At 65.2% G+C, this 55429-nt stretch carries 56 protein-coding genes and 2 tRNA genes (1 of these 58 cut by a window edge); 20 read left to right on the forward strand and 38 right to left on the reverse strand.

Annotated features, from left to right (window positions below; genetic code table 11):
* The 9 genes from C5689_RS08700 to C5689_RS08740 form a co-directional block, all read right to left on the reverse strand.
* Positions 1–1021, reverse strand: a 1021-nt coding sequence (locus C5689_RS08700; RefSeq protein WP_108916888.1) for a restriction endonuclease subunit S, incomplete at its 3' end; no start/stop codon positions are given.
* Entirely contained in the window at positions 1018–2556 is a 1539-nt protein-coding gene (locus C5689_RS08705; RefSeq protein WP_108916966.1) for a type I restriction-modification system subunit M, read from the reverse strand. The genes C5689_RS08705 and C5689_RS08700, both read right to left, overlap by 4 nt.
* A gap of 145 nt (positions 2557–2701) precedes the next feature.
* On the reverse strand, positions 2702–3532 hold the full coding sequence (locus tag C5689_RS08710) for a class I SAM-dependent methyltransferase (RefSeq protein ID WP_108916889.1): 831 nt from the start codon (positions 3530–3532) through the stop codon (positions 2702–2704).
* 29 nt (positions 3533–3561) lie between these two features.
* Positions 3562–4602 carry an ACR3 family arsenite efflux transporter gene (gene arsB / locus C5689_RS08715; protein ID WP_108916967.1) on the reverse strand — a complete coding sequence of 347 codons (1041 nt, stop codon included), beginning with the start codon at positions 4600–4602 and terminating at the stop codon, positions 3562–3564.
* An 88-nt stretch (positions 4603–4690) separates the two neighbouring features.
* Positions 4691–6460, reverse strand: a complete 1770-nt coding sequence (arsA, locus tag C5689_RS08720; RefSeq protein WP_108916890.1) for an arsenical pump-driving ATPase — start codon at positions 6458–6460, stop codon at positions 4691–4693.
* Positions 6461–6469: 9 nt separating this feature from the next.
* On the reverse strand, positions 6470–6826 hold the full coding sequence (arsD, locus tag C5689_RS08725) for an arsenite efflux transporter metallochaperone ArsD (protein WP_108916891.1): 357 nt from the start codon (positions 6824–6826) through the stop codon (positions 6470–6472).
* An 18-nt stretch (positions 6827–6844) separates the two neighbouring features.
* A complete protein-coding gene (gene arsC / locus C5689_RS08730; protein ID WP_108916968.1) occupies positions 6845–7282 on the reverse strand; it encodes an arsenate reductase (glutaredoxin) in 438 nt (145 codons plus the stop codon).
* The gene (locus C5689_RS08735) at positions 7279–7791 is read right to left on the reverse strand and encodes an ArsI/CadI family heavy metal resistance metalloenzyme (protein ID WP_108916892.1); all 513 of its coding nucleotides are present in this window, start codon (positions 7789–7791) and stop codon (positions 7279–7281) included. The genes arsC and C5689_RS08735 overlap by 4 nt, the downstream gene beginning before the upstream one ends.
* Positions 7788–8132: an ArsR/SmtB family transcription factor gene (locus C5689_RS08740; RefSeq protein ID WP_108916893.1), complete on the reverse strand. Its 345-nt coding sequence runs from the start codon at positions 8130–8132 to the stop codon at positions 7788–7790. Before C5689_RS08740 ends, C5689_RS08735 begins: the two co-directional genes overlap by 4 nt.
* Before the next feature lie 151 nt (positions 8133–8283).
* Between C5689_RS08740 and C5689_RS08745 the strand changes: the two genes are divergently transcribed.
* A complete protein-coding gene (locus C5689_RS08745; protein ID WP_108916894.1) occupies positions 8284–9063 on the forward strand; it encodes a sulfite exporter TauE/SafE family protein in 780 nt (259 codons plus the stop codon).
* Between the two features lie 11 nt (positions 9064–9074).
* Here C5689_RS08745 and C5689_RS08750 read toward each other — a convergent pair whose 3' ends face one another.
* Complete coding sequence (locus tag C5689_RS08750) at positions 9075–9485, reverse strand: MerR family transcriptional regulator (protein WP_108916895.1); 411 nt, start codon at positions 9483–9485, stop codon at positions 9075–9077.
* Between the two features lie 68 nt (positions 9486–9553).
* Here C5689_RS08750 and C5689_RS08755 point away from each other — a divergent pair, with 68 nt between their 5' ends.
* Positions 9554–9985: a mercury transporter MerT gene (locus C5689_RS08755; protein ID WP_108916896.1), complete on the forward strand. Its 432-nt coding sequence runs from the start codon at positions 9554–9556 to the stop codon at positions 9983–9985.
* A complete protein-coding gene (locus C5689_RS18840; protein ID WP_108916897.1) occupies positions 9986–10213 on the forward strand; it encodes a GDCCVxC domain-containing (seleno)protein in 228 nt (75 codons plus the stop codon).
* A 124-nt stretch (positions 10214–10337) separates the two neighbouring features.
* Here the strand turns inward: C5689_RS18840 and C5689_RS08765 are convergent, their stop codons facing one another.
* From C5689_RS08765 to C5689_RS08790, 6 genes are all read right to left on the reverse strand, one after another.
* A complete protein-coding gene (locus tag C5689_RS08765) occupies positions 10338–11219 on the reverse strand; it encodes an arsenate reductase/protein-tyrosine-phosphatase family protein (RefSeq protein WP_108916898.1) in 882 nt (293 codons plus the stop codon).
* Between the two features lie 23 nt (positions 11220–11242).
* On the reverse strand, positions 11243–11581 hold the full coding sequence (locus C5689_RS19115) for a FecR/PupR family sigma factor regulator (RefSeq protein ID WP_108916899.1): 339 nt from the start codon (positions 11579–11581) through the stop codon (positions 11243–11245).
* A 61-nt stretch (positions 11582–11642) separates the two neighbouring features.
* Positions 11643–12155 (reverse strand): arsenate reductase ArsC, encoded by a 513-nt coding sequence (locus tag C5689_RS08775; protein ID WP_108916969.1) that lies wholly within the window; start codon positions 12153–12155, stop codon positions 11643–11645.
* Positions 12156–12206: 51 nt separating this feature from the next.
* A complete protein-coding gene (locus C5689_RS18845) occupies positions 12207–12800 on the reverse strand; it encodes a hypothetical protein (protein WP_244594647.1) in 594 nt (197 codons plus the stop codon).
* Positions 12801–12957: 157 nt separating this feature from the next.
* A tRNA-Glu gene (locus C5689_RS08785) sits at positions 12958–13033 on the reverse strand.
* A 119-nt stretch (positions 13034–13152) separates the two neighbouring features.
* A complete protein-coding gene (locus C5689_RS08790) occupies positions 13153–14712 on the reverse strand; it encodes a leucyl aminopeptidase (RefSeq protein ID WP_108916900.1) in 1560 nt (519 codons plus the stop codon).
* 228 nt (positions 14713–14940) lie between these two features.
* On the opposite strand from C5689_RS08790, the gene C5689_RS08795 reads away from it, so the two are divergent.
* Positions 14941–16149: an MFS transporter gene (locus C5689_RS08795; RefSeq protein WP_108916970.1), complete on the forward strand. Its 1209-nt coding sequence runs from the start codon at positions 14941–14943 to the stop codon at positions 16147–16149.
* Between the two features lie 76 nt (positions 16150–16225).
* On the opposite strand, the gene C5689_RS08800 is transcribed toward C5689_RS08795, so the two are convergent.
* From C5689_RS08800 to C5689_RS08805, 3 genes are read right to left on the reverse strand one after another with little or no spacing between them, the layout of a single operon-like run.
* Positions 16226–16789 carry a LabA-like NYN domain-containing protein gene (locus tag C5689_RS08800; RefSeq protein ID WP_108916971.1) on the reverse strand — a complete coding sequence of 188 codons (564 nt, stop codon included), beginning with the start codon at positions 16787–16789 and terminating at the stop codon, positions 16226–16228.
* 57 nt (positions 16790–16846) lie between these two features.
* Positions 16847–16990 (reverse strand): hypothetical protein, encoded by a 144-nt coding sequence (locus tag C5689_RS18400; RefSeq protein WP_158271793.1) that lies wholly within the window; start codon positions 16988–16990, stop codon positions 16847–16849.
* A gap of 24 nt (positions 16991–17014) precedes the next feature.
* Entirely contained in the window at positions 17015–18517 is a 1503-nt protein-coding gene (locus C5689_RS08805) for a glycosyltransferase family 4 protein (RefSeq protein ID WP_244594641.1), read from the reverse strand.
* Between the two features lie 310 nt (positions 18518–18827).
* Here C5689_RS08805 and C5689_RS08810 point away from each other — a divergent pair, with 310 nt between their 5' ends.
* Together C5689_RS08810 and C5689_RS08815 are read left to right on the forward strand one after the other, a co-directional pair.
* Complete coding sequence (locus tag C5689_RS08810; RefSeq protein ID WP_108916901.1) at positions 18828–19709, forward strand: DUF6502 family protein; 882 nt, start codon at positions 18828–18830, stop codon at positions 19707–19709.
* Positions 19706–20872: a DUF5666 domain-containing protein gene (locus tag C5689_RS08815; RefSeq protein ID WP_108916902.1), complete on the forward strand. Its 1167-nt coding sequence runs from the start codon at positions 19706–19708 to the stop codon at positions 20870–20872. The genes C5689_RS08810 and C5689_RS08815 overlap by 4 nt, the downstream gene beginning before the upstream one ends.
* Positions 20873–21107: 235 nt before the next feature.
* On the opposite strand, the gene C5689_RS18955 is transcribed toward C5689_RS08815, so the two are convergent.
* Together C5689_RS18955 and C5689_RS08820 are read right to left on the reverse strand one after the other, a co-directional pair.
* Positions 21108–21230: a hypothetical protein gene (locus C5689_RS18955; RefSeq protein WP_280176405.1), complete on the reverse strand. Its 123-nt coding sequence runs from the start codon at positions 21228–21230 to the stop codon at positions 21108–21110.
* A gap of 20 nt (positions 21231–21250) precedes the next feature.
* Positions 21251–21327, reverse strand: a tRNA-His gene (locus C5689_RS08820).
* Between the two features lie 160 nt (positions 21328–21487).
* Between C5689_RS08820 and C5689_RS08825 the strand changes: the two genes are divergently transcribed.
* Positions 21488–22312 carry a carbon-nitrogen hydrolase family protein gene (locus tag C5689_RS08825; RefSeq protein WP_108916903.1) on the forward strand — a complete coding sequence of 275 codons (825 nt, stop codon included), beginning with the start codon at positions 21488–21490 and terminating at the stop codon, positions 22310–22312.
* Between the two features lie 228 nt (positions 22313–22540).
* On the forward strand, positions 22541–22879 hold the full coding sequence (locus C5689_RS08830) for an integration host factor subunit alpha (RefSeq protein ID WP_108916904.1): 339 nt from the start codon (positions 22541–22543) through the stop codon (positions 22877–22879).
* A gap of 58 nt (positions 22880–22937) precedes the next feature.
* Here C5689_RS08830 and C5689_RS08835 read toward each other — a convergent pair whose 3' ends face one another.
* Together C5689_RS08835 and C5689_RS18405 are read right to left on the reverse strand one after the other, a co-directional pair.
* Positions 22938–23684: a YebC/PmpR family DNA-binding transcriptional regulator gene (locus C5689_RS08835; RefSeq protein ID WP_108916905.1), complete on the reverse strand. Its 747-nt coding sequence runs from the start codon at positions 23682–23684 to the stop codon at positions 22938–22940.
* A 151-nt stretch (positions 23685–23835) separates the two neighbouring features.
* Complete coding sequence (locus C5689_RS18405) at positions 23836–24330, reverse strand: DUF4265 domain-containing protein (RefSeq protein ID WP_158271794.1); 495 nt, start codon at positions 24328–24330, stop codon at positions 23836–23838.
* A 337-nt stretch (positions 24331–24667) separates the two neighbouring features.
* Between C5689_RS18405 and C5689_RS08845 the strand changes: the two genes are divergently transcribed.
* Complete coding sequence (locus C5689_RS08845; protein ID WP_108916907.1) at positions 24668–25009, forward strand: YidB family protein; 342 nt, start codon at positions 24668–24670, stop codon at positions 25007–25009.
* Positions 25010–25058: 49 nt separating this feature from the next.
* On the opposite strand, the gene C5689_RS08850 is transcribed toward C5689_RS08845, so the two are convergent.
* The 3 genes from C5689_RS08850 to C5689_RS08860 all read right to left on the reverse strand — a co-directional run bounded on the left by C5689_RS08850 (position 25059) and on the right by C5689_RS08860 (position 28921).
* On the reverse strand, positions 25059–26123 hold the full coding sequence (locus tag C5689_RS08850; protein ID WP_244594642.1) for a coiled-coil domain-containing protein: 1065 nt from the start codon (positions 26121–26123) through the stop codon (positions 25059–25061).
* 155 nt (positions 26124–26278) lie between these two features.
* Positions 26279–28126: a DNA mismatch repair endonuclease MutL gene (mutL, locus tag C5689_RS08855; protein WP_108916908.1), complete on the reverse strand. Its 1848-nt coding sequence runs from the start codon at positions 28124–28126 to the stop codon at positions 26279–26281.
* Positions 28127–28210: 84 nt separating this feature from the next.
* Positions 28211–28921 (reverse strand): outer membrane protein, encoded by a 711-nt coding sequence (locus tag C5689_RS08860; RefSeq protein WP_108916909.1) that lies wholly within the window; start codon positions 28919–28921, stop codon positions 28211–28213.
* 358 nt (positions 28922–29279) lie between these two features.
* Between C5689_RS08860 and C5689_RS08865 the strand changes: the two genes are divergently transcribed.
* Both C5689_RS08865 and C5689_RS08870 read left to right on the forward strand, forming a co-directional pair.
* Positions 29280–29858: a DUF2975 domain-containing protein gene (locus C5689_RS08865; protein WP_108916910.1), complete on the forward strand. Its 579-nt coding sequence runs from the start codon at positions 29280–29282 to the stop codon at positions 29856–29858.
* A 6-nt stretch (positions 29859–29864) separates the two neighbouring features.
* Entirely contained in the window at positions 29865–30101 is a 237-nt protein-coding gene (locus C5689_RS08870) for a helix-turn-helix domain-containing protein (protein ID WP_108916911.1), read from the forward strand.
* 186 nt (positions 30102–30287) lie between these two features.
* Here C5689_RS08870 and C5689_RS08875 read toward each other — a convergent pair whose 3' ends face one another.
* The 7 genes from C5689_RS08875 to C5689_RS08905 all read right to left on the reverse strand — a co-directional run bounded on the left by C5689_RS08875 (position 30288) and on the right by C5689_RS08905 (position 39764).
* Positions 30288–30953, reverse strand: a complete 666-nt coding sequence (locus C5689_RS08875; RefSeq protein WP_108916912.1) for an MAE_28990/MAE_18760 family HEPN-like nuclease — start codon at positions 30951–30953, stop codon at positions 30288–30290.
* Entirely contained in the window at positions 30950–32059 is a 1110-nt protein-coding gene (locus tag C5689_RS08880; protein WP_108916913.1) for a DUF262 domain-containing protein, read from the reverse strand. The genes C5689_RS08875 and C5689_RS08880 overlap by 4 nt, the downstream gene beginning before the upstream one ends.
* Before the next feature lie 937 nt (positions 32060–32996).
* A complete protein-coding gene (locus C5689_RS08885) occupies positions 32997–33593 on the reverse strand; it encodes a Yip1 family protein (protein ID WP_108916914.1) in 597 nt (198 codons plus the stop codon).
* Between the two features lie 93 nt (positions 33594–33686).
* Positions 33687–34286 carry a hypothetical protein gene (locus tag C5689_RS08890; protein WP_142863349.1) on the reverse strand — a complete coding sequence of 200 codons (600 nt, stop codon included), beginning with the start codon at positions 34284–34286 and terminating at the stop codon, positions 33687–33689.
* 125 nt (positions 34287–34411) lie between these two features.
* The gene (gene fixJ / locus C5689_RS08895) at positions 34412–35065 is read right to left on the reverse strand and encodes a response regulator FixJ (RefSeq protein ID WP_108916916.1); all 654 of its coding nucleotides are present in this window, start codon (positions 35063–35065) and stop codon (positions 34412–34414) included.
* Positions 35062–37845, reverse strand: a complete 2784-nt coding sequence (locus C5689_RS08900) for a PAS domain S-box protein (RefSeq protein ID WP_108916917.1) — start codon at positions 37843–37845, stop codon at positions 35062–35064. Before C5689_RS08900 ends, fixJ begins: the two co-directional genes overlap by 4 nt.
* A 311-nt stretch (positions 37846–38156) precedes the next feature.
* Positions 38157–39764: a globin-coupled sensor protein gene (locus tag C5689_RS08905; RefSeq protein ID WP_108916918.1), complete on the reverse strand. Its 1608-nt coding sequence runs from the start codon at positions 39762–39764 to the stop codon at positions 38157–38159.
* 234 nt (positions 39765–39998) lie between these two features.
* Here C5689_RS08905 and C5689_RS08910 point away from each other — a divergent pair, with 234 nt between their 5' ends.
* Positions 39999–42530 (forward strand): DUF6165 family protein, encoded by a 2532-nt coding sequence (locus tag C5689_RS08910; RefSeq protein ID WP_108916919.1) that lies wholly within the window; start codon positions 39999–40001, stop codon positions 42528–42530.
* A 4-nt stretch (positions 42531–42534) separates the two neighbouring features.
* On the opposite strand, the gene C5689_RS08915 is transcribed toward C5689_RS08910, so the two are convergent.
* Positions 42535–43866, reverse strand: a complete 1332-nt coding sequence (locus tag C5689_RS08915) for a TldD/PmbA family protein (RefSeq protein WP_108916920.1) — start codon at positions 43864–43866, stop codon at positions 42535–42537.
* 206 nt (positions 43867–44072) lie between these two features.
* Here C5689_RS08915 and C5689_RS08920 point away from each other — a divergent pair, with 206 nt between their 5' ends.
* The 4 genes from C5689_RS08920 to C5689_RS08935 all read left to right on the forward strand — a co-directional run bounded on the left by C5689_RS08920 (position 44073) and on the right by C5689_RS08935 (position 48947).
* Positions 44073–44438 (forward strand): hypothetical protein, encoded by a 366-nt coding sequence (locus C5689_RS08920; RefSeq protein WP_108916921.1) that lies wholly within the window; start codon positions 44073–44075, stop codon positions 44436–44438.
* Between the two features lie 148 nt (positions 44439–44586).
* Positions 44587–45087 carry an RNA polymerase sigma factor gene (locus C5689_RS08925; protein ID WP_244594643.1) on the forward strand — a complete coding sequence of 167 codons (501 nt, stop codon included), beginning with the start codon at positions 44587–44589 and terminating at the stop codon, positions 45085–45087.
* Between the two features lie 85 nt (positions 45088–45172).
* Positions 45173–46111 carry a FecR family protein gene (locus C5689_RS08930; protein ID WP_108916923.1) on the forward strand — a complete coding sequence of 313 codons (939 nt, stop codon included), beginning with the start codon at positions 45173–45175 and terminating at the stop codon, positions 46109–46111.
* A 127-nt stretch (positions 46112–46238) separates the two neighbouring features.
* Positions 46239–48947, forward strand: coding sequence for a TonB-dependent receptor domain-containing protein (locus C5689_RS08935; protein WP_244594644.1), 2709 nt, complete (start codon positions 46239–46241; stop codon positions 48945–48947).
* A gap of 175 nt (positions 48948–49122) precedes the next feature.
* On the opposite strand, the gene C5689_RS08940 is transcribed toward C5689_RS08935, so the two are convergent.
* Together C5689_RS08940 and modA are read right to left on the reverse strand one after the other, a co-directional pair.
* The gene (locus C5689_RS08940) at positions 49123–50643 is read right to left on the reverse strand and encodes a TldD/PmbA family protein (protein WP_108916925.1); all 1521 of its coding nucleotides are present in this window, start codon (positions 50641–50643) and stop codon (positions 49123–49125) included.
* A gap of 87 nt (positions 50644–50730) precedes the next feature.
* On the reverse strand, positions 50731–51537 hold the full coding sequence (gene modA, locus C5689_RS08945; RefSeq protein WP_108916926.1) for a molybdate ABC transporter substrate-binding protein: 807 nt from the start codon (positions 51535–51537) through the stop codon (positions 50731–50733).
* A 284-nt stretch (positions 51538–51821) separates the two neighbouring features.
* Between modA and C5689_RS08950 the strand changes: the two genes are divergently transcribed.
* Complete coding sequence (locus tag C5689_RS08950; protein WP_108916927.1) at positions 51822–52700, forward strand: helix-turn-helix transcriptional regulator; 879 nt, start codon at positions 51822–51824, stop codon at positions 52698–52700.
* 66 nt (positions 52701–52766) lie between these two features.
* The gene (locus C5689_RS08955; RefSeq protein ID WP_108916928.1) at positions 52767–53189 is read left to right on the forward strand and encodes a group III truncated hemoglobin; all 423 of its coding nucleotides are present in this window, start codon (positions 52767–52769) and stop codon (positions 53187–53189) included.
* A 21-nt stretch (positions 53190–53210) separates the two neighbouring features.
* Here the strand turns inward: C5689_RS08955 and C5689_RS08960 are convergent, their stop codons facing one another.
* Positions 53211–54053: a hypothetical protein gene (locus C5689_RS08960; protein WP_108916929.1), complete on the reverse strand. Its 843-nt coding sequence runs from the start codon at positions 54051–54053 to the stop codon at positions 53211–53213.
* Positions 54054–54462: 409 nt separating this feature from the next.
* Between C5689_RS08960 and C5689_RS08965 the strand changes: the two genes are divergently transcribed.
* Positions 54463–54654 (forward strand): hypothetical protein, encoded by a 192-nt coding sequence (locus tag C5689_RS08965; RefSeq protein ID WP_108916974.1) that lies wholly within the window; start codon positions 54463–54465, stop codon positions 54652–54654.
* Positions 54655–54789: 135 nt separating this feature from the next.
* The gene (locus C5689_RS08970) at positions 54790–55278 is read left to right on the forward strand and encodes a TOBE domain-containing protein (RefSeq protein WP_108916930.1); all 489 of its coding nucleotides are present in this window, start codon (positions 54790–54792) and stop codon (positions 55276–55278) included.
* Here C5689_RS08970 and C5689_RS08975 read toward each other — a convergent pair.
* A protein-coding gene (locus C5689_RS08975; RefSeq protein ID WP_108916931.1) for a winged helix-turn-helix domain-containing protein crosses the window boundary here: on the reverse strand, positions 55193–55429 show its 3' portion. The gene runs 180 nt beyond the window's last position; the window shows 237 of its 417 coding nt (coding positions 181–417); its start codon lies off the right edge, out of view — the gene reads right to left on this strand; the stop codon is at positions 55193–55195. The genes C5689_RS08970 and C5689_RS08975 overlap by 86 nt on opposite strands.

Genomic DNA, 55429 nt, shown 5'->3' on the forward strand with positions numbered 1-55429 from the left:
GGGGAAGGGGAATTTTGGCCTCCCGAATATCCTTCAAGTGCAAGTTAGGAACACCAATGCCTTTCAGGGCGCCATCGAATTGCTTCTTACAGGATGGCGAGTTCAATGCCGCAAGCAAAAATTGCGGCAAGAGGGAAGAGCCGGCCCGCAGCAGCGCGAGACTAACATAGATGTCGAAAACCAAATCTCTGTCTACAAGAGCGGCAACGCCAGTCGTGCCGTTCTTGGCCAGCAGAACGTCATTGAGCCTAGGCGATATGCGTTTCTGTAACTCCATGTGTAGGGAATCTGGGATAAATTTTATATTGTCCCAATCAACTACACCGGACACTACATTACGAGCCGAGAGAAAAATCGTTCCTTTAGCGGCGTAGGTGGGAGTGTAGTGGGTTCCGTCCGTAATGAGTTCGCAGGCGCTGGAGAGCTTTACATGCGGATGCGAATTATCCTCGCCGACTGCTGCGAGGAAGAGCATCTGAGAAAGCTTCTCTAGCCGCCCCAACGCCTCCCGCCGCTTGCGCCGCAGGTCGTCGGCCTGATCGAGGATCGCCGCGATCCGCCGCTGCTCGTCGAGGGGCGGCAGCGGGACGGCAAGCTCGCCGAGAAACTGTTTCGGAACACGCCGTTGACCGGCGCTCCCGGTCATTCGCCTTTCGCCGGCTGTTCTGATTTGGTCCTGGCGCAAAAAGTGAACGAGAAAGCGTGCCTCTAACTTCTCTTTGCGCGGGCGAATGACATGGAACTCCGTCGAGCCATATCCATGCGGACGATCCAATGACGCCACGGCGATCTTATTGTTCTCGAAACAAGGTGTGATCTTCGCCACCAATACGTCGCCGGTTCGCATATAACTGTAGCCAGACTTGAGGTCGGCGACTCTCGCGTGTTCAGTCACGTGCATCACGCCGAGTTCGGAAACAGCGGCCATGGGCACGAATGAGACTTCCTCGTCGGCTGCCAGAGCAGGCGCGGGCGGATTGAATTCCGCCACCTCGCTGAGCGCGATCGATTTGACGTTCACCCCACCATCTCCTCGAGCCGCGTCATCCCCTCCGCAATCTCCGCCTCGAGCCGCCGCAGATCGGCGATTATCGCCGCCGGGCTCTCGTGCTCCACCTCCTCATGCTCCACCTCGCGATAGCGATTGAGCGAGAGGTCATAGCCCGCCGCCGCAATATCCGCCTTGGGCACGCAAAAGCTCTGCGCCGTGCGCGGGCGCTCGCGCTCGGCGGCGCCCCGCTCCTCGAAGCGCATCAGCACGTCGGGAAGATTGTTCTTCTGCTCCTCGCTCTCCTCGAGCGCCGCCTCCGGCGTCGGCCCGAGCTTCTCGGAGGAAAGCAGCGGCTGGCGCTTGTCGTCGAGCGACCAGCCGTCCGCCTGCACGTCATAGAACCACACATGATCCGTGCCGCCGACGCCGGTGCGGGTGAAGACGAGGATCGCCGTTGAGACGCCCGCATAAGGCCGGAAAACGCCAGACGGCAGCTTCACCACCGCCTCGAGCTTGTTCTCCTCGACCAGCAGGCGGCGCAAATCCTTATGCGCCTTGGAGGAGCCGAACAGCACGCCGTCCGGCACGATGACCGCCGCGCGCCCGCCGGTCTTCAAGAGCCGCAGGAACAGCGCCAGGAACAAGAGCTCGGTCTTCTTGGTCTTGACGATGCGCTGCAAATCCTTGGCCGTCGTCTCATAATCGAGCGAGCCGGCGAAGGGCGGATTGGCGAGCACCAGCGAATAGCGCCCGGCGTCCTCGGAATGATCCTCGGCGAGCGAATCGCGATAGGCGACATTGGCGTTCTCGACGCCATGCAGCGCCATGTTCATCGCGCCGATGCGCAGCATGGTGGGATCGAAATCGAAGCCGTTGAACAGCTTTTCGTGAAAATGCGCGCGCAGCTTCTCGTCGCGGAAGAGATCCTTGTGTTTGTCGCGCAAATATTCGCCGGCGGCGACGAGAAAGCCGCAGGTGCCGGCGGCGGGATCGCAGATCGTATCCTCGGGTTTGGGCTGCGTCAGCTCCACCATCAGCGCGATGATGTGGCGCGGCGTGCGGAACTGGCCGTTCTGTCCGGCGGAGGCGATTTTCGCCAGCATATATTCATAGACGTCGCCCTTGGTGTCGCGATCGCCCATGTCGATCTGCGAGAGCTTGTCGACGACCTTGGCGAGAAGCTGCGGGCTGGGGATTTGAAAGCGCGCGTCGCGCATGTGCCGCGCATAGGCGCCGCCGTCGCCGTTGAGCGAGCGGATGAAGGGAAACACATGCTCGTCGACGATGCGGAACATTTCCGGCCCGGCGAAATGCTTGAAGCGGGACCAGCGCAGATTTTCGTAGGGCTCGTCGCGGGCGTCCGCGCCCTCCGGGAAGATGCGCCGCTCGAGCGGGCGTTTCAGCGTCGTCGCCTTGCGCTCCTCGAGCTCCTGCATCTCGTCGAGGCGCTTGATGAAGATGAGAAAAGTGATCTGTTCGATGACCTGAAGCGGATTGGCGAGGCCGCCGGACCAGAAATCATTCCAGACGCCATCGATCTTGCCGCGTAATTCGCCTGTCAGCATATCTCCCCCCGAAAGCGGCGGCAGAGTAGCCGGCCGTCCCGCGCCGAGCAATCGGCTCTCCTCGCGCGCGCGATTGCCCATGTATCCCGGGCAAAAGCATCTCGGGCAAAACCCGTCGCCGGTCTGCGCTCCTCGCGCCCGAGCGTCACATCGGGGAGATTTCTTTGGCGGCGACGGCGTAAAGGACATTCGTCTCGATCGAAGTCGCGCCGCTCGCGCGCAGAAGAGACAGATTTGTCTCTCGGACCCGCGAAAAAGTTTGGGGATCGAGCTGTGCGAGCGTCCCGCGATAGCCGCTGCCCATAGCGATCGCCCACCAATCGTCCGGCGACTGGAGGGGGTGACGTCCTGCTTCCGCCACTATGTCGGCGCCGCTCACGCCAGCCTCGGCCAGCATTTCGCGCAGGCCCGTCGGTTGGGAAATGCGGTCCCAGGGGTTGAAGCCCCGGTAGAGATCGGGTCGCTCCTGCCGTATCGCGCTCCAGAAGGCGCCGTTCGCAGGCTCGAACAGGTTTGGGCCCCAGGTGGTGATGGCGAGCCGGCCGCCCGGACGCACCATGCGCCACAGCTCCCGAACCGCCGCGGTCATATCGGGCACGAAAAAGACGCCGAACACGCAAATCACCGCATCGAATGCGTCGTCCGGATAGCCGAGGGCGAGCATGTCGGCGACGCGGAACTCGATCGTGTCGAGGCCTTTGCTCTGCGCTTTCGACGCGGCCAATGCGATCAAGCGTTCAGCGAGATCGACGGCGATCACTCTGCCCTTCGGCCCGACGCGCTCGGCGGCCGGCAAAGCCGAGCCGCCGCTGCCGCAGCAGACGTCGAGCACGCATTCGCCGGGACGAAGATCTACGCGATCGACGGTCTCTCGTCCGAAGCGATGCCAGAACGAGCTGACGGGGTGGTCGAAATAGTCGGCGGCGGCATTGTAGGCGGCGGCGGCTTTCGCCTTTGCTACTTCTAATTCGTTCATCCGATTTCCCCGATCTCGCTATGCGCCGCTCACGCGCGCGAGGACGCGCCGGCGTTCTCGTACCATGTCCGCGACCGGCGGACGATATGGACGACGGAGAGCATGACCGGCACCTCGACCAGCACGCCGACGACGGTCGCGAGCGCCGCGCCCGATTGGAAACCGAACAAAGCGATCGCCGTCGCGACGGCGAGCTCGAAGAAATTGCTGGCCCCGATCAGCGCCGAAGGCCCGGCGACGCACCATTCGACGCCGAGGCGGCGATTGAGGAGATAGGCGAGGCCGGCGTTGAAATAGACCTGGATCAGGATCGGCGTCGCCAGGAGCGCGATGACCAGCGGCTGTCGCATGATCTCTTCGCCCTGCAGGCCGAACAGAATGACGAGCGTGAGCAGCAGCGCGACGAGCGAAAGCGGGCCGAGCACGCGCAGCGTCGCGGCCAGCGCCGCCGCGCCGCCCTTCGCCAACAGCGCGCGTCGCCAAAGCTGCGATGCGATGACCGGCGCGACGATATAGAGGCCGACCGACAGAAGCAGCGTGCCCCATGGCACGGTGATGGACGACAGGCCGAGCAGCAGAGCGACGAGCGGCGCAAAAGCGACGATCATGATCGTGTCGTTGAGCGCGACTTGCGACAAAGTGAAATGCGGCTCGCCATCGACGAGATTGGACCACACGAACACCATGGCCGTGCAGGGCGCCGCCGCCAGCAGAATGAGGCCGGCGATATAGGCGTCGATCTGATCGGCCGGAAGAAAGGGCCGGAACAGATGCGCGATGAACAGCCAGCCGAGCAGAGCCATGGAGAAGGGTTTCACCAGCCAATTGATGCCGACGGTCACAGCGATGCCGCGCCAATGCTCGCGCACCTGCGCCAGCGCGGCGAGGTCGATCTTCAGCAGCATGGGGATGATCATCAGCCACACCAGCGCCGCGACCGGGAGATTCACTTGCGCGACCGTCGCCTCTCCAATGGCGTGAAAAACGACGGGCGCCGCCTGGCCGAGCGCGATGCCGACGATGATGCAGAGCGCGACCCACAGGGTCAGATAGCGCTCGAAAACGCCCATGGCGGGCGCGGCGGATGCTTTGCTTCGATCCGGCTCCATGGCGGCCGGAGTTGCGCGCAGTTCCATCGGTTTTCCTTTCGGTGAAATATCAGGCGGCTTCGACGGCGCGGCCCGCCAATTCCAGAAGGCGAGAAACGCCGACCGGCTCTTCCTTCAGCAGCGGGACGATCGCATAGCGCCGCGCATGAGTGGCGGCGACGGCGTCGATCTCGCGTATCTCATTGCGCGCGCGCTGACGGAGCAGCGGCGAATGCGGGCGCGCGGCGGCCACGCTATTGTTGATGATCCACGCCCAAGGCTCGATTCCGGCGCGCCGCAAATCGGCCTGAAGGCCGGCCGCCTCCAGAACGGGCGTCGTCTCGGCGAGCGTCGCCAGCAGAACTTTGGTCTGCTTGGGATTCTGCAATTGCATCATCGGCGTCGTGTAATGCGCGCCTTTGGCGTCCAATTGGCGCGCGACCTCGCGATGATAGGCGCCGGTCGCGTCCAGCAGCAGAAGGGTATGGCCGGTCGGCGCCGTGTCCATCACGACGAAACTCTCGCCCGCCTCGCGGATAATGCGCGAGAAGGCCTGAAACACGGCGATCTCCTCGGTGCAGGGCGAGCGCAAATCTTCTTCCAGCAGCGCGCGGCCGGCGGCGTCCAGCTCGGCGCCCTTGGCGGCCAATATCTCGCGACGATAGCGCTCCGTTTCGGCGTGCGGATCGATGCGGCTCACTTTCAGATGCTCCAATGATCCATGCAGCGTTTCCGAAAGATGCGCGGCCGGATCGGAGGTGGTGAGATGCACGGGCAGTCCGCGGCGCGCGAGCTCCACGGCGACGGCGGCCGCCAGAGTCGTCTTGCCGACGCCGCCCTTGCCCATCAGCATCACGAGGCCATGACCGTCCGCCGCTATTGCGTCGACCAGCTCCGATAGGCTCGGCGCGTCGAGCGCGATCGGCTCGTCCTCGCTCGCGTTCGCCGGCGACGGCGTCGCGCCGAGCAATTGCCGCAAGGCGTCCAGGCCGACGAGATTGAACGGCCTGAGCGCGACGCGATCACAGGGCAAAGCGGCGAGCTCGGCGGGAAGCGCGCGCAACGCCGCCTGCTCGCGCTCATAGATGGCGGCGGCGAGCGAATCCTGCTTCGCCTCCTCTTCCGGCAGCAAGCCATTGATGACGAGATATTGCTGCGCGATGCCGATCGCCGCCAGCTCCTTATGCGTGCGGGCGATTTCGTTCAGCGCCGATCGCTGCGCGCGGGCGACCAGCACGAGGCGCGTGCGCTCGGCGTCGGCCAGCGCCTCGACGGCGCGGCCATATTGCGCGCGTTGCTTGTCCAGCCCCGCCAGCGGCCCGAGGCAAGAGGCGTCGCCCTTGCCGGATTCGAGAAAGCCGCTCCAGGCGCCCGGCAATTGCAGCAGGCGGATCGTATGCCCCGTCGGCGCTGTGTCGAAGACGATGTGATCGTAATTCGCGGTGAGCGCGGAATCGACCAGCAGCGCGGTGAATTCATCGAAGGCGGCGATCTCCGTCGTGCAGGCGCCCGATAGCTGCTCCTCGATCCCCTTCACCACAGCGTCCGGAAGCAGGCCGCGCACCGGGCCGACAATGCGGTCGCGATAGGCCTGCGCAGCGGCCTGCGGGTCGATCTCCAGCGCCGACAGGCCCGGCGCGCCAGGAATGTCGGTGATCCGATTGCCGATGATCGTTCCGAACACTTGCGCCACATTGGACGCCGGATCGGTGCTGACCAGCAGCACGCGCCGCCCGGCCTCGGCGAGCGCGATCGCCGTCGCGCAGGCGATCGATGTTTTGCCGACCCCGCCCTTGCCGGTGAAGAACAGGAAGCGCGGCGGCTGCTCGAGGAATTTCATCACGGGCCTTCAGCAACTGCCGCCGCCGCAGCATCCGCTGTGCTTCGGCTCCGTCGCGGTCTCGACGAGGCCGGCCCAGCGGGCAAGCTCGCTGCGGCTCGGATAGCGCCCGGCGAGAGCGACCTCGCCCGCGACGAGCACCAGAGGCAGCGCCTCCTGCCCAGAACGCTCCAGAAAGGCTTTGACGATCGCATTCTCGGCGAAGGCGAGCGGCTGCTGCGCCAAATTGAATCGCTCGATGCGAGCGCCGTTCTGCTTGGCCCAATCGACATCGGCGGCAAAGCTCACCAGCGCCTGATCGACCTCGGTTCCGCACACGCCGGTGCTGCAACAGAGCGCCGGGTCATAGATTTCGATCGCCGTCATATCCGTCTCCCTCGATTGTTATGCCGTCGCCACGCGCCGGCCGGCGGAATCGACGATGAGCTCGCCGTCCTCCTTGTAAAAGGCGCCGCGCTGCGGCAGCGGCAGAATGTCCAGAACCGCCTCCGACGGACGGCACAGCTTCACGCCCATGGAGGTGACGACGATCGGCCGATTGATGAGGATCGGATGCGCCATCATCGCGTCGAGCAATTGCTCGTCGGTCAGCGTCGGATCGCCGAGGCCGAGTTCGTGATAGGGCGTCCCTTTTTCCCGCAGCAGCGCCCGCGTCGATATTCCCATTCGCGCGATGAGCTGCTCGAGCAGCGCGCGCGTCGGCGGCGTCTTCAAATATTCGATCACATGCGGCTCTATCCCGGCGTTGCGGATGAGGCCGAGCGTGTTGCGCGAGGTTCCGCAATCGGGATTGTGATAGATGATCACATCGGGCGCGCTCATGCGGGCTCCTTCGCGCCGCAGCACGGCGCCTTTGCGGGAAGGTCCGGCTTCGGCGGACAGCATTCGCCTTGCGGCGTCGTCGGCGTGCAACAGGCGCCAGCCTCGCCCTTCAGCGCGTCCAGCGCCGGATCGCCGCCATAAACCGGGCTTTCTCCGGTCGTGAGAAACGTCTCCCACATCAGCCCTTGCGGATCGGCGATCCAGGATTTTTCCGACTTCGCATAGCAGCAGGTGGTCGCGCCCTCTTCATAGACGCGCCCGCCGGCCTGCTTCAGGCGGCCATAAACGTCGTGCAGCTCGTCCGTGGTTTCGACCTGAATGCCGAGATGCTCCAATCCGAGGCTCGACCCGCCTCGCGCCGAAATAGCGAAATTCACGCGCGGATCGTCGAGCATCCATTTGGCGTAATCGGGCTTCTCGACTGTCGGCGCGGCGCCGAACAGCGCGCTGTAGAAATGGATGGATCGGGGCAGGTCATCGACGGACACATGCAGATGCAGGCGCTTCATGGAACCCTCTCGGTCTGGCAGGTCGTATCGGCTTCCGTGACGCAGCAAGCGGCGGCGTCGCCCTTGCAGCAATTCTCCGTCAGATAGGCGAGCAGCGCATTCATGACGGGATAGGCGGCCGAATAGATCAGCGAGCGGCCGTCCCGACGGAACGTCACGAGATCGGCGTGCTTGAGCTGATTGAGGTGGAAAGACAGCGTCGTCGCAGGAAGCCCGAGCCGCTCGCTGATTTTTCCGGCGGGAAGCCCCTTGGGGCCCGCTTGCATCAGCAGCCGGAAAATATCGAGGCGGGACTCGTGAGCGAGCGCGACGAGGGCCGCGATGGCGTTGTTCTTTTCCATAGTTCCAGTATATTTGAAATATCCGTTTAGTCAAGGGACTGGCTTGTCGTGCTTCCGGGTTGCGGAAGTGGAATCTCGGACCTATGCACATCGCAGTGAACGTCGCGTGGCATATACCGCGCAACGCCGCGAGAAAAAGTGAGGAGCACGCGTGCGGGACAACAAAGCGGCGACGTTCGGCGGCGGAGCGATCATCGGAACGCTCGGCGGACTGATCGGGTTGGGCGGCGCTGAATTCCGTCTGCCATTACTGATTGGCGCATTCGAGTTCGGCGCGCTCGAAGCGGTCATCGTCAATAAAGCGACGAGTCTTGTCGTTGTCGCCTCGGCCTTGCCGTTTCGGGCGTCGGCCGTGTCGCTGGGCGACGTCGCCGCTCAATGGCCGGTTATTCTCAATCTGCTGGCAGGAAGTCTCCTCGGCGCATGGATCGGGGCGGGATGGGCGACGCGCCTCAAATCGGCGACGCTCTACCGCGTGATTGCTCTGCTGCTGGTGGGCATAGCCGCCCTGCTGGTGTTCGGCCATGACCAGCATGCGAGCGGACTCGCGAGCGGCAGTCTCCAATTCGTTGCGGGAGTTGCGGCGGGCTTCATCATCGGGCTCGTCGCCTCGCTTCTCGGCGTTGCGGGAGGAGAACTGCTTATCCCGACCCTAGTTTTGCTGTTTGGCGTGGATATCAAGCTCGCGGGCAGCCTCTCGCTCGCGATCAGTCTGCCGACGATGATCGTTGGCTTCGCCCGTTACAGCCGCGATCGTAGTTTCGCGGTGTTACGACAAAATCAATCCTTTGTCGTCGTCATGGCGCTCGGCTCGATCGTCGGTACATTCATTGGCGGACGTCTGCTCGGCATGGCGCCGAGCGCAATTTTGCTGCCGCTTCTGGCTGCGATCCTCATCGTTTCCGCCATCAAGATCTGGCGACATGAATGAGGAGGCAGAGCCTAATCAGGCTTCGCTCCGACATCCAACATATCGAGCACTGGGCATGGCGGGGCAGGATCGCCGGAACAACGGCCGATCGTCTCGCCGAGAATGTGCTCGAGCTTCGTGAGGTCGGCGAGCTTCGTCCGCACGTCGTCGAGATGGACCCTCGCAATTTCTCGAACTTCGGCGCAGGAAGCACGAGTCGGCTCGGCGAGAGCGAGAAGGGCGCGAATTTCCTCGATGCTGAAACCGAGCTCGCGGGCGCGGCGGATAAAGGCGAGCCTTCGAATATGCGCCGCGTCATAGGCGCGATGTCCGCTCGCTGTCCGTGCCGGCGGGAGCATGAGATCGATACGCTCATAATAGCGCACGGTCTCGAGGTTGACGCCCGCCGCCGCCGCGAGCCGACCGATCGTCAATGGCCGCATGGAATTTCTCTTGCACCCGTAGCCGCTACGGGTTGCAGGATAGCCCAACCATGAAGGAAGGGCGAGCCATGACCGTGGACGATGCTGCTGACGAGATGACTTCACCGTCAACCTCTCCTCCCGCCATGCCGGCCACTTCGAAGTGGCTCGCCTCATTGGGGCTCGTCGCGGGTCTCGGCGCTGTCGTCGCCTCCTCGTGCTGTGTCATTCCGCTCGGACTCGCCGCGGCAGGCGCGGGCGCGAGCGTTCTCGCCGGCATCGAGATGGTCGCCGAGTCGCGCGTCCCGTTTCTGGTCGTCAGCGCCTTGGCCATTGCCGGGGGATTGGGCGCTTGGTGGTGGAAGCGTCCGGCTCCTTGCGTTTCGCGTGTGGGCTGCGCCTCGCCGGAGCGATCCCGCGCGACGCTGGCGCTGCTGCTGCTCGCCTCTCTCATCGTGGCGCTGGCTGCGAGCTGGCGCCACATAGATCCTTTGCTGCTGAAGTTCTTCTGGGGGCGGTGAATGCAACTCGACTCGACGATAACCTGCCCGATTTGCGGCGGTCAGGCGACTGAGACGATGCCGACCGACGCCTGCCAGTTCCTCTATGCGTGCAAGGGATGCGGGGCCGTGCTCAAGCCGAAGGCCGGGGATTGTTGTGTCTTCTGCTCTTACGGCGACGCGCCATGCCCGCCGATTCAGGAGGCGAACGCGCATGGTCGAGCCGCCGGATGTTGTTCCGGCGCATAGCGCCGCCGCCGTTCACATAATCGCGCACATTCGGAAGCGCGCAAGATTTTCACCGCTGGCGTGTCACGGAATCTCGAACCCACCCAACACCGACGTTCATTCCGCCATCCACCCCACCTATCCCTCACGCAGCATTATTCACCGCCAGTTCCGTCGCCCCCTCCATCGTCGCAATATCGGCGAGACGGCTCTTCAGCGCCGCCCGGTCCAGCGACTCGAAGGGCAGATTGACGAAGGCCGTCAGCCTCGCGCCGAGGCGCCGATAGGCTTCCATGAAGGCGGCGCGTTTCTGCGCGTCGTCGCCCTTCGCCATCGCCGGATCGGCGACGCCCCAATGCGCCAGCAGCGCGTTGCGCGGCCAGGGGCCGCAGGGCTGCTCGCAAATGTCGTCACAGAGGGTGATGACAAAGTCCATTCGTGGCGCGTCGGGCTTCGTAAACTCCTTCCAGCTCTTGGAGCGAAACTCTCGCGTGTCGTAGCCGAGCGACGACAGCAGTTCCACGCCGACCGGATCGGGCCGCTCGGCGGGCCTGCTGCCGGCCGAAAAAGCGCGGAAGCGGTCGCCGCCCTCGCGGTTCAGAATCGCCTCCGCCAGAATGGAGCGCGCGGCGTTGCCGGAGCAGAGAAACAAAACATTGCGGACCCGCTTGCTCGCCGATTTCGGACGCTTCTGCGGAAAGGCGGGCGCCGCGAGAGTGAGATCATCGAGCGATGCTCCGAGATCGGTCAGCATCGTCGTGAGCACATGGCCCAATTTGCTGGAATTGGCGGCGTAGATCACCGAACGCCCCTCGCGTCGTCCGAGGACGAGTCCGGCGCGTTCGAGATGGGCGATATGGGTCGAGAGCGTATTGTGCGGCACGGCCAGAAGGCGGGCGATGTCGCCCGCAGGCAGTCCATAGGGAAGATAGCGCAGCAGCAGACGATAGGCCTCGAGGCGCGTCGTCTGCGCCAAGGCCTCGAAAATACCGACGATCTCGGCTGCGGCGATCCGATCTTCCGTCATTTGTCCCTCGCCTCCTTGGACCGTCAGCGGCCCTTTGGCGAGAATAGTCGAATTCTCGACGCGTCACTACCTGTCGACAAGCGGTCCTGGAGCGGATCGCATCGAGCGCCTGCCGGAGGCGGATCCGCGGCGGCCGTCGCGGCTGCGGCTTCCTCGGCCAGCTCGCGCGCCGCCTCACGGCAGGCGCGCCAGAGCCGCGAGGCTTCGCGGAAGGCTTCCTCATGCTCGAATCTCATCCCGCGCCACTGCTGCAGCTCGACGAGATGGGCGCGGGTCGCTTCGCCCGAATGCATGCGGACGACCCATGAAAGAGCCTCGCACAGCAACGGGTCCAAATCGGGAGTCGGATCGTCCGGTTCCATCAGATCGCAAGTCCGGCGTTTCGAGCATGACCCGAGCCATCCGCCTCCGAGCGCGACGCGCTCAGGGGGCGTCGACAGGCTTCGCCTTGCCGATCTCCTCGAGCCGCCTCTGCAAGGAGAGCTTGTCGAGGCCCTTCATCGGAAGGGAGGCGAAGATCGAGATGCGGTTGTTGAGCATACGGAACGCATCGGCGAAGGCCAGATGCTTCTCGATCTCGGTCCCTTCGACAGCGGCAGGGTCGGGCAAACCCCAATGCGCCGTCATCGGCTGGCCCGGCCAATAGGGGCACTCTTCCTTCGCGGCGTCGTCGCAGACGGTGAAGACGAAATCGAGCGGCGGAGCGCCGGGCTCGGCAAATTCGCTCCAGCTTTTGGAGCGATAACCATCCGCTTTGAAGCCGGACTTCTCCAACACCGCCACCGTGTACGGATTGACCTCGCCTTTTGGCCTAGAGCCCGCGCTATAGGCTTTGAAGCGACCGGCGCCCACGCGATCGAGGATCGCCTCGGCGATGATCGAGCGCGCGGAATTGCCGGTGCAGAGAAAAAGCACATTATAGACCCTGTCTTCCATCATTGGCGTCCCTCTGGGTGATGTTCCGTTATGTCTGGACCTATCGACATATCAATATAGCGCTCGTCGCTTCTTCTGCAAAGCAGAGATCGGGCTTCGACGCCGATTTTTGACGCCGCGCCGCCGCCCTCGCGTCGAGCGCGCCTCCTTACCGCTCAGCGAAGGGGTAACTGCACAAAGGAATTGCGGCTCGCCCTCGCCGCCGCCGCAGCTGCGGCGCTGGCCGATTACCCCGGCATGGCGTTCACGCGCGACCAGATTTCGGATGTGGCCCATGCGGCGCGATATCGACAGCCACAGCCGCGACATTCGCGCGAAATTCGGCGCTCTCGCCTGCGACAATGCGATCGATACGGCGCGTGGCGTCGACTTCCGCATCGGTCGAGGGGGGCGCGTGATCGATCGAGCGCCGAATATGGAAGTCCCGCGCAGATTGCCGTAGTTGCGCGGACTGCCCGGCAGCTCGGCGCTGGCGATGGCGAGCTGCGTCGCGATGAGCGTCAGCGGATCGTAGGAGCTCGCGCCCTCCACGGTTCGCACGTCGTCATGCGTGTAATCGGCGATGACGCTCCAATTATCGTCTATGCGGCCTCTGAGATCGAATTCGAATCCCAGGCTGCGCGCCGTCATGCGAGAAAAGATCACAGTCGGCGAAACGTCGTTCCGCAGGGCCTATTTGCGGGCGGTCGTCGAGGTCGACGACCACGTCATCCGCATTCACGGCTCGAAAACCAGCCTCGAACAGGCCGTCGTCTCCGGCGGAGAACAAATCGGCAATGGCGTTCGCGGTTTTATACGCAAATGGCGCTCCCTAGGGGACTCGAACCCCTGTTTTCGCCGTGAGAGGGCGACGTCCTGGGCCACTAGACGAAGGGAGCGGACGAGGGCGTCTATAGACTGCTCCGGTCGGTCGAGCAAGAGGTTATCCGAACGCGATTATCCGAATGCCGTCGTATCGACGCCGCCCCGCCGATGGCCGGCGGGGCGGCGGGCCGCTTCAGCCTTCGTAATAATCCTTCACCAGACGGTCCAGCAGCCGCACGCCCCAGCCGGACGCCCAGCTCTGGTTGATGTCCGAAGCCGGCGAGCCCATGCCCGTGCCGGCGATGTCGAGATGCGCCCAGGGCGTCTTGTCGACGAATCGCTCCAGAAATTGCGCCGCCGTGATCGAGCCGGCGTGACGGCCGCCCGTGTTCTTCATATCGGCGAATTTCGAATCGACCAGCTTGTCATAGGCCGGGCCCATCGGCAGACGCCAGAGCTTCTCGCCGGTCGCCTTGCCGGCCTCGAGGATGCGGCCCGCCAGCTCGTCATTGTTGGAGAAGAGCCCGGCGTGCTCCTGCCCCAGCGCCACCAGAATGGCGCCGGTCAGCGTCGCCAGATCGATGATGAAGGCCGGCTTGTATGTCTCCTTCACATGCCAGAGCGCGTCGGCGAGCACGAGCCGGCCTTCCGCGTCGGTGTTGATGATCTCGATCGTCTGGCCGGAGAGCGAGGTGACGATGTCGCCCGGCCGCTGCGCCTCGCCCGAAGGCATGTTCTCGACGAGGCCGAGCACGCCGATCACATTGGCCTTGGCCTTGCGCATCGCCAGCGCATGGAGAAGCCCGGTCACGGCGGCGGCGCCGGCCATGTCGCCCTTCATATCCTCCATGCTGGCCGCCGGCTTTATGGAGATGCCGCCGGTGTCGAAGCAGACGCCCTTGCCCACGAAGGCGATGGGCTGCGCGCCGGGGGCGCCGCCGTTCCAGCGCAGAATCACGACGCGGCTCGGATGGACCGAGCCCTGGCCGACGCCGAGAAGCGCGCGGAAGCCGAGCGATTCCAGCGCCGGAACGTCGAGAATCTCCACCTCCACGCCGAGCGCCGCGAGCTTGGCGGCGCGGCGGGCGAACTCCTCGGGATAGAGGACATTGGCGGGTTCGTTGACGAGATCGCGGGCGATGACGACGCCCTCCGCGAGGCCGAGCGACTGCCCGACCGCGCCGCGCGCGGCGTCGGGGTCGGCGACCGCCAGAGCGATGTCGCTCGCGCCCTCGCGCTCGGAATCGTCTTTCTTCTTCTTGGTGCGGTAGAGGTCGAATTTATAGGCGCGCAGCTCGGCGCCGAGCGCGAATTGGCCGGCCGCGGCGGCGGGATCGGCCGGCGCCTCGGGCGGATCGAAGACGACGAGCGCAGTCTGGCCCTGGCCGAGCTTGGCCGCCGTCTGGCCGCCGAGGCCGAGGAAATCGTCGAAAATCTCCGCCCTGTCGGAGCCTTCGCCCTCCGCGGCGGAGCCGACGCCGATGACGAGCAGACGGCCGACCGACGGTAGCCCCTGAGGCGCATAGAGATCGAGCGAAGTTCCGCGTTTGCCGGTGAATTTCGCGGCGGCGGCGGCGCGGGTCACTTGCGGGAGCGCCTCTTTGAGAATCGTCTCCGATTCGGAGCCGAAACGGAGCTTGGCGCCGGCGAAGGCGATGAGGACGAGAGGTCTGCCGCCGGCCTCTGGAGACGCCGCGAGACGCCGCTCCGCCTCGCCGAAAGACACGGTCTCGATTTTCACATAGGCGGACATTTTTGAACCTCTCATAGGGAAAACAGGCGTTTGCCGCGGCCACGCGGCAGTGTTGACGCACTATCGTCCCGACGCCGCCAAGGGTCAACGCTCGTCGCGCCGGACAGGAGCGGGAACGGCGCTCCGCCGGCGCGGCAATGTCGTTCTCTTGTGGACGGCGCGGGCTTTGCTTCTTATGTGTCGCAGCCTCGGGCGGCGCGCGCCGCCCGAGGAAGAAAGGTCGCATCCTTGAGCCGATCCATCGCCGCCCGGCCGGAGGCCGGCGCGCCCGCATTTTCCGTGCTGGGCGCGATCAGCTTCTGCCATTTCCTGAACGATATGATGCAGTCGCTGCTGCCCGCGGTCTATCCGCTGCTGAAAGGCGGGTTCGATCTCGATTTCGGGCAGATCGGCCTGCTGAGCTTCACCTATCAGGTCACCGCATCTCTGCTGCAGCCGCTGGTCGGCCTCTACACCGACCGCCGCCCGCAAGCCTATTCGCTGGTCGTCGGCATGGGCTCGACCTTGTGCGGGCTGCTGGCGCTCGCCTTCGCGCCCAGCTATCCGGCGCTGCTGGCGGCGGCGATGCTGCTCGGAATCGGCTCCTCCATCTTCCATCCCGAATCCTCGCGCATCGCCCGCATCGCCTCGGGAGGCGCGCATGGCCTCGCCCAATCGCTGTTCCAGGTCGGCGGCAATTTCGGCTCGTCGCTCGGGCCGCTGCTCGCCGCCTTCTTCATTTTGCCGCGCGGGCAGGCCAGCCTCGCCTGGTTCGCGCTCGTCGCGCTCGGCGGCATGGGCGTGGTGACGGCGCTCGGCCATTGGTTCCGCAGCAATGGCCATGCGCGGGCGCCGTCCCGCATCGCTCCGCCTGTGGACACGGGCCTTTCCCTCGGCCAGCGGCGCCGCGCGCTCGCGGTGCTCGTCGCGCTGATGTTCTCGAAATTCGTCTATCTGGCCGCGCTCGGCAATTATTATGTCTTCTATCTGATGAGCCGCTTCGGCTCGACGCAGGAGGATGCGCAAATCTATTTGTTCGTTTTCCTCGCCACTTCCGCCGGCGGCACGGTCATCGGCGGCGCGCTCGGCGATCGGCTCGGCCGCAAGCGCGTGATCTGGGCGTCGATCCTCGGCGTGCTGCCCTTCACGCTCGCTCTGCCCTATGTCGGCCTTCCAGCGACGATCGGCCTCAGTGCGATCATCGGCTTCATGCTGTCCTCGGCCTTTCCGGCGATCCTCGTCTATGCGCAGGAGTTGACCCCCAATCGCATCGGCGCGGTCTCCGGCCTGTTCTTCGGCTTCGCCTTCGGCATGAGCGGCGTCGGCGCGGCGGCGCTGGGCGAATTGGCCGATCGGACGAGCATAGAATTCGTCTACCTTCTCTGCTCCTTCCTGCCGCTGATCGGATTGCTCGCCGTCTTCCTGCCCTCGGGCGACGCGGCGTCTCGCCGATCCTAGCGAAACGATTCTAGAGTGGTTTTCGAGTGGGAATCGGTTCGCGTGAAGAAAACCGACCGAACAAGGATATTCAGAGTCATTCCGGTCGCGGCGGCGATCGTCGACCGACCGTTTCGAACGGCGCGCGACGAATCTCGTCGGCGAGGTCGGCGAGATCGATGAATTCATCGGCCTGACGCCGCAAATCTTCCGCGATGATCGGCGGCCGCGTTCGGATCGTCGAAGCGACGGATACGCGCACGCCTTTGCGCTGGACCGCCTCAATGAGCGGTCGGAAAGCGCCATTGCCGGAAACCAATGTCATCGCCTCGACATGCTCCGCCATCGCCAGAGCGGCGACCGCGAGATCGACGTCTATGCTGCCTATGTTTCTGCGGCGACCGAAGACGTCGACCGATTGCGCGACCGGCTTGGCGACGACGACATATCCATTATAGGCGAGCCAATCGGTCAGCCGGCTCGCGCTCCCGTCGGATTGCGCCTCTGTCGACGCCGCATAATAGAAGACCTTCGCCGCAGGCGAACCGCCGCGCAACAGGCGCAGCAGACGCGCATAGTCGAGATCGATGCCGAGACATCCGACGGCGAAATGCAGATTGGCGCCGTCGATGAATATCGCGCTTCGATCGCAAGATCGCATTTTCTCTCTCATATTCGCAAAGCGCGTCGGGCGCCGCCGGCCACTCGAACGGCGGCGTCAAAACAGCTCGAAGATCAGAATTCCGAGCATCGCCACGAAACCCACGAGATCGACGATGACGAGTCCATTGCCCAAGAATCGGAGAATTTCGGCGGCCGTTTCGATATGCGGCTGGATCATCATGATCACGGACAGATTCATGGAGGCTCCTCTCGTGGCGCAGTCTCATACGGCGCGAAGCTGGTCGGTCATGGCGGCGGAGCCCGGCTCGGAAATTGCGCCGGGCATTCGCGCTGGATAGGCGTCGGTCCATATGAGATCGAAGAGCGCCTGCGCGGAATCGTCCCAAGTGATGTGAGACGCTCGGACGCTCGTCGACGCCTCGCGCGACAGACGCAGAATCTCGCCGGCGAGAGCGACCGGGTCGAGAAGATCGAAATAACGGACATCGGCGCCGCCGATCTCGTGAAACACGGGAATGTCGGAGGCGATGACCGGAAGGCCGCGGCGGCCGGCTTCGACGAGCGGAAGGCCGAATCCTTCGACCGTCGACGGAAAGATCAATCCGCGCGCGCGCTCGTAGCGGAGGCGCAGATCCGCGTCGCTCGCATCCTTCAGCCAGAAGAGACGGCGGCCGAATTCGGGATGATTTGTGATCTCTCGCTGCAGAGCCTCGCTCTGCCAGCCCGCGTGGCCGACGATCACATAGCGCGCGTCGACGACATTGGCGCGCCAGAGAATATCGAAAGCCTCCAGCGCGATCGGATAGGCTTTGCGCGGCTCGAGCGTGCCGACGCTCAAAAAGATCGGCGTCGCGCCCGCCATTATGTCGCTCGCCTCGGCCGAGACGCGCGCGTCGGTCTGCTCGTCGAAATCGGCGCCGAGCCGCCACCAGCCGATGCGCAAATCGGGCTTTGTCCGGCTGCCTTCGCGCGTGACATAGGAAACGAGATCGTCGGCGGCGCTTCGCGAGACGCATAGGATTCGATCGCTCTTCAAGACGACGGCTTCGAACCAATGCTCGAATTTTTCGGTCATCGGCGCCGAGACGCTGAGCGGCTGCGTCAGAGGAATGAGATCATGGACCAAGGTGACGAGCTGTCCGCCGGCGGCCGTCAATCTCTCGATGATTGGAACATATTCGTCGGTCGCCAGCCAGCTCGCGTCGAAAATCAGCAATTTGTCGCCCTTGCGAAACGCGATCGGCGGATGCGGCTTCTGCGCTGCGAAATAAGGCGCGAGCCTGCCGTTTTCGATCACCACCGGCAATGAGCCGTCGCTGCGGAGCGATCGTTTGGCGATCTCGCGAACGACGCGCTGAATTCCCTGGTTGCCGCCATATCGATAGGTCGGCGTCACATCGATGAAGAGACGCGGCGTCGCGGCGCCGAGAATGGCGCTGGTGGGATCCTCGCCGCGCAGCGACGGCGGCAGCGGCGGACGCGGCGGATGCGGGATGCGCGCGCGCGTGCCGTCGTGCAGATGCGCGAAACCCAAGAGACGCGCCGTGGTCCAATAGAATTCCTTGATCTTCAGATAGCAATGCGCCGTCACCGGATCGATGGCGCCGGCGACGCGCTGTCGGTGCAGCTCGAGATGCTCTTTTTGAATTTGCGTCGCCAGATAGAGCGCTATTCTCGTCGCGTCGTCCTGCGGCGGCTCGACGCCGACGGCGGGCGCAAAAGATCGTCCATCGTTCAGAAGATCCGGCGTCGTATGCATGTTCATGGCTCGAGAAGTCCCGAATGCTCTGGAGCGCGACGCTCAATCGCGCATCCTCTTTGCGATCGCGGCGAGCCGTTCGGCGGTCGACAGCGCGCGATCCCCGCCCCATCGCTAGGCGTGGGAAATTATCCCACGTAGTGTGCGAACAAAAACTCCTGCTGTCAAGTCCACGTGGGATTGTGTCCCACGCAGGGGCGGGCTAGAGTGCTTTCGAGCGAAGTGGGAACCGGTTCGCGTGAAGAAAACACGACAGAACAAGGAGACCGAGAGTCGTTCCGGTTCGATCTGAACCGGAACGACTCTCGGTTCGATCATGGCCGACAGCGAGGACAATGGGCTCACCGACGCCGCGCGTCTTCAGCAGCCGATCGCCCGGCTGCTGCGTCCGCTCGTGCGCCTGCTCATTCGCTACGGGACGACGTTTCCAGCGCTGTGCGATCTCTTGCGCGAGCTCTACGTAAATGTCGCGGTTCATGATTTCGTTCTGCCCGACAAGGAGCAGACCGACAGCCGCATCAGCCTGCTCACCGGCATTCATCGCAAGGAGTTCCGGCGCCTGCGCGAGGCCGGCGCTCCGGTGCGGACCGTTCCCGCCAGCGTGTCGCGCGCGTCGCAGATCGTCGCGCTATGGCTGGGCGATCGGCGCTTCGCCGATAAGAAAGGCGCTCCCGCGCCGCTGCGGCGCGCCGGATCGAGCGGGCGCGGCCCGACCTTCGAAGCCCTCGTCGAGGAAGTGACGCGCGACGTGCGGCCGCGCGCCATTCTCGACGAATGGCTCGACCGCAAGATCGTGTCGATCGACGAGGATGGACGCGTCGCGCTCGGCGAGGCGGCGATCGCGCCCAATAGGAACGACGAGCGCCAGCTCTATTATTTCGGCCGCAATCTCCATGATCATATTGCGGCGGCGGCCGCCAATATCGCTCACGAGCCGACACATCTCGATGAGACGGCGCCCTTCATGGAGCGCGCCGTTCATTACGAGGGGCTTTCGGAAGCGAGCGCGCGGCGGCTCGAGGCGCTGTCCCGCGAGCTGGCGATGCAAGGGCTGATCGCAGCCAATCGCGAGGCGCAGACGCTGCAAAAGAGCGGCGAAGACGGACATTGGCGCTGGACCTTCGGCGTCTATGTGTATCGAGAGGAAGAGCGGCCGCCGCGAGAGCCGGCGAAGGGACAAAAGGGCTCCCGCTCGTGAGCGCCTTCCGACATCCGACGCGGCGGCGCTTCGCGGCGCTTCTCGCCTCGCTGCTGTCCTCCGCCATGACGCGCGCGCACGCCGCCGGCGACAAGCCGAGAGACAATGGCATCGGCGGAACCGGCTATCTCTCCGCCATTCCCGATCGCGACAATGGCATAGGCGGAACGGGAATCGTCGGAACCATTCGCGCATTCGGCAGCATCATCGTCAACGGGCTGCGCGTGTCCTATCCCGCAGACGCCGAGGTGCGCATCGACGGCCGCCGGGCGCGCGTCGGCGATTTGCGGATCGGCCATGTCGTGTCGCTGGTCGCAATGCGCGACGGCGATAAATTCACGACGACGAAAATTCAGATTCTGCGCGAAGTGGTCGGGCCGATCGAGCAAGTCTTCGACCATGGCCTGCGCGTTCTCGGGCAGAGAGTCGAATTCGCCCGCGGCGCGAAAATCGAGGCGGGCGCGTTTTCGGTCGGGCGGCGGGTCGCGGTGAGCGGCCTGCGCCTGCCGAATCAGACCATTGTCGCGAGCCTCGTCGAAAGCGCCGAGCCCGGCGCCGCTCAGCTCGTCGGCGTCGTCACGCGGTCGTTCGATGGACGTCTCGCGATCGGCGCGCAGCCGCTGTCGGGCATCGCGGAGGCCATGCTCGGCCAGCGAGTTCTGGTGCGCGGCGCCGAGACCCATGGCGCGCTCGACGTGACGTCGACGGCCGCCGACGTTTGGCTGCCGCGCGGGCCCAGCGATTTTCTCGTCGAGACCTATCTGGAGCGTCATGGCGCCACGGTCAAAACCGCGAGCGGCGCAACGCTCGACGGCGGGCGCGCTCTCCCCTTCCAGGGCGTCGCGCGGGCCGTCGTCCGCATCGATGCGACATTGGCGGGCGCATGGTCCATCCGCTCGCTGCGGACGAGCGAGACGCTCGGCAAGCGCGGCGCCGCCGAGGAGCCGCGCGCGGGCTCGCCGTTTCCGAACGCTCCGAGCCGCCCTGCGGAGCCGCAGACGGCCCCCGGCGTCGAATTTCCGTCCGGCTTCGGCGGTCCAGACGCGCCGCGCGGCTATGGGACGCCCGCAATTCCGAGCGATCCCGTCGGTCCGAGCTTTCCGGGCGGTTTCGGCGGCGGCGGCAGGCCGGGTCCCGGCGGCCTCGGACGACCCGGGCGATGAATGCCGCGAGGCGCGCCGCCTTCGACATCTGCACGGCCGAACGCTCGCACGAAGGAATTGGAAAAATCGCGCCGGGAGTCGGACTCCGGGCTCGAGTGAAAGCGGCGGCGCAGACAGGCGCGTAATGTCGACAACCAGCGCGACAGCGCCGGAAATGCCGAGGAGCTTTCCTCGCGCCGTCCCCGCCCGCCGCCGGACGCGCGGCCCTCGGCGGCGGGCCCGAAAGACGCGCAGATCAATCGCGCTTCTGATAGACGAGGAAATATTGCCGCGGCAGGAAGTCGTGCTTCTCGACCGTCCGGCGCCGAGCCGATTTGCCACAGAATTGCCCCAGCGGCCGCCGCGACGCCCCAGGCATGTCACAAGTCTTTGATTTTATGGTACCGCCACCCCGACTTGAACGGGGGACCCCCAGATCCACAATCTGGTGCTCTAACCAACTGAGCTATGGCGGCACGTCGGCGGGGCGGAAACTAGAAGCATCGCCGCGCCAATGCAATGCGGAAATGCAGGAAGGGAAGCGAAAATTTCCGCGTTTCGTCGCCGCCGCGCCGGTCTAGAATGCCGCTCCCATGGCGGCGGCGCCGCCCCTTCCAGCCCGTGAGACGTGAAGCGATGAAAGTCACCCTGGTCCAGATGAATTCGGTCAGCGACAAAGCCGCCAATCTCGCCGCCGCCCGGGCGCTCATCGACCAGGCCGTTCGCGAGGAGCGCCCGGACTGGATCTGTCTGCCGGAGGTTTTCGACTTCATCGGCGGCAATCGCGCCGACAAGGCCGCCGCCGCCGAGGAGCTGCCCGGCGGACCCGCCTATTCGCTCTGCAGCGCCCTCGCCCGCGAATATGGAGTCTTCATCCACGCCGGCTCCATTCTCGAGAAGGTCCCCGGCGAGGAGCGCCTCCACAACACCACGGTGGCCTTCGATCGCAGCGGCGCGGAAGTGGCGCGCTACCGCAAGATTCACATGTTCGACATCACTGCCCCGGATGGCGCACAATATCGCGAGAGCGCCGCCTTCAAGCCCGGCGACGCAGTCGTCACCTATGATTGCGAGGGCGTCACCATAGGCTGCGCCATTTGCTACGATTTGCGCTTTCCCTATCTGTTCCAGGCGCTCGCCGACAAGGGCGCGGATATCGTCGCCCTGCCCTCCGCCTTCACCCTCGTCACCGGCAAGGATCATTGGGAAGTGCTGGCCCGCGCCCGGGCGATCGAGATCCAGGCCTATTTCTGCGCCCCGAATCAGACCGGCGCGCATAAGGCCGGGCATGAGACCCGCGCCAGCTATGGCAATTCGCTGATCGCCGACCCTTGGGGCCATGTGGTCGCCCGCGCTTCGGAGGGCGTCGGCCTCGTCTCGACGCGAATCGACCGCGAGCGCATCCGTAAGGTCCGCGCGATGATTCCGGTCGCGAGCCATCGGGTGAGCCTGCCCGGCTGAGCTGGCCGCGGCGCTGCGTTTACGATCTAACCAGCGGAGCCGTCAGGGGAAATCCCAGGCGCTCTTGCGCCGCTCGGCAAAGTGTGGCTACATTATTGTTTAGACTGCCGACAATCCGCAAAACAGGATAGCGCCGCCAAAAGGCGCCGGCAGAAGGGGGGAGCAAAAAATAATGGCCTCGCGAACCAAAAGCCGCGAAGCGGGCAGGCTTGCGCCCGCATCCGTAGCATGACGAAGAAAATCGAGCCAGGGCGCACTTTGACGCGGGCGTCCCTGCGCGAGGCCGTGTACAGCTGTTGTCCAACGCTGTCGCGCGCCGAAGCCCGCCAAATCCTCGACGCCACATTCGAGGAGATCAGCGAAGCCCTGGTGCGGGGGGAATCGGTCAAGCTGCGCTCATTCGGCAGCTTCAACGTCCGCGCCAAGCGCGAACGCGTCGGCCGCAATCCCAAGACCGGCGTCGAGGCGCCGATCTGCTCGCGCAAGGTGCTGACCTTCAAGGCCTCGCCCGTGCTCATCGCGCAGGTGAACGGGCTGCCGACCGAGCATTTGGAAGAGGCGGACTGACAGCCGCCGCTTCCGGGAGAAGCGCAAATGCGAGCGGGGCCGTCGGCCCGCTCGCCTCTCAGCCCGAGAGCTTGGCGACCAGAGCGTCCGACACCTCGAAATTGGCGTAGACGTTCTGCACGTCGTCATTGTCCTCGAGCGCGCCGATCAGCTTGAGGATTTTCTCGCCCGCCTCATCATCGACAGCGACGGAATTCTGCGGCCGCCAGACCAGCGCGGCCTTTTTCGGCTCGCCGAATTTGGCTTCCAGCGCCTTGGCGACGTCGCGCAGCCCCTCGACCGAGGTGATGATCTCATGCGTCTCCTCGCCGGAGGAGACGTCTTCGGCCCCGGCCTCGATCGCCGCCTCCATCATCGCGTCCTCGGAGGCCGCCTTGCGCGCAAACTCGACGAGGCCGACGCGGTCGAACATGAAGGAGACGGCGCCGGTCTCCGCCAGCGCGCCGCCCGCTTTGGTGAAATAGGAGCGAATCTCGCCGGCGGTGCGATTGCGATTGTCGGTCAGCGCCTCGATGATGACGGCGACGCCGCCCGGCGCATAGCCCTCATAGCGCACCTCGTCGTAATTCTCGGCGTCGGCGCCCGAGGCCTTTTTGATGGCGCGCTCGATATTGTCCTTGGGCATGTTCTCGGCGCGCGCCGCCAGCACGGCGGCGCGCAGCCGGGCGTTCATATTGGGGTCGGGCAGGCCCATTTTGGCGGCGACGGTGATTTCGCGGGCGAGCTTGGAGAAGAGCTTGGAGCGAATCGCGTCCTGCTTGCCCTTCTTATGCATGATGTTCTTGAACTGACTATGTCCCGCCATCGTCCCGGCCCTTGAAAATTCCGCTTTCCTGCCCCGCAGGGCGTCGCCGCGTCATATACGCCGGCGCCGCGCGGAAATAAAGGAAGGCGGAGGCGGCCGCGCCGCGCCCATTGTTCGCCGCTCGAGCTTCGGCGATCCCGCTCGACGCGCGTCACCAGATCGGCAGCATTCCGTCGATGAAGGTGGTGGCGCCGATCTGATAGAGCCAGAAGCCTTTCGATTCGCCTTCGGCGATGATCGCATGAGCCTCGGCGATGTCGACCAGATCCGGAATGTCGACGCTCAGCAGCAGCTTGCGCCCGACCGTCAGATCGACATGCATGCTCTCGTAAGAGCAGCCCATCGCCTTCAGGAGCCGCCAGTCGGAGCCGGCAAGGACCTCTTCGCCGTCGACCAGCAGCATATAAGTCGAATGACCGCTCGTTTCCGCCACGCGCGTGAAATCGAAAATGCCGCTCTCCGCTCGGGGCGTCGCGACGACAATGTCCCGGAACGCCACTCCCATCACGAAATAGGGCGAGTTCAAGAGCCGAAACCGCGTCCAATCGCTTCCTTCGACAGGCTCGGCCCAGAGCGTTTCCGTGCCATGGCCATGCCAATCCTGCGGGTCGAGAGAGAACAAGACTTGCGGCTTGCCATCCACCATGGCCCCTTTCTCGAAACGAAAACTCTGCGAAGATGACGTGAAACGAGAGCATTTCCGGCCGAAGCGGCTCCGGCTCGGCGTCGGCGACGCCTCGAGACGAGAGCCTGGGCCCCATCCGTGCTTCGAGGAAACACGGATAAATTCTAGCCGAGCGCGCCACTCCCCGTCAATTCGCCGGCTGCCCGCGCTCGGCCCGCGCTCGGCCCGCGCTCGGCCGCCGCCTCCTCCTCGCGCGGCGCCTCGCCGCATGGAAGAGCCGCCGCCGCGCCCTAAGTGATCACCGTCGTCGCGCCCGCTCGATGTCGCGGCGCTCCGGCTCGTGCCAAGGAGGACGAAAATGGGTCTGCTGGACGGAATCATCGGCGGCGCGATCGGCGTCGAACTCGCCACGCTGATCAACGGCTATATCGAGAAGCGCGGCGGCTTGCAGAACGTGCTCCAGGATTTCGAGAAGAGCGGCTATGGCGAAAAGGTCAAATCCTGGGTCGGAACCGGCCCGAATTTGCCGATCTCCGCGGAGCAGGTGCAACAGACGCTCGGCTCCGACCGCGTGAAGGAGCTCGGCAATAAATTCGGCATTCCGATGGACAAGGTTTCGGCGGCGCTGGCCGAATATCTGCCCAAGGTCGTCGACAAGGCGACGCCCGAGGGCAAGCTGCCGCCGCAGCAGCCGCACTGAGACCGACCGCCGGGCGGAGCTTGGAAAAGCTCCGCTCAGCTCCGTTTCGTCAGGCGCGTTTCGATTGCGCGGCCTCGCCGGGCTCGACGGCGGTCGCCGCCGCCATCTCCGCCATTCGCGCGCCGAGATCGACGATCGCCTGCCGCAGAACCAGCACCTCGCGCTCGACGGGCGCGGCCTCGACGGGCGCGGCCGCCGGGGGGACGGCCATGGTCTCGCGCAAATGCGCATGGTCCTTGCGCAGCGCCTCGATCGCCCCTTGCAGAATCGCATTGTCGGAGCGCGCGGCCTCCAGCCGATCGGCGTGGTCGCGCTCCTCGGCGCGGGCGACGCGCAGCGCGGCTTCGAGATGCTCGATCTCGGCCGCGGAGCTGCGCTCCAGCGCCGCCAGCCGCGCGCGCGCCTCGTCGCGATCCTTTTTCAGATCGGCCTTTTCCAAAACCGCCGCGTCGAGTTCGCGCGTCGTGCGCGCCAGCACGCCATCGACGGCGGAGAGCCGCGCCGCCACGGCGGAGGCCGCGGCGAAATCGCCCTGCAGCGCGTCGAGCCGCTGGCGCAGCTCGGCGTTCTGCACATGCAGGCTGGCGATACTGGATTCGTGCGTCTCCACCTGCGCGCGGCTCTCGCTGCCGAGACGGGCGAGCTGCTCCTTGTCCATTTCGATATTGCGCAGATTGTAGATCAGCGTCTCGACGCGATCGGTCATGTCGTGGAGCGCCGTCTCGGTCGATTGCAGCAAAGCCGTGCGCTCTTCGAGAAAACCGCTCGTCTCGTTGAATTTGCGCTCGAATTCATCGCCGCGGGCGAGCGCTTGCGTGAGCTCGCCGTCGAGCTGCGCGACGCGGGCGGCGTTGCGGCCGATCTCGACCATATCCTGCGTCTTGCTGGAGCGGACCGCCGCCATCTGCTGCTCGAGCCGACGATAGCGCACGGCGAATTCGCCGCGTAGCAGATCGCGCTCGGCCGCCATTTTCTCGATGGAGAGCGGCGTCAGCATATTGAGCCGGCGCAGCGACAGACGCATGGCCCGCCGCCAGAAGGCGGGCAGGAACATCAGCGTGAACAGCCCGGCCGCGAGGAACCCGAGCGCGAAAAACATCGCTTGTTCGATCAAGGCGCGGCGTTCCTTCGCTCTGGCTCGGGCGCTGTCATTTCCCTTCGCGGGCCGAATGTCGCAAAACGACAATGCCACGTCGCCGCCCTGAAATCAAAGCGCTCCGCCGCGCCCGGACTTAGGGGTTTTTCCGCGGCTTTCCGCTCCCTCGGGGCTCAGCTCCGGCCGAACAGCTTTTCTATGTCGGCGAGCTTCAACTCCACATAGGTCGGCCGGCCGTGATTGCACTGGCCGGCGCCCGGCGTCCGCTCCATTTCGCGCAACAGCGCGTTCATCTCCTCGCCCGTCAGCCGCCGGCCGGCGCGCACCGAATGGTGACAGGCGACGCGCGCCAGAAGCGCATCGAGCCGCCGCGTCAACCCACGCGCGTCCCCCTCCTCGGCGAGGAGGTCGGCGATATCCTCGATCAGCCGTCCGACATCTATGTCGCCGAGCGCGGCCGGCGTCTCCCGCACCAGCGCGGCGCCCGGGCCGAAGGGCTCCAGCGCCAAGCCGAGGGCGGCGAGCTCCTCTTGCGCGGAGAGCAGCGCGTCGAGCCGCGTTTCGTCCAGCTCGACGACGCGCGGAACCAGCAGCAGCTGGCGGGCGACGCCCTCCGCCTCCCGCTGCGCCTTCAATTTCTCATAGACGAGCCGCTCATGGGCGGCGTGCTGATCGACGATGACGAGCCCATCCTTCGTCTGCGCGACGATATAGGTCTCGTGCAGCTGCGCCCGCGCCGCGCCGAGCGGGGTCTCCACGGCGGCGGCCGCGGGCGGCGCGGCGGCGGGCCGCGAATCGGCCGATGGCGGCCCGACGTCAAAAGCCGCCTGCGGCGCCGCGGCGAAGCCCGCCGGAGCGCTGGGCGAGCCGCGCAAATCCCAGTCGAACGGCCGGTTGCGCGGCGCCCCGCCGAAGGAAGAGAAGCCGCCGCCGGAAGCCGGCGACCATTCCCGCCCGGACGCCGTTCTGGCCCGCTCGGCCAGAACCTCCAGCGCGGCGCGGGCGGGCGTGTCGGCGCTGCGATGGAGCGCCGAGGCCAGCGCCTCCTTCAGCGCCCCCACCACCAGGCCGCGCGCGCGGCCGGGATCGGAAAAGCGCACCTCCGCCTTGGCCGGATGCACATTCACATCGACGATATGGGGATCGCATTCGAGGAACAGCGCCAGCGCCGGATGGCGGTCATGCGAGAGAAAATCGAGATAGGCGGCGCGGATCGCCCCGGAGAACAGTCTGTCGCGCACCGGACGGCCGTTCACATAGACAAATTGCATCAGCGCATTGGCGCGATGAAAAGTCGGCAGGCCGGCGAGCCCCTCGAGCCGGAACCCTTCCCGCTCGGCCCGCAGCGCGATCGCATTATCGGCGAAATCCGTCCCCAGCGCCTGGCCGATGCGCCGCGCCCGCCCCTCCTCCGAGGCCCCGCAGGCCGGATAATCGAAGGAGGCGCCCATATCGGCGGCGAAGGAGAAGCGCACGGCCGGATTGGCCATGGCCAGCCGTTTGACCACATCGACCACGGCGGCCGTCTCGGCCCGCTCGGATTTCAGAAATTTGAGCCGCGCCGGCGTCGCCGCGAAGAGATCGCGCGCCTCCACCCGCGCGCCGCGCGGCCAATTGCTGGCTTTGAGCCCGCGCTTTTCGCCCGCCTCCACCCTGATCTGCGCGCCCATTTCGGCGCCGGCGGCGCGCGCGTCGATCGTCAGATCGGCGACGGCGGCGATGGAGGGCAGCGCCTCGCCGCGAAAGCCGAGCGTCGCTATCGCGGAGAGATCGCCATCGGGAATTTTCGAGGTGGCGTGACGCTCGACGGCGAGCGCAAGATCCTCGGCGCTCATCCCGCACCCATCGTCGATGACGCGAATGAGCCGCCGCCCGCCCGCCTCGATGGCGACATCGATGCGCGAGGCGCCGGCGTCGAGCGCATTTTCGACCAGCTCCTTGACGGCGGAGGCCGGCCGCTCGATCACCTCGCCGGCGGCGATGCGATCGACGAGAATGGGATCGAGACGGCGAACGCGCATGAAGGGAGCCGGCGGTCGTGGATGGAGCGCGGCAATCTATAGGAGGGGAGCGATTCGGTGAAATGAATGCCGGCATATCGCCATTCACCGCGTGATGAAGCGATAGCTCACCTTCAATTTGAGAGAGCTGTTCCCGCCGCGATGGCGCGTGGACAGCAGCGGCAGCAACGGATTGGAGGCTTCACTCGGCGTATAGGTCCCAGAAGCGATGTATTCGAGCCCGACGCTCCAATGATCGTCGATGGCGTATTCCAGTCCGGCGCCCAAAGTGGGCTGGACGGCGACATGATCATATTTCTGATAGGTCGCGAGCGCGTGATAGGCGCGCTCGACATGCGCGAAATTCACGCCGCCCGTGACATAGAGCAACATGCGATCGAAGGCGTAGCCGACCCGCCCTCGCAGCGCGCCTTGCACGTCGGTCCTGCTGGCGACGGCGTAGCCGGCGAAGAGGTCGGCGTTGTTGGTGACGCCGTCCGCGCCGTTGATGTCGCCGACGACGCCCAGTACGACTGGACCGATGCGCCAATCGTAACCCGCATGAACGCCGCCGATCAGACTGGATCCATGGCTTTTCGTCTGGGTCAGCAAAATGTCGGCGGGCGAGAACAGCGATTGCGTGCGATCTCCGAACCCCGCCCATCCGATTTGGCCGCCCGCGTAGAAGCCGTCGAACAAGAGGAAGCTCGGCGGCGGGGCGACCGCAAGTCGGACGTCCCGCGTCGGCAGATCGGCCGCGCTGGCCGCCCCGGCGAACAAAGTGGCGATGGAAACGAAAATCCCGGTTTTCATCATCGATCCTTTCCAGGCGAGGTCGGCGCAGCCGCGGCGGTCCAGCCGACTCTATACACATCAATAATTTTACGTTTTACATAAAATTTTTTGTGTGTCAATATAGAAACATGTTGTGAAAGCCCGAGCGGCTGACGCTGGGCCCCAGGTCTCGCCGCCGGAGAGGCGGGTTCGAAAGCGATCGGCGGCGACGTGATGAAGCGCCGTGAGGCGCGATCGCCTCGACCGACGAGAAACAGCGGCCGCGCGACATTCTCAGCGCGTTGCGCGGCCTCGGTTCCGGCCCGATAGGATAGATTTCGATGGCGAAGCGAACGACGAGTCGAAACCCGCTGAATGGGGCAAAGCTACGGAGATCGATATGAGTGACGCGAATTTCGAGGCGAATCTGTCCAACGCGACCGAGCGGTCGGCGGCATTGAGCACGAAGCTACGATCGGCGTGCCGCACGATCCGAATTGCGACCACGCTCTGGGCCATGTGGAATTTCGGCGTTTATGCATGGGTCTGGAGCGATCGGGACGCTCTGCTCGCCCGGCAAGCGAAACTCTATGGCCTCGATCCGACGACCGTGACCGATATTCGCTACTGGTCGGCCTCCGCTCTCGAATTCGTCTCTTGGCTGGTTTCGCTGATCGTCGTCTTCCGGGTCTGGCGGCTGACCCGCGCCTATCTCGATGGTCGCGTGTTCACGATGGAAGCCGCCTCCCGGCTGCGCGACGTGGCTCTCGCGGGTCTCATGGCGACGGCGGTCGATGCGGTCCTCGGCCCGCTGAGCGGAGCTCTGGTGCTGAATGATCTCCTGGGGAGGGTGCCCGTCTACTACTGGTTCAACCCCACCTATCTGCTCTACGCTTTGATGAGCGGCTTCCTGCTGGCTCTCAGCGTCGTCTTCGAATCCGCGGCCGAGGTCGCAAACGAAAACGCTCAGTTCGTGTGAGAAAGAATGGCAATAATCGTCAATCTCGACGTGATGTTGGCGAAGCGAAAAATGCGCTCACGCGATCTCGCGCAACATATCGGCGTCGCCGAAACGAACGTCAGCCTTCTCAAATCGGGAAAGGTGAAAGGCGTGCGCTTCGAGACATTGGACAAAATCTGCCGAGCGCTCGACTGTCAGCCGGGAGACATTCTGGAATACCGTCCAGATAGACCCGAGACGACTTCGGATCGATTGGAATAGCGATAGCTCGCCCGGCGTTGTTTCGCCGAAGCCGGGCGCGCCGCGCGCGTTCAGAGCGAGGATCGATAACCTCGCGAACGACCGCATCGGGTCAGAGATCCTCGCCGTCCCGAATGGGGAGATTGCGCCACTAACAGACATTGAGCCCGCGCTGGATAGCAGACACATAGTCTCAAATTTAACCGATTAGCTTTCGAATACCCCCAGCACGGTTTTGTAGTCCTTTAGGTAGACGTGATTCTCTAGCGCATCTCCGAAGGCGCGCATCATTGCCACGGTCTCGTTCGTGAGTTCGTCGAGATCCTCGATCGCGCCGAACGTTTCCTCGCCATGGGCGATCTCGTTTCGCCGTTTCAGAAGGATCAGGTCAAGGAATGTGGCCTTTTCGGCGAAGGATTCGGTCGGCACACAGCAGACTAGGCAGATGTCGGTGAAGACGTCGAAATTCAGATTGGCCTTGGTGTTGATAAGGTCATCATTCACCCGGGAGAAGCGGCGGTCTGACGAACTCAGAATCTCGTCGACCAAGGCACAACGCTCTGTAATGCTCTTCTTCGAGGTTGAGAGCGCCGCCAGTCGGGGCAGGAAGTAGTTCCGGAGAAACTGGCGATCAAGATCGCCATACTGCAACTTCCGGAGCGCCACGTGCTCGAGGTACTTCCGCGCGGCGAAGCGGACGTATCCTTCCCAATGGGCGTAGCAGATGGTGATCATAGCGCGAAGTAGCACGCGACGCAGGTTGTCGTCGGCTCTGATGATCGCAGTCTTCAAGTCGGAGAGCTCCCTGAGGCGCCAGGATCGGTCTTCGGTGATTTGCGTGGAGAAGTCAGCCTCTGAGTACGGCTTGCTCATGGATGGAACCAAGCCTCGCCGAACCGAACTGTTCGCTGGATACGTGTCGTGCCGCGAAGCCCAGGGGAGGTGAAGTTCGCGGCTTGTGGCTGGTTCCAGAACGTCTGCATCTTGGCCTTGACAAAGTCCTGTGGCCCCGCGAGCGCGAGGATCGCGTCGAGGTTCTTGGCCACGCCGACAGCGATCCCTTCAAGGCCTACTAGGCCGACCTTCCCGATGTGATGTCCGTTCTCGAATCGCCGCAACGCATCCTTGCCGGCGACAGCATTCAGCAGTGCGAACGTGCGGTTGATCAGATCTGCGGCCGCGGCACCGTTGCTCGTGCCGGCCAACTCGACGATGCCATCGTCAATATACTCCTCAACGTCCAACGCGCCATCGTACGGCACGCAGGCATGCACAAGGAACCGGACCGCCAATTCCATGTGTCTCTGCCGCTCGATCTGGTCCTCGGTGACTGAAATGACAGTTTGAAATGGTTGCTGCTCTGCCGCCGCCTTGACCGCCCGGTAGTAATCGCCGTTGACCATCAGCATTATGCAGTTGCGCAACTCCTGTGGATTAGCCTGCGTGCCGCCTGCATTGAGCCGCTGGAACAAATCAAACTTGGTTTGGTCGTCGCTCGGCCGTTTCAGTATCTCGACGCCGATTCTCGCCCTTCGAATCGACAGCTGATGGCTCTTGTCAATCTCACGCTGCTCGTCGGGCGGAACATCCGGAATCAAATCGGATCGCTCCCATACTGCGTTGTGGAGGGACGGGAGGTATTTCGTGGCCTCAAGAATCGATGGTGGCTCCAGGCCGCCCTCGGGACTGCGAAGCTTCCCCATGAACTCCAGGATCGTCGAAATCCGCTGCAGGCCGTCGATGAGTTCCCAACTGACATTCTGCCCCTCGAAGACGAAGATGGAGGGGATTGGGATACCTAGGAGTAATGATTCGATCAGTTTAGACTTCTGGCTGATGTTCCAGCGGAAAAGCCGCTGGAATTCCGGATCAATGGTAATTTCGCGACTGTCGTACATACTGACGACCTCGCCGATTGACATCTGGTATGCATCGGTTCTGACGAGCCGTTGCGCCTTAACGATTTCTTCTGTGAGCATTGCCAATGTTCCAAGCGGTTCTCATCCGTGACGCTAGCACACTTCCCATCGTCGCCGCGAATGCCGTTTCGGCCTCCTCTGGGGTTGGGCCGCGACCAATGCCCCGGTCCCGCTCGTGAGGCCCAGGTAGTGTCTAAGATCGAATTCAGGACCGAATTCTTGACCGATTAGAGCACCCACTTCTGTTGGGCGGACGCCGACGCGGCGAGTCCAATTTCGGGGAACAGGTCCATCGCGAGGGGTCCCCTTCGGGTCAGAGATCTCCCTTCGCCGTCCCGAAGGGGGCCTTCTCCCGCAAGCGGGCTATCCGGATTCACCTATCGCGAAACTCTGCGGCCGTCCTGGCCGGGACGAGCCCGGTCAGGACGCCGTGGGGCGAGGAGAATGTGCCCATGCGATCGCCCTCGAGCGGGAGAAGGAGATGCGCTGGCGTCCTCCACCACGGGTCTTCCATTCTCGGCCCTTGACATAACCTGAAAACATTCCTATCTCTCCCTCGCTCCCGCTGACGCAAGGGCGCGTTTCTCGGGTCAGGGAACGCGGGCGGGGGCCGGCTCCATCCGGGACGGCGACCCCCGTCCCTGGACAGGCGGCGCGTCGCCGGATCGGTGTTTCTCTCCCGTCCACAGGGAAGAGCGAGAGCCGTTCCGTGAGCCCAAGCCTTCGGAAGCGATCGGATCTTGAATGCGAAAGCCCAGGATTCGCGGGTCCGAATGCGCCTCGGGACGTCGACGAGAAGGCGAAGCCGCGTTTCGGGACGCTCCGGAACCGACAGATTTTTATAGCGCTGCGGCCAAAGGGGCCGGAGCGTCCCGAACCGCCCCTCCTCTCCCGCCGCCGCGAGGCGCCGGGCGCTTCGGCGCGGGCGGACGATAATCCTATCCCGAAGCCGCGAGGGAACGAGATTCGACTGCGCGCATCGCGAGACGCCGCGCCGTCACGGCGTCGGCATAGGGACCAGCGTATGGACGATGAAGCCGTGCAGAAAGGCCGCCGCTACGCCCAGCACGAGGCCCGCCGCCGTATAGACGTCGGAATATTCCTCCTTGCTGCGCATCATCCGCGAGACGCCGACATAGAAGAGATAGACGGCGTAGACGCCGAGCACGTCGAGCCAGCGCAGGCCCGGAACGAGGCCGAAGATTTCGGCGAGCCAGATCGGCGTGTAGGAATAGGCGATGAGCTTCAGCGCCCGCAGATCGTCGCGCTTGCCCTCGAAGCTCGGCGCGAGATGCGAGATCGCCAGAGCGACGCCATAGAGCAGCGGCAGACCGAGCCCATATTGCAGAGCCGAGCGCATGAGGCCGCCGACGAAAGGATAATGAACCACGCTGGAGCCGCGCGAGACGCCGAACAACCAATTGCCCAGGAAATTGGCCACGGCCGGGATCGCCGCCATATAGAGAATGTAATTGCGATAGAGATCGACCGCGGTCGTCGGCTCGGCCTCGATCGCCTGCCATTCCGTCTTCGGCGACACGATGATGCGCTTGGCGCGCTCGCCGATATCCTTCAGCCGCTCCTTGATATCCATCTTTCGCTCCCCTGCCTTCGGTCGTTGCGCCGCGCGGGGAGACTGGCCCAAGGCGCGCGCAGAAACAAGCGCGCCGGCTCGATCGGGCTCCGCTCAGTCGGGCTCCGCTCGATCGGGCTCTGTTCGATCGGGCTCGTCTCGATCCGCCCCGGTCCATTCCCGCGCCAGCTCCTCCGCGCCCATCAGCCGGGCGAAGCAGGAGAGAAGCGGCAGCGTCGCGGCGCGCTTCGACAGCGCCTCCGCCTCGCAGTCGAGCGGAAAGGGCGAGGCGTCCTTGACCACTATGATCGGATGGCCGGCGAGAAAGCCGTCGATCGCCGTCTCCATGCAGAGATCGCCGAGCGTGTCGCCGAGCAGAATCAGCAGCGGGCCGCCGAGACTCTCGAACAGACGCACGAAGCCGGCGTCGCGCAGCAGCGACGGGCCCTCCGCCCGCAGCACCGTCGCCCGCGGCCCGGCCGCCCGCAGCGCCTCGCCGGCCGCGGCGGAAGCGTCCGCGCGCTGCAATGCGAGATCATGCTCGACGAAGACGGTGGGCAGGCCCGCCGCGTCCCATCGTCCCAGAAGAGCCGCGCCCGATCGCTCGAGCGCATTCTGCGATCGCGCCGGCCGCGGCTCGCGCGGCGGGCGCCTTTCGGCGATGCAGACCAATATGGCCCTGGGTCGCTTGTGGACGATAGGCGATCGAAACACGGCCGTGTCCGTTCTAATTGCGCCCTCGGCCGTCCGACGCCATCGCCGGATTTTCGAGGACCCGCGTGAAATCTCACATTTTTCTACTTATGCGCGAATGGTAACAGAACGGATGCGTCGCCGCATCACCCGTCTCGGGGAGCCTCGCTCTGGCTCTCGGTCTCGCGCTCGGCGCGGGGCGGCTGCGCGAGCGACATGCGCACGAGCTCCGGCAGGCTGCCGGCCTGCATTTTGGCCATCACATTGGCGCGATGGACCTCCACCGTGCGCACGCTGATGCCGAGCTCATGGGCGATGATCTTATTGGGCTGGCCCTTGAGCAGCGCGGCGAGCACCTCGTTCTCGCGGCTCGTCAGCGTGGTGAGGCGGCGCTGTATCTCCTGCGCCTGGAGATCGCGCGCCCGCTTGCCGCTGTCATAGGCGAGCGCCTGGCGCACGGCGTTGAGGAGAGATTCGTCGGTGAAGGGCTTTTCGAGGAGATCGAGCGCGCCCTCCTTCATCGCCTGAACGGCGAGCGGCACATCGGCGTGAGCGGAAATCACCACGACCGGCAGCGACAGCCCCATGTTCTTCACCTTCAGCAGCAGCTCCATGCCGGTCATCTCCGGCATACGCACATCGGTGACGATGCATCCGGTGCCGGCGCGATCGACGCCGGCGAGGAAGTCGACGGCCGAGCCATGCGTCACGACTTCATGTCCCTCTGTCGTCAATAGCAAGCGCAGCGCGTCGCGAACGGCGGCGTCGTCGTCGATGACATGCACGATCGGCTCGCTCACTCTTCCTCCTCCATCGCGGCGAGCGGCAGCGTGAAGCTGAATGTCGCGCCGCCGTCGCTATTGGGACCGGCCCAGATTTTTCCGTAATGCGCGTCGACGATCGAACGCGCGATGGTGAGGCCGACGCCGAGACCGTTCGGCTTCGTCGTGGCGAAAGGCTCGAACAGGCTCGCGCGCGCATCCTCCGAGAGGCCCGCGCCCGTATCGGCGACGTCGAGCCGGATCATCGACCGGCCCGCGAGCGAAGTCGAGATGGTCATCTTGCGCGTCTGCGCGGCGCCCATCGCATCGCGGGCATTGCGCATCAGATTGACCAGCACCTGCTTGATCTGCACGCGATCGGCGAGAATGCGGTCGTCGGCGGCGTCGAGCCGGAAGACGACATTTATGTTCGACTGCTTGGCTTCCACGATGACGAGCTCATGCGCCTCGTCGACGATGTCGTGCAGATTTTGCAGCGTCTTGTCCGGCTCGCCGCGCGAGATGAACTCGCGCAGATGCGCGATGATCTGACCGGCGCGCACGATCTGCGTCGCGGCGTTGTCGAGCGCGTCCTCGACATTGGCGGGACGCTGATCGACCGGCATTTGCAAGAGGCGGCGCGCCGCCTTCAGATAGATGGCGGTCGCCGACAGCGGCTGATTGAGCTCATGCGCGAGGCCGGCCGCGAGCTCGCCCACGGCGTCGAGACGCTCGGCGTGCAGCTTCTGCATACGCGCCTCGATCTTGCGCCGCTCGGTCAAATCGCGAACGAAGGCGATGTAGAGGCGACGGCCGTGATAGGAGGCCTCGCTCACCGCGAGATCGACCGGAAAGAGCCCGCCGTCCTTGCGGCGCCCTTGCGTCTCTATGACATTGCCGAGCGTCTCCGGTCCCTCGAAGAAGCCGGCGCCGACGCAGGCCTTGCGGCCGCCGAACAAATGCACGGGAACCAAGGTCTCGACATGCGCGCCGATCGCCTCCGCCTTGGCGTAGCCGAACATGCGAACGGCGGCGGAGTTCAGCGATTGGATCGCGCCTTTCTCGTCGACGGTGAGAATGGCGTCATGCGCGCCTTCCACAGTGGCGTAGAGACGCGCCTCCTTGTCGACGAGCGCCTGCTCTATGCGCTTGCGCTCGGTGACGTCCTGCAGATAGCCGTGCCACAATGTCCCGCCGTCGGCCTCGCGCGTCGGGCGCGATTGCGCCTCCACCCAGATGAAGCCCTTGCGCGGATGATCATAGCGATAGCTCTCGCGCCACACGGTCAAGGCGCGCGCCGATTCGGCGATGCTGGCGAGAACGCGCGGCAGATCCTCGGGATGCACGCGCGCGAATTTGCCCTCGACTCCGCACCGCAGCGACTCGGCGTCGATGCCGTAGATATCCTCGACATTGGGCGAGGCGTAGGGCATGGAGGCCGTGCCGTCCGGCGCGAGTCGATAGGAGGCGATGAGTCCGGGCACGGAGGCGGCGATGCCGGCGAGTTGATCGGCGAGCCGCGCCTTCTCGCGCAATTCGCCTTCGGTCGTCTTTTTCTCGGTAATGTCGGTCACGACGCCGATGAGACGCACGACGCGGCCGTTCTCGAGCAAGCCGCGGGCGTGCGAGGCGATCCAACGCTCGGCGCCGTCGTTCATGCGGCGGATGCGATATTCCGCCTGATAGCGGCCCTCGTCGCGGCCCGCGAGCGCGCGATGCGCCGACGCTCTCATCTCGGCGACATCGTCTGGATGCACCAGCGCGCAGACGACCTCGAAAGTGACCGAAAGCTCGGCCGAAAGGCCGAATATCTCCCGATATTTCGGATCGGCGTCGGTGACGCCGGCGGCGACGTCGTATTCCCAGCAGCCGATGGCGCCGGCGGCGAGGGCGAGGCGCAGACGCTCATTGCTGCGGCGCAGAGAATCCTCGATCTCGCGGCGGTCGGTCACGTCGATGGCGGCGCCGATCGCGCGGGTCGCGACGACGCCGCGCGCGCTGCGGCGAAACTCGATCTGTCCGGCGAGCGCGATCCAGCGCAAGGCGCCGTCCATGCGCCGAATCCGCATCTCATGGCTCCACTCGCCATTCTTGGCGCCCGCGCAGGCCTCCAGAAACTTGCGCTCGAAATCCTTCTTGTCGGCGTCGAGCAGCATGGCGCCCGCCTCGGCGAAGCCGAGCGTCTGATCCGGCGCCAAGCCGAGAATTTCATGCATGGTGACGGAAAAACGGTTCGCCCCGGTGACGAAATCGACGTCGAAAGTGCCGACGCGGCCGGCCGCCACCGCGAGGCGCGACCATTTCTCGCGCTCGCGCAGCGCCTCGGTCGCGGCGAAAGAACGCTCCATCCATTTCGTCTGGGCGAGATCGGTGACGATGGCGAGGCGCGGCCGCGCAGTCTCGGCCGGCGCGCCGAGCTCTATGCTCACCGGCAACAGCGAGCCGTCGGCGCGGCGAAGCTCGAACTCGCGGCTCGCCGCCTCCGGCGCCGCGAAAAAAGCGGCGAAGCGCTCCGCCTGATCGGGCGCGACATGATCGAGGACGCTGTCGCCGATGAGCTGCGCCGCCGGACGCCCGATCATCTCGCGAAACTGGCGATTGCAATGGAGAATTGCGCCATCGGCGGCGAGCTCGACGGAGCCTTCGCGCATTTGCTCGAGCAGCCGGCGGCAGAAATGCTCGGGCTCGCGCGGCGATCGCGAAGCGGCCGGCGCCGTCGCGCGCGCTCCGAGACGGTCGCGGCTCTGCCCGGCCTCGAAGAGAAGCCGCCGCAGATCCTCGATGTCCTGAAGCTGATCGCCCTGTTCGTCCACTGACATCCTCTCCACTACCCGAGCCGGGAAAGTATTCCCGCCACGGCGCGGCCACGGAACGCGCTCGCGCGAAAGTCGCGTTCGAGTCGTCGGCGACGCGCCTCGGGCGCGATCAGGAGGCGAGCGCTTGCGCCTCGCGAAGGGATGGGTGGCTTGTAAGGCAGGCGCGCGCGGCAAGCTGCCTGTGGAAACTACTTAGCGCGCCGGCCGCGATATTGTCGGAGCCCGGCGCGAGAATTCGACGACAAAACGCGCCAGATCGACGATCTGGCGCGCTTCTGCGCGTGACGAAACGATTTCGTTCGAAAGCCGAAGGATCAGAACTCTTCCCAACCTTCGTCGGCGGCGGGAGCCGAGGCGCTGCGTCCTCCGGCGGAGGCGACGCGCCGGCGCGCCGGCGCCGCCTCCATGCGCCGCTCGCTCGCGCGCGGAGCCGGAGCGGAACGCGCGCCCTCGCCATTCTGAAGACGAAACACCGAGATGAGGCTCGAAAGCTCCTCCGCCTCATGGCTGAGGCTGTGACTGGCGGCCGTCGTCTCCTCCACCATGGTGGCATTCTGCTGCGTCATGCTGTCGAGCTGGCCGACCGCGCGATTGACCTCGGTGAGGCCAGTCGCCTGCTCGCGCGAGCCGGCGGCGATGTCGATCACCACGCGGCTCACCTCGCCGACCTGCGAGACGATGCGCTCCAGCGCCGCGCCGGTCTCCGTCACCAGCACGACGCCATTCTCCACCTGCGAGGTGGAGGCGGCGATCAGCGCCTTGATCTCCTTGGCGGCCTCCGCCGAGCGCTGGGCCAGCGCGCGCACTTCCGAGGCGACGACGGCGAAGCCGCGTCCCGCCTCGCCCGCGCGCGCCGCCTCGACGCCCGCGTTGAGCGCGAGAAGATTGGTCTGAAAGGCGATCTCGTCGATGACGCCGATGATCTTGCCGATGTCGCGCGTCGAATTCTCGATGCGCCGCATCGCCTCCACCGCGTCGCGCACGATGGCGCCGCCCTTCTCGGCGTCGGAGCGCGTCACCTCGAACACCTCGCTCGCATGGCGCGTGCTGTCGGCGGTCTTGTTCACCGTGGCCGTGATCTGCTCGAGCGCAGCGGCCGTCTCCTCGAGGTTGGCGGCCTGCGCCTCGGTTCGGCGCGCGAGATTGTCGGAGGCCTTGGCGATCTCGGCGCTCGACGAGCGGATCGCGCTCGCGGAGGCGCCCACATCGGCGAAGGCGGCGGCGAGCTTGACGGCGGCGTTGTTGAAATCTTCCTTGATCTTGTCGAAGCCGCCGTCGAGCTTGTCGACGACGCGGCGCTGCAGATCGCCGCGCGCGAGTTCCTCCAGCGCATGGGCCATGATGTCGAGCGCATGGCGCTGATGCGCTTCCGCCTCGGCGCGCTGCGCCTCGGCGGCGCGACGCTCCTCGCGCAGCACGTCGAGATAGACCGACACGGAGAGATTCATATCGAGGAACACCGCCTTGACGAGCGCCGCCACGCCGCGCGACGTGCGGTCGACGCGCGTCTTGCCGGCCAGCATGGAGCCCGCGAGATTGTCCTCGACAATGGCCTGGATCAGACGCTCGGTGATGAGCGCATAGGCGGAGATATAAAAGCTCGGCTCCAGACCTATGCGGGCGTGCGCCTGGCCGACGGCCGTCACCATGCGCACATATTCCGCGCCGAACTCGGCCTCGGTGATCTGCGCCCAATGGCGCATCTGGGCGGCTTTCGCCGCCGCCATATGGCGCTCGTCCGAAAAGAAGCCGCGCAATTTGGCGTCGCCGCGCACCTTCTCGTAAAATGCGTCGAGCGCCGGAGCGAGCGCCTTGGCGATGACCGGCTTGACCTGACGAAGCGCGGCGCGGGCGGACTCGCCCATCTCCATGAACGCCAAACTATCGTCGAGCGACGCGCTGCTCTTCAGAGATCCGGACATCCTCTTCCCCTCGCAATTGGCCGACCATCGGCGCGCCCGTCCCGGATGAAACGAATCGATTCGCGCTGTCCCGATGCTATTGGATTAAGCGATTTGGGAAGTTTCGGCATTACTAACATGTCATAATTCGTCGTTGCGTCGCAATGATGCATACGCTGAAACATTATAACGTCAGTTAGAGACAAGCTCGTCCCGCTAGTCGAAAGCTTCGTCCCTCTGCGCGAGGCTTACTCGTTGAAATCGAAACAGCAGAAACGACATGCAGCCGCCGCGCCGCGGCCTGCCGAGGCGAACGAATTCCTCGCCGGACTGATGGCGAGCCTGAAGGCGGACGATCTTTCGACCGCCGTGCGTAAAATCGACGCATCGCGCGCGCTCGTCGACCGACATGCGTTCGCGAGCTATCTCGCCGGGCTCGTTCGCGTCTCGCTCGGGCAGGACGAAGCGGCGATCGATCATTTCGGCAAAGCGATCGCGATCGATCCCGATCACGCGCAAGCGCTCTACGGCCGCGCGGTGGCGCTGCAAAAATCCGGGCGCGTCGACGCCGCCATCGCCGATCATGAGAAATCGCTGCGGCTCGATCCCGGCAATGTCGAGGGATGGCTGAATTACGGCGACACTCTGCAAATGGCGGGGCGCGGCGGCGCAGCCGTCGAAGCCTATGGACGACTGCTGGCGCTGGCGCCGAGCCATGCGCAGGGCCTCGCCAATCGCGGCCTCTCCCTGCACGCCATCGGCGAGGATGCGCGCGCGATCGAAGATTACGATCGCGCCATCGCGCTTCTCCCCGCCGATCCCGTCTTATTGCGCAATAAAGCGGTCTCGCTCGCGCGGCTCGCGCGCCATGAAGACGCGCTCGATTACTTCGCGCGCGCCTTCGCGCTCGATCCCTCCTGTCTCGACGCCGCCGACGGCGCGCTCGCGGCGCTCGTCGCGCTGCGCCTCTTCGAGGAGGCCGTCTCCTTCTGCGACACTGTGCTGAGCCTTTCGCCCGGCCATGTTCCGGCGCTGCTGACCAAGGCCAATGCGCTGCACGAAACCAAGCGCTACGCCGCGGCGCTCGCAATCTTCGACGAAGCCCTCGCGCGCGCGCCGCAGGACCCTAAGCTGCTGACCAATCGCGGCATGTGCCTGTTCGAGCTCGGCCGGCTCGAGGAGGCGCAGTCTTGCGCGCTCGCAGCCATCGCCGCCGATCCGACATTCGCGCTCGCCTGGCGCTGTCGCGGCATGGTGGAGATGCGCCGTTCCGATCTCGACAACGCCCTCGCCTCCTTCGACGCGGCGCTGCGCCTCGCCGATGACGAGCCGGACGTTCATTGCGGCCGCGGCATCGTGCTGAAGGAGCTCGGCCGCTTCGACGAGGCGCGCGTCGAATTCGACCGCGCGCTCGCGATCGATCCGCGCCATGCGGAGACGAAAGCCAATAAGGGCACGCTGCTGCTGCTGCGCGGCGAGTTCGAGCAGGGCCTCGATCTGTTCGAACATCGCTGGGTGCTCGACGACCGCCCCAAGACAGAGATCGCCTATCGCTGGCCGGAATGGCGCGGCGAGCCGCTGGCCGGCAAATCCATTCTCATTCTCGACGAGGCGGGGCTCGGCGACGCGCTGCAATTCATCCGCTATGCGCCTCTGCTGGCGAAGGCGGGCGCGAAGGTCGCCTATCATTGCCGCCCCGCGCTGCAGCGCCTGATGCGCGGCCTCGGCGAGAATGTCGAGATCATCGCCGCTCCGGCGCAGGATGCGGCTTATGATTATTGCGTCACTCTGTGCAGCCTGCCGCGCGCTTTCGGGACGCGCGCGGAGACGATACCGGGCGAATCCTATCTTCGCGCCGAGCCGGAACGCGCAGCGCTGTGGCGCGAGCGCCTCTCGGGCGAAGGATTGAAGGTCGGAATCGCCTGGCATGGCAGCTCGCATTCGCGCTCGGACCATGCGCGCGCCGCGCCGCTCTCGGCCTTCGCGCCGCTCGGCGCCATTGCGGGCGTGCGGCTCTATAGTCTGCAGAAGAATTTCGGCGCCGATCAATTGCGCGACGCGCCGATGCCCGTCATGTCCTTCGGCGAGGATTTCGACGCCGGCGCCGACGCCTTCGTCGATACGGCCGCCGTCATCGAAAATCTCGATCTCGTCGTGACGATCGACACCTCCATCGCCCATCTCGCCGGCGCGCTCGGCAAGCCGGTGTGGATCGCGATCAAGCAGGCGCCGGAATGGCGCTGGCAATTGGAGCGCGAGGACAGCCCCTGGTACAATAGCGCGCGCCTCTTCCGTCAGCGGACGCGCGGCGATTGGAGCGACGTCTTCGCGCGCATGGCGCAGGAATTGGAGGCGCTGGCCGCGCCGCGCGCAAAGGCGGCGGAGGCGGAGGCCATTCTCATTCCGGGCTCGGTCGGCGAGCTCATCGACCGCATCACCATTCTCGAGATAAAGGCCGAAAAAATCGCCGACGCCGCCAAGCGCGCCAATGTGGCGCGCGAGCTCGCGCTGCTACAGGGACTGCGCGCGGAGCGCGGCTTCGCCGGCGGCGCGCTGGACGCGCTGACGCGCGAGCTGAAAGAGACCAATCTCGCGCTGTGGAACATAGAGGACGATATTCGCAATTGCGAGAAGCGCAGCGATTTCGGGCCGCAATTCATCGCGCTGGCGCGCAGCGTCTATCAGCGCAACGATCATCGCGCGGCGCTGAAGAAGCGCATCAACCTCGCCTGCGGCTCTCTGATCGTGGAAGAAAAATCCTACGACGAGGCTCCACGCGCCTCGTGAGGCGTCAAATCCCGCTCGATTTCGACGAGAATTCGAAGCCTTCGATCAGCATGGGCGGCGCGGAGATCGCGGCGCCCCCCATTTCCGTCTTCACGCGCTCGCTCGCGCCGATCGCCGCTATGCGCGAGAAGACGCCGTCGAGATTGTCATTGAAGCGCATATTGCGCGCCGGCGCGACGATCTCGCCATTCTCGACGAGGAAATTGCCGTCGCGCGTCAGCCCGGTGAGCAGCAGGCTGCGCGGATCGACCATATTCGTGTACCAAAAGCGCGTCACCAAAATGCCGCGCTTCGTTTGCCGGATCATCTCTTCGAGGCTCGCCGCCCCGCCCGCCACTGTGAAATTGCCCGCCGTCGGAACAGCCTCCAGACCCGTCTTCTGCGCCCAGTAGCGCGGGCGGGCGAGGCTCTTCAGCACGCCCTTCTCCACCCAGAGCCGCGGCTCCTGCGCCAGCCCCTCCTCGCCGAAAGGGGCCTCCGGCGCCGTCGCGTCGCGCGGATCGGAACGGATCGAGAAATCCGAACCGAACAGCGCCTCGCCGAGCTTGGTTCCGCCGCCGGCGCGCGAGAAGAAGCTGCGGCCCTCGTCGGCCGGACGCGCGCGCAGCATCCACATCAGCCATTGGGCGAGCTCGCCGACCGCCGTCGGCTCCAAAATCACCGTATAGCGTCCGGGCTCGAGATCGAGCGGCTCCTCGTCGCGCGCCGCCTTCCGCGCCGCGCGGCGGCCGATGGCGGCCGGATCGAGATGCGCGACCGCGAAATGGCGCGCTCCCGCCCAGCCGGACCAGCCGTCGTTCGCATGGCGCGCCGTGGTCGAGAGATCGACGAAGCTCTCTTGATCATAAGCGAAGAGGCCGGCGCTGGAGGCCAGCGCCGAAAAGCGGCGGCCGGCCGCCGCGCAGCCGAACATGTTCACCTTGCGCTCGGCTCCCTCGGCGACGACGCGCGCGGTCGCCTCGGTGAGGAAGCGAAGATCGAGCGCCGCGGTCGCCTCGTCATAGCGCGCGCTCTCCAGATAGTTCTGCGCGCCGAGCGGCGGCAGAAATTCGGGGTCCTCCGGCAGGAGCCGCGCGATCTCCTCCGAGCGCGCCACGGCGCGGGCGAGCTCTTCCCGATCCAGCCCGCCGACCGAGACCGAGCCGACCCGCCCGCCGATATGGGATTCGACGCGCGTGCTCACACGGGCCGCGGCGACATTGGTGGTCACGCCGCCGCCCGCGAAACGCAGGCTCTGCGCTTCCTCGCCCTCGATCAGGATCGAACAGGAGTCGGCCCTGGACGAAGCGCGCAGACGATCGGCGAGGGCGAGGGCGTCGTCTCGCGTCAAGAACATGATCGATTTCTCTCTCTTCGGCGGCGCCGGCGGCCGCTGGCGGTCGCATGATAAGATGGACGGTCCTCGCCCGAAAGCCTTCCGGCGCGACCGGCACTGTGTCCGCCGCGCAACAGCCGGCCGATATTCGGCCGCGCCCGCGCCCGATCATTGACCGGGGAATTCCCGCGGACCTATTTTTGCCGCCGATGAGGACATTTTCCTCCATGCGCCGCCAGCCGCGCCGGCTCCTCGCCTGCGCCACGGTGTTTCTCGCCCTCTTGCAGGCCGTCGCGCTCTTCGGCTCGATGGCGCGCGCGCATGGCTCCGCCGGCCCGGGACTATCGGCGAGCTCTCTCTGCGCCGCCGTCCGCGACAGCGACGGCCGGCCCATCGCCCATCATATCGGCGAGCATCATTGCGTCCTGTGCACGGACCGGAGCGTCGAGCCCCCCGCGCTCGCGCCCATCTCCGCGCCGCTCCCGCTGCGGCCCGACGGAGTCGCCAGCATCGGAGCGCGCGCGCTGTCGCCGCGCGCGCCGCCGCTCGGCTGGGCGAGCTCCTGGTCCTCGCGCGCGCCGCCATCGGCTTAGAAAACTCGAATGCCGCCGCCCCTCCCGGGCGGACGGCCTCGCTCGACTTTTCGGATCAATCGCGTTCGCGCGCCAGCCAGGGCGTCCCACTTTGTCTCGATCGATCTCGTCGCGCGGCGATCCGCCTGCGGACGCCGAGCCGGAATCCGTGGCTCGGCGGCTTCGCGAGCTGTTCCTCGCCCATAAGCGCGATCTCTTCGGCTTTCTCGTGCGCAAAGTCGGGGCGGTCGATGCGCCCGATCTGCTGCAGGAGACCTTTCTGCGCATGGTCCGCCACGACCGGCCCGAGACCATCGAGGACCCGCCGGCCTTTCTCAAGCAGATCGCGGTCAATCTCGCCCGTGATTTCGCCCGCCGCCGCAAGACGGAGGCGGGCTGCCTCCAATTCGGCGACTATGTGATCGATCCGCCGGCGCCGGAAACGCCCATCGAGGAGCGGCTCGACTACGAGCGGCGCTCGGCGCTGCTGAAGGCGGCCATGGAGGCATTGCCGCCGCGCTGTCGCGAGGCCTTCGATCTGCACATCTATAATGACGTCCCGCTCGCCGAGGTGGCGCGGCGGATGGACATATCCGACCGCATGGCGCGCAAGCACGTCAGCCTCGCGCTGCGCGCCTGCCGCGCCGCGCTGCGGAGCGACGCCGAGTGATTTTTTCCCGCTTCGAGGTTCCGCCTCGCGCCGGGGCCGCGTCATCTATACTGTCGCGCGCGGCGCCTCGAGGACGGATGGAGAGATGACCGGGCATAAGGCGAGAGAACCCGCGCCGGACGAATCCGGGGACGCCGCGATCGAATGGTTCGTGCGCTTGCGCGAGGGGAAGCTCTCGGCCGAGGAGACGGCCGCCTTCGAGGCTTGGCGCGCCGCGCCGGCCAATGCCGCGGCTTTCGACGAGGTGCTCCATATGTACGGCCATCTCGCCGGCATGAGCCCCGCCCGCCGCACGCCGCCGGCGCCGCGCGCCACGCGCGGGATGCGGGCGGCGGCCCTCGCCTTCGCGGCGGCGGTCGCGGTCTTCGCCTCTTACGATGAAATCGCCCTGCGGCTGGAAGCCGACCACTTCACCGGCGTCGGCGAGAAGCGTCTGGTGACGCTGGACGACGGCTCGCATGTTCTGCTCGACTCGCGCTCCGCCATCGCTTCGCGCTATTCGGCTGGCGAGCGGCGGCTCCGGCTGCTCTCGGGCGAAGCCTGGTTCGATGTGGCGCCGGACGCTTCGCGCCCCTTCGTGGTCGAGGCGGGCGACGGCCGCGTGACCGCGCTCGGCACCGCCTTCGATGTGGCGCTGGAAAAAAGCGGCGCACGCGTCACTGTGACGGAGCACCGCGTCGGCGTCGCCAGCGGCGGCAAGACCATGATCGTCGAAGAGGGCCAGCAGACCGCCTTCGAGCGCGACGCGCCGGCGCGCGCGCCGGAGGCGGTCGATATCGACACGGCCACCGCCTGGCGGCGCGGCAAGCTCATCGTCAATCGGCAGCCGCTCGGCGATGTGCTCGCCGCGCTCGGCCGCTATCATCGCGGCTATATTTATTGCGTCGATCGCGCGATCTGCGCCCGCCGCATCTCCGGCGTCTTCGGCGCGCAGGAAGACGCGCTGCAATCCTTGGCGGAGATAGAGGCCTCGCTCGGCCTGCGCGCCATCCATGTCACCAGCTATCTGATCCTTCTGTATTGAATTCGAACGCTTCATCGGCGCACGAATTTTTTCGAGCGTAGGAGGTTCCGCTTTTTCCGCCTGCCGCGTCCTGTTCCCGAGAGCCCGAACTCTATGGCGGGCGTTACGACGGCGGGACGAAATGGCCATGGCGAGGAAGAAGTCGGTCGGCGAGGGCGTGAATATGAGTTCGACGGCGATCGCCTTGGCGCTGAGCGCGATGACGCTCGGGGCCGAGGCTCCGGTGACGAGCGCGCAGGCCTCCATCTCGCCGCAGGAGCGCGACGGGACGCTGCGCGACTACCGCATTCCCGCCGGCGCCATGGAGACGGCGCTCAACGCCTTCGCCGACCGCAGCGGGCTGCATATCGTCTTCGACGTGCGCCTCACAGAGGCGATGAGAACGCGCGGCGTCGTCGGCGCCTATTCGGTGCGCGAAGGGCTCGACCGGCTGCTCTCGGGAACCGGCCTCTCCTATCGCCTGTCGGAGAATGGACGCTCCGTCTCCATCATTCTCGCGCAGGCCGCGCGCGGAACCATGACCGACGCCAGCGGAGCCGAGCTGCCGCCCATCGACATCGGCGCGGAGCAAAAACGCGCGAGCGGCGTCTCCACCGCGCCTGGCTTCGACGCCGAGCGCGCCAAGCTGCCGATCTACCGCGATCCGCCCGGGCAGACCGTGACGACGGTCGATCACAAATTCCTCGAAACGACGCCGATGCAGACCGTGCAGGACATGCTGCAATACAGTCCCGGCGTCTCCATCTCGCAAGGCACGATGCCGCGCGAGCTGCTGCCATCGATCCGCGGCTCCGGCAATCGGCTCGGCATGACCTATCCTTTCACCGTCCGCAACATCATGCTCTATGAGGACGGATTCCCCATCGTCACCGCGGACGGCAACGGCCGCACCGACATGCTGGACCCCCATTCCTTCTCCGGCGTCGACGTCTATCGTGGCCCCTCTTCGGCTATGTTCGGCAATTACGCCTATGGCGGCGCGATCAATTTCCGCAGCCTGACGGGCAAGGAGATCGACGGCGTCGAGACGGGCTCGGAATTCGGCAGCTTCGGCTATTTCAACAATTATCTGCGCGCCGGAAAAAAGATCACGGATCGCGATCTCGGCGATCTCGACATTGCGGTCTTCGGCTCCGACACGCGCGGCGACGGCTATCTCGCCCGCGGCGCGCATTCCTTCGACCAGGGCAAGGTGCTGGCGACCTGGACGCCCGTTCCGACCGATCGGCTGACGTTCAAATTTCTCGCCAGCAGCTCCTTCGCGGAATTCATGAACCGCAGCTCGCTGACGCAATTCTACAAAAATCCCTATGGCAAGAATGTCGACTGCCGCATAGCGACGCCCGCCAATCTGCCCTTCTGCAACAATCTCTATGTGCCGGCGAACGGCTCCTTCACCGGCGCGACATCGGGTCTCTCGAACCAGAGCGTCTGGCAGCTCGGCACGCATTGGCATGTGATGCGCGATATCGTCGGCTTGCGCTATGAGCACGACTTCGACAACGCCACCACATGGCGCACGCAATTCACCTATGATTATCTCGATTACATCAACAGCACCTGGCCGCCGCCGAAGGTCGGCCCCGCCGTTTTCGGCGGCCTCGGCGGGCCGGTCGCGATCCGCGGCCCGTCCTATGGCCTCAGCGCCTCCACCGACATCACCAATCACGGCGCGATCTTCGGCCTGCCGGCGACCCATTATCTCGGCTTCTTCTACGACGGCCTCAAAAGCGTCAATCCGCTGTATTCGCAGGTTCCCAATGTATGGGGCTACGGCGCGATCGGCGGCGCGGTCGGCAATATCGAATCCAATCACTCCAATCTCGGCATTCGCGCGCGCGAAGAAATCGCCCTGACGCCGCAGCTCACCGCGGCGATCGGCTTCAGCTCGAATTGGAACAGAATCTCGGGCGTCTACAGCGTCTATAATTACGCGAGCAACGGAACCATGACGCTGCCGACGCAGGTCGGCGTCGACAACGACTATTGGAACACGGCGCCCGAAGCCTCGCTCACTTATCGCATGAGCCCGGAATGGCAATTCCGCGCGCGCTATGCGACGGGCTATGGCACGCCCAATTTTATGTATCTCACCAATACGCCGACGGGCGCGGGCAACAATACGTCGCTGAAGGCGCAGACCAATATGGGCGTCGATCTCGGCGTCGATTGGACTCCGGCGAAAAATCTGACGGCGAGCGTCACGCTCTATCACGAATGGTTCCGCAACGAGATCCTCACGCAATCGAATGGCCTCGTCAGCTATCAGCTCAATGCGCCCTCCTCTATCCATCGCGGCGTCGAAGCGAGCGTCGATTGGCGGCCCTTCGACGGTTGGCGCTTCATCGCAGCCTATGCCTATAACGACCAGTATTTCACCAATTTCTGGGACAGTCTCTCTGCGACCGTCTCTTATAATCGCGCTGGCAACCGCATCCCCAATGTGCCGACGCATACTCTGACGAGCCGCGCCGGCTATGACATTCCGGATGGCGATTTCAAAGGGCTCGGCGCTTTCGTCGAATATGTGTTCAAGAGCTCCTACACGATCGACAACGCCAATCTGACGTCGATCCCGGGCTATGGGCTCGTCAATCTCAATGCGCATTACAGCCGCGCCATCGCGGACAGCTATGTGAAGAACATAGAAGTCTATTTCGATGTGAAGAATCTCTTCGACCGCACCTATGTCGCCGGCGCCAATGTGCTGACCAACACGCTGATGACGGGAACCGCGGTGCAGACGCCGGCGATTTTGCTCGCCAATTCGACCGGCGCGTCGATCATCGCCGGCTCGCCGCGGGCTTTCATCGGAGGAGTGAAGTTCAAATTCTGAATGTCGCGCGCGCGTCGATAAAAGCCAAAATGCGCGCGCCCCCTCCCCAGCCCTCCCCCGCTACGCGGGAGAGGGAGCAGATCGCGCGCTTCATCGATGGTTCGCGACACGTCGCCGCCTTCCCTCTCCCGCGAAGCGGGGGAGGGTGAGGGAGGGGCCTTCGGCGTGAAGGATTTCAGTCGCGCGCGGTGTTCAGCACCGTCACGCCGCGGAAGCGCGCCGCCGGCGCGCCATGCGACACGGGTGCGAGCTGCATCGGCTCCGCCTTGCCGCAAGTGAACGTGCCGCAGAGCCGATAGGTGGAGGCGTCGCCGAGTCCGTCGAGCGAATTCCAGAACGAAACCGTGCGCCCCTGATAGGCGGCGTCGCGCACCGGCTCGCCGAGCTTTCCGTCCCTTATCTCGTAGAACATCTGCCCGCCGAATTGGAAATTGTCGCGTTGCTGATCGATGCTCCAGCTTCCCGCGCCGACGATATAGAGCCCCTTTTCGACGCCGCCGATCAGTTGCTCGAGCGAGCACGCCGCGCTATTGGGCGCGAGCGAGATATTGGGCATTCGCTGAATGGGAAAGGCGGTCGGGTCGTCCGCATAGGCGCAGCCATTGGAGCGCTCGGCGCCGATGAGATGCGCCTGGCCCATCGCCATTTGATAATTGCGGAACACGCCTTCGGAGACGATCTCGAATTCGGCGCATTCGCGCGGCGCGCCATCGTCGTCGAAGGCGATGCTGGCGAGCCCGCCCTCCTGCGAGCGATCGGCTTTGATCGTCATCAGCTCGCTGCCGAAGCGCAGAGTGTTCAGCATATGCGGCTTGACGAAGGAGGTGCCGGCGAAATTCGCCTCCCAGCCGAGCGCGCGATCGAGCTCGGTCGAATGGCCGACGGTCTCGTGAATGGTGAGCCAGAGATTGGTGGGATCGATGACGACATCGGTCACGCCCGCCTCGACGGGCTTGGCGTCGAGCTTTCTTCGCGCATCCTCGACGGCCTGACGCGCCTCGCCGAGAAGATCGCAGGAGAGCGCATAGTCCCAGCCGGCGGCGCGCGCCGGCGCGAGACTCTCGCGCGTCTCGAAACGGCCGGAGGCCTTGTCGATCAGCGTGACCTCGAAAGAAGGCTGCGTGCGCGTGCGCGATTGGAAGATGCGGCTGCCGCGGCTGTCGGCGAAGAGCCGCTCCTCGGTGGCGAAAGAAAAGGACGAGACGCAATAATCCGCGCCCGCCGCCAGCGCTGCGGCGTTGATGGCGACGAGGCGCTCGACCTTCGACGTAGCGTCGACCGCGAAAGGATCGACGCCGACCGGCATGATCCATTCGGCGACATGCGGCTGCGTCTCCTCGAGACGCACAGGCGCGACGCGAATGGGCGCGACGGCGCGGGCGTTGTGAATGGCGCGCTCCACCGCGGCGTCCAGGACGGCCGGCTCCAGCGCGCGCGCGCCATAAAAGCCCCAGCAACCGTCGACGAGCACACGCAGGCCGAAGCCCGGGTCGGCGCTCTCGAAGAATTCGTCGAGCCGCTCCTCCTTGGCCTGGATGAATTGGCGGCGCGTTTCGCCGATGCGTATGTCGGCATAGGCGGCGCCCGCCCGCAGAGCGGCGGCGAGCGCCCGCTCGGCGAGAGCGGCGAGACGGCCGCGATCGAGGCGACACGGCGCCCCCCGGCGAATCGACAAGAAATCTCGCGCTACGGTCATGGGTCCCTCGCCGCCGAGGATAACCTCGCGGCGGCGGCGAGGGAAAGGCGAAAGCGCCGATGACGCCCTCGACCTGTTTTTTTTGCGTCAATGCAAAACGGAGAAGCCCTGCTTCTTATAGGAACCGGCGGCTTCCGGGCCCTTCAGAAAGGCGAAGAATTTCGCCGCGGATTCGCTCGTCGAAGAGGCGGTCATCGCGAAAGGATAGACGATCGGCGGGTGGCTCGAGGCCGGGAATGTGGCGACGACCGTGGTCTTCGGCTCCGAATTCGCATCTGTCAGATAGACGATGCCGAGCGGAACCTCGTCGCGCGCGACGAAGAGCAGAGCGGCGCGCACATTCTCCGCAAAAGCGAAGCGCGGCTCGAGATCTTCCCAAAGCTTGAGCTGCTGCAAGGCCGCCTTGGCGTATTTGCCGACCGGCACCGAGGCCGGGTCGCCGGTGGTGATGCGGCCGCTTTCGCCGAGCGCGCCGAGCAGCGAGGCCTTGTCCAGCGCGAGCTTCTTTATGTTGGCGATCTTCGGCGCGACCAGCACGAGGCTGTTGCCGAGGAGATTGGTGCGCGTGCCTTCCTTCAACAGGCCGCGCGAGGAGAGATAATCGGCGGAAGCAACATCGGCCGAGATGAAAATATCCGCCGGCGCGCCCGATTCGATCTGCTTGGCCAGCGGCAGAGAGGCCGCATAGCTGATCGACACTTCGACGCCCGTCTTCTTCTTGAAGGTCGCGGCCGCCTCGTCGAGCGCATTTTTCAAGCTCGCGGCGGCGAATACGGTGACTGTCTTGGCGCCGCTCGCCTTGTCGGCGCTCGCCGCCGGAGCCTCGGCGCGGACTTGCGGAATATTCAGCGACAGAAAAGCGGCGACGAGCGCCAGACTTGCCATTTTGACCATGAGAACGTCTCCGATGATCGGCCCGATGTGTGAGCCTGACCGTAGTTATGCATATATTTTGCCTAACGGAGAGTCTTTTGCATAATTTCGCATGAAAAAGCAGATCCAGAATCGCGAGGACCAGACGGAGGGAGCGGCGTTCGCGCGGCGGCGGCTTCGATCACAAAGCTCTGCGTTTCGTTCGGACAGCTCGAATCGGAGGCCGGATCGCGGCGGCTCGGCTCGCGCGATTGTCGGCGGCCGGATGACATGTTATTTTTCCGTATCTCGGGAAAAAACACACAATGTCTGAATTTCTCACGACGCGCGAACTCGCCGCCCTTTTGCGCGTCAAGGAACGCAAGGTCTATGATCTCGCCGCGGAAGGCGCCTTGCCGGTCCGCCGCGTTACCGGGAAGCTGCTGTTTCCGCGAGCGGAAATCGAAGAGTGGCTGACCGCGGGCGCGAGCGGCCGAATGGCGCGCGCCGAGGCTGCGACGCGTCCGCTCGTCGTCGCCGGCGGCCATGATCCGCTGCTCGAATGGGCGTTGCGCGAATCGCGCTGCGGCGTCGCCGCCCTGCTGGATGGCGCGCTGGACGGGCTGGAGCGCGCCGCTGCGGGCGGCTGCATCGCCGCCGGCCTGCATATTCCCGAAGACGATGGCGGCTGGAATATCGAGACCGCCGCCAAGCGACTGGCCGGCGAGCCGGTGGTGGTCATAGAATGGGCGAAGCGCCGCCGCGGGCTGATGTATCGCAAGGGGCTTCCCCGACGAATCGCCGAGCTCGCCGACGCGCGCGACCTCTCCTTTCAATCGCGCCAGCCGGAGGCCGGCAGCGAGCTCATCCTCTCCGTCTTGCTCGAGCGCGCCGGAATGAAGCGCGAGCATCTGCGACTCGTTCCCGCAGTGGAGCGCTCGGAGACCGACCTCGCCTCGGCCATCGCCGCAGGCCGCGCCGACATCGGCCTCGGACTCGAGGCCTCCGCCCGCCAATTCGGCCTCGAATTCGCGCCGCAGATCGTCGAGCGCTTCGATCTCGTGGTCTGGCGCAAGGCCTATTTCGATCCGCCTTGGCAGACGCTCATGCGCTTTTGCGCGAGCGAGGCGTTTTCAGAGCGCGCCACGCAGCTCGGGGGCTATGACGTCTCGCAGTTCGGCTCCGTGCGCTACAACGCCGATTAGCGCCGCCGAAGCGGATGCGCGCCCGCGCCCGCCTTGCTGTATTACATAGGGAACAGGAGGATAGACATGTCAGCTTCCACCGTCTCGACCGCCGACGCCGAGCACGCGGCGATCGAAGCCGCGATCGCGACCTGCGTTCGCTCCTTTTATGACAAGGGCCTCGCCGATCCGCTGCTCGGCCCGATCTTCGGCGCGATCCCGGAGCTCGACCAGCATCTCGACGTCATCGCCGCCTTTTGGTCGAAATCGCTGCTCGGCACCGAGCGCTATCAGGGCCATCCTTTCGCGGTTCACATAAATCTGCCGGTCGAGCCCGAGCATTTCGCCCGCTGGCTGGAGTTGTTCACGCAATCGGTGCGCGAGAACCTACCCTCCGAGCAGGCGGAGCAGGCCGTCGCCAAAGCGACACATATGTCGCAATGTTTCCAGGGCGGGCTGTTTCCCTTCACAGGCGCGGATGGCAAGCCCTCGCGGCTGCCGCCGCGCTGAGGCGAGCGCGCCGGCGCGGCCTCAGATCGAGAGGCCGCCGCCGCCTTCGAGAAAAGCGTCCCAGGAAAAGGGCGTCCAACCTTCCGCCTGCATTTCGATCGCGAAAGAAACGCCGCGGGCGATGAGCCGATTGCGCGCGCTCATGCCGGCGACCTGCGCCCCGCTGGAGGCGGCGATATCGGCGAGCGGCGTGCCGACGGCCACCGCCCGGCCCTGCTTGACGATGCCGCGAATGCGGCCGCCATAGGGAGCGGGAACCGGAACGCCGTCGATCGCGCCGAAAGCTTCGCCGGCCTCGACGACATTGCCGATATCCTTGAACATTTTGAACAGTCCGGCGATCGGCGCGCGCACCGGCTCGGCGTCCGGCGGGTCCGCCTCGCAGCTCGGCCCGGGCCCCTCGTCGGGGCGCCTTATCGCGCCGGGATCCTTGCCATAGCCGTCTATTGCGAGATCGCAATTCTCGCCGGGGATCGATCCGGGGGCCACGCCAATGGTGAGGCCGGCGAGATTTTTGATGGAGAACGGCTCCTTGCGCGGCGTCATCTCGGCGTCGACGACGACTTCCCAGGGCCATCGCTCCAATATTTCATTGAGCGGATGCGTCAGCACCGGAACGAACATGCGGCTTCGCAGGCCGAGCATGAATTCGGCGACGAGATCGGCGCGGCGCGCCTCCACCCCCTCGAGCACGCTGGAACCGTCGAACCAGGCGTCCGCGAAGGTCATCTTGCGGCGGAGATCCGGCGGCGGCGCCGCCTCGTGGAGAGCCACGATATGATCGGCGAGGAACAGCTCACGCGCGATGGCTGAGGCCGTTTCGCCGATGCCGAGAACGAGAACGCAGGAATGTCTGTCGGACATGACGGCTCACTTCGGCTGAGGTGATACGGATTTTTGAGACTAGCAAGAATCTGGCCCTTCGCGCGGAAAGGGCGCCGATCGCGCGACGTCGGCGTTCGCGAGGCTCGTAGCGAGGGTGACCTTATGCCGCAGGCGAAGACGCGCCAGCTTGGAAGCTTTGCAATATATTCTGGTATACGGCTCGCATAGAAAGGAGCGCCTCGGAACGAGACGTCGGCTCGCCGATCCGTCGAAGCCCGGGAAACAGAGAGCGCCGCGCAACACGGCGAAGATGGAGGACGATGTGCAACCGAATGTTTCTTCAGAGGTCTCGACGGAAGTCGGCCATGTCGCGATTGTTCCCCCGGCTGCCGAGCCGGCGGAAAAGGACGTCTCCGTCGCGACCGCGGTCGGCGACAACGTTATAATCATGGTGCGTTTCCGCCCCGATACGACCGTCTGGGAAATCAATGGCCTTCCCGCCCATCTCGACAAGCAGGCCTGGTTCAAGCTGCTGTGCGAGCGCGCCGGCTCCAAATTCGAGACGCGCGCCGGCGGCCGCGGCTATTTCCGCCTGACGCGCGTGGAATATGAGGCGATCGCCGCCCGCAATCCGAACTGAGCATTCGAAACGGACGCCGCCGCGCGGCGTCCGTATCCCGGCGAAAAAGCCGCCGGATCGCGCATTTTCATCGCTAAAACGCGCATTTCCCCCATAAAATATGAGATTGGCGTATTTCTCGCTAGTTCGGCGATCATGCTGGACAAGAAGACGCCGCTCTTTGCGCAGACCCACGATTACGTATCGATCTTCCCGGCGCGCGTGCTGCGGCACGAGCCGGACGTCGGCCTTTCCACGCTGTTTTTCGCCGGCGGCGAATTGCGCGTGCCCTTGGTCGACGCCGCCGTCGGAGCCGCGATCGAGGTGGAGATCGACGCCCGCGACGTCTCCCTCGCCCTTTCGCGGCCGATGGATGTCTCCATCCTCAATCGCCTGCCGGCCGAGATCGTCGAGCTGGATTTTCTGCCGCCGCCCTTCACGCGCGCGAGCCTGTCGCTCGGCGGCGCCCGCATAGACGCGCTGATCACCCATGAATCGGTGGAGCGCCTGGCGCTGGTCGAGGGACTCTCGGCCTGGGCCATGATCAAGGCCGTCGCGATCAGCGGCCGGACGCTCGATCCCGACGAGGCTCCGTTTCCGCGTCACTGGCCGTCTTCTGATAGGACCAATCGAGCGCGCCGATGATCTCGTCCAAGGTGCGCTTGGCCGAATTGGCGGCATGGCGCTCGATCGAGCGATAGACGCTCACCAGCCGCTCGCCGAAGGGCGTGATCTCCGCCCCGCCCTCGCGTCGTCCTGGAAACGTCGCCACCACCGGACTTTCGAAAGTGCGGTT

Origin of the sequence: Methylosinus sporium (assembly GCF_003113265.1) — a bacterium.
Classification (GTDB): Bacteria; Pseudomonadota; Alphaproteobacteria; order Rhizobiales; family Beijerinckiaceae; genus Methylosinus; species Methylosinus sporium.

Coding starts and splice junctions, on each gene's coding strand:
- C5689_RS08705 (WP_108916966.1), bottom strand. CDS start 2,556: ATGCTGACAGGCGAATTACGCGGCAAGATCGATGGCGTCTGGAATGAT.
- C5689_RS08710 (WP_108916889.1), bottom strand. CDS start 3,532: ATGAACGAATTAGAAGTAGCAAAGGCGAAAGCCGCCGCCGCCTACAAT.
- arsB (WP_108916967.1), bottom strand. CDS start 4,602: ATGGGCGTTTTCGAGCGCTATCTGACCCTGTGGGTCGCGCTCTGCATC.
- arsA (WP_108916890.1), bottom strand. CDS start 6,460: ATGAAATTCCTCGAGCAGCCGCCGCGCTTCCTGTTCTTCACCGGCAAG.
- arsD (WP_108916891.1), bottom strand. CDS start 6,826: ATGACGGCGATCGAAATCTATGACCCGGCGCTCTGTTGCAGCACCGGC.
- arsC (WP_108916968.1), bottom strand. CDS start 7,282: ATGAGCGCGCCCGATGTGATCATCTATCACAATCCCGATTGCGGAACC.
- C5689_RS08735 (WP_108916892.1), bottom strand. CDS start 7,791: ATGAAGCGCCTGCATCTGCATGTGTCCGTCGATGACCTGCCCCGATCC.
- C5689_RS08740 (WP_108916893.1), bottom strand. CDS start 8,132: ATGGAAAAGAACAACGCCATCGCGGCCCTCGTCGCGCTCGCTCACGAG.
- C5689_RS08750 (WP_108916895.1), bottom strand. CDS start 9,485: ATGCGGCCATTGACGATCGGTCGGCTCGCGGCGGCGGCGGGCGTCAAC.
- C5689_RS08755 (WP_108916896.1), top strand. CDS start 9,554: ATGACCGTGGACGATGCTGCTGACGAGATGACTTCACCGTCAACCTCT.
- C5689_RS18840 (WP_108916897.1), top strand. CDS start 9,986: ATGCAACTCGACTCGACGATAACCTGCCCGATTTGCGGCGGTCAGGCG.
- C5689_RS08765 (WP_108916898.1), bottom strand. CDS start 11,219: ATGACGGAAGATCGGATCGCCGCAGCCGAGATCGTCGGTATTTTCGAG.
- C5689_RS19115 (WP_108916899.1), bottom strand. CDS start 11,581: ATGGAACCGGACGATCCGACTCCCGATTTGGACCCGTTGCTGTGCGAG.
- C5689_RS08775 (WP_108916969.1), bottom strand. CDS start 12,155: ATGGAAGACAGGGTCTATAATGTGCTTTTTCTCTGCACCGGCAATTCC.
- C5689_RS08790 (WP_108916900.1), bottom strand. CDS start 14,712: ATGTCCGCCTATGTGAAAATCGAGACCGTGTCTTTCGGCGAGGCGGAG.
- C5689_RS08800 (WP_108916971.1), bottom strand. CDS start 16,789: ATGCGATCTTGCGATCGAAGCGCGATATTCATCGACGGCGCCAATCTG.
- C5689_RS18400 (WP_158271793.1), bottom strand. CDS start 16,990: ATGAATCTGTCCGTGATCATGATGATCCAGCCGCATATCGAAACGGCC.
- C5689_RS08805 (WP_244594641.1), bottom strand. CDS start 18,517: ATGAACATGCATACGACGCCGGATCTTCTGAACGATGGACGATCTTTT.
- C5689_RS08810 (WP_108916901.1), top strand. CDS start 18,828: ATGGCCGACAGCGAGGACAATGGGCTCACCGACGCCGCGCGTCTTCAG.
- C5689_RS18955 (WP_280176405.1), bottom strand. CDS start 21,230: ATGCCTGGGGCGTCGCGGCGGCCGCTGGGGCAATTCTGTGGCAAATCG.
- C5689_RS08825 (WP_108916903.1), top strand. CDS start 21,488: ATGAAAGTCACCCTGGTCCAGATGAATTCGGTCAGCGACAAAGCCGCC.
- C5689_RS08830 (WP_108916904.1), top strand. CDS start 22,541: ATGACGAAGAAAATCGAGCCAGGGCGCACTTTGACGCGGGCGTCCCTG.
- C5689_RS08835 (WP_108916905.1), bottom strand. CDS start 23,684: ATGGCGGGACATAGTCAGTTCAAGAACATCATGCATAAGAAGGGCAAG.
- C5689_RS18405 (WP_158271794.1), bottom strand. CDS start 24,330: ATGGTGGATGGCAAGCCGCAAGTCTTGTTCTCTCTCGACCCGCAGGAT.
- C5689_RS08845 (WP_108916907.1), top strand. CDS start 24,668: ATGGGTCTGCTGGACGGAATCATCGGCGGCGCGATCGGCGTCGAACTC.
- mutL (WP_108916908.1), bottom strand. CDS start 28,126: ATGCGCGTTCGCCGTCTCGATCCCATTCTCGTCGATCGCATCGCCGCC.
- C5689_RS08860 (WP_108916909.1), bottom strand. CDS start 28,921: ATGATGAAAACCGGGATTTTCGTTTCCATCGCCACTTTGTTCGCCGGG.
- C5689_RS08865 (WP_108916910.1), top strand. CDS start 29,280: ATGAGTGACGCGAATTTCGAGGCGAATCTGTCCAACGCGACCGAGCGG.
- C5689_RS08870 (WP_108916911.1), top strand. CDS start 29,865: ATGGCAATAATCGTCAATCTCGACGTGATGTTGGCGAAGCGAAAAATG.
- C5689_RS08875 (WP_108916912.1), bottom strand. CDS start 30,953: ATGAGCAAGCCGTACTCAGAGGCTGACTTCTCCACGCAAATCACCGAA.
- C5689_RS08880 (WP_108916913.1), bottom strand. CDS start 32,059: ATGCTCACAGAAGAAATCGTTAAGGCGCAACGGCTCGTCAGAACCGAT.
- C5689_RS08885 (WP_108916914.1), bottom strand. CDS start 33,593: ATGGATATCAAGGAGCGGCTGAAGGATATCGGCGAGCGCGCCAAGCGC.
- C5689_RS08900 (WP_108916917.1), bottom strand. CDS start 37,845: ATGTCAGTGGACGAACAGGGCGATCAGCTTCAGGACATCGAGGATCTG.
- C5689_RS08905 (WP_108916918.1), bottom strand. CDS start 39,764: ATGTCCGGATCTCTGAAGAGCAGCGCGTCGCTCGACGATAGTTTGGCG.
- C5689_RS08915 (WP_108916920.1), bottom strand. CDS start 43,866: ATGTTCTTGACGCGAGACGACGCCCTCGCCCTCGCCGATCGTCTGCGC.
- C5689_RS08920 (WP_108916921.1), top strand. CDS start 44,073: ATGCGCCGCCAGCCGCGCCGGCTCCTCGCCTGCGCCACGGTGTTTCTC.
- C5689_RS08930 (WP_108916923.1), top strand. CDS start 45,173: ATGACCGGGCATAAGGCGAGAGAACCCGCGCCGGACGAATCCGGGGAC.
- C5689_RS08935 (WP_244594644.1), top strand. CDS start 46,239: ATGGCGAGGAAGAAGTCGGTCGGCGAGGGCGTGAATATGAGTTCGACG.
- C5689_RS08940 (WP_108916925.1), bottom strand. CDS start 50,643: ATGACCGTAGCGCGAGATTTCTTGTCGATTCGCCGGGGGGCGCCGTGT.
- modA (WP_108916926.1), bottom strand. CDS start 51,537: ATGGTCAAAATGGCAAGTCTGGCGCTCGTCGCCGCTTTTCTGTCGCTG.
- C5689_RS08950 (WP_108916927.1), top strand. CDS start 51,822: ATGTCTGAATTTCTCACGACGCGCGAACTCGCCGCCCTTTTGCGCGTC.
- C5689_RS08955 (WP_108916928.1), top strand. CDS start 52,767: ATGTCAGCTTCCACCGTCTCGACCGCCGACGCCGAGCACGCGGCGATC.
- C5689_RS08960 (WP_108916929.1), bottom strand. CDS start 54,053: ATGTCCGACAGACATTCCTGCGTTCTCGTTCTCGGCATCGGCGAAACG.
- C5689_RS08965 (WP_108916974.1), top strand. CDS start 54,463: ATGGTGCGTTTCCGCCCCGATACGACCGTCTGGGAAATCAATGGCCTT.
- C5689_RS08970 (WP_108916930.1), top strand. CDS start 54,790: ATGCTGGACAAGAAGACGCCGCTCTTTGCGCAGACCCACGATTACGTA.